Source organism: Allomuricauda sp. ARW1Y1 (genome assembly GCF_013407935.1).
GTDB lineage: Bacteria > Bacteroidota > Bacteroidia > Flavobacteriales > Flavobacteriaceae > Flagellimonas.
Genome location: NZ_JACBZU010000004.1, coordinates 288,358 through 346,028, shown reverse-complemented (window position 1 = coordinate 346,028; position 57,671 = coordinate 288,358). Strand labels below are relative to the sequence as shown.

The following is a 57,671-nucleotide window of genomic DNA, read 5'->3' as shown; positions in this document are numbered from 1 at the left end:
AATCCGCAGATGTTGTAATGTTGTACTCCGAAAAAAGGCACGATATTAGTGACTTGGTTTTAAGGGAGATAGGACGCGCCAGAAAAATAAGTGCCTCCAATAAAAAACAAGAGCAGCAAAATCGATTGGAGCAGTTCCAAGAAGAGGAAGACGAGATAAGCGACGCCCTTAGGGAACGCCAGGAACAGGCTGCCGAAGCCCTCGAAGAAAGGGAGAAAGCTGCGGAGGCAACAAGGGCCCAAAAGCTGCAAGAGCGCGAAGAGCGTAAAAAAGCATACGAAGAACGAAGAAGAAAACTTTTGGAAGAGCGTGAGGCCAAGAGGAAGGAAAAATTGGAAGAACGAAAAAAAGCGCAGGAACAACAAAAGGATTCAATAGGATAGTTTATATTGAAACACTAAATTTAAAGTCAAAAAAGTAACGTTGAGAATCATGAAAAATGTAAAAAGAATTGCGGTAGCCCTCGTATTGTTTGTAGCGGCTACGGGTTTTGTAAATGCACAGAGCAAGGTTGCACACATTAATGTACAGCAACTATTGTCTGAAATGCCGGAGATGAAGGCTGCACAAGCCGAATTGAAGAAATTACAGGAAACCTACAGAGCAGACATCCAAAGCTCCATGACCGAGCTTCAAAACAAGTATACCCAATACCAAAACGAAGCTACTTCCAAAACAAGGGAAGAAAACGAGCAAAGAGCGGTAGAGCTTCAAGGTTTTGAGCAAAACATTCAGGAAGCAGAGCAAGCTGCCATGCAGGAAATGCAAAAAAAGCAGCAGGAACTCTTTGCTCCCATCTCTGAAAAGGCAAAAGCGGCCATCGAAAAAGTAGCTGCTGCACAAGGTTACGACTACGTAATCGACGCCAGCCCAGGATTGGGACTTCTAGTTTCCAAAGGAAAAGACCTTTTGCCAGCAGTAAAGCAGGAACTAGGTTTCTAATTGAGAAAGGACATAAAATAAAAAACCGCTTTTTAAAAGCGGTTTTTTTATGCCGTAAAAAGTGAAGCACCTATTTTTAGGCATGGAAAATCCAATAGGCATTTTTGATTCTGGAGTGGGAGGTACCTCTATTTGGAAGGAGGTCGCCAAAATGTTGCCCCACGAGAGCACCATTTATTTGGCCGATAGTGCCAATGCCCCTTATGGCGAAAAGTCGAAGGAAGAGATTGTAAGGCTTAGTATCAAAAATACCGAGTACTTGCTCAAAAGAAACTGTAAGATCATTGTAGTGGCCTGCAACACCGCCACCACCAACGCCATTGATTACTTACGCTCCCATTACAACGTCCCTTTTATCGGTATAGAACCTGCCATTAAACCGGCTGCATTGCAAACCAAAACCAAAAAAGTAGGAGTGTTGGCCACCAAAGGCACCCTTTCCAGTAGTCTGTTCCATAACACTTCCAAACTCTTTGCCGAAGGGATTACGGTATTGGAGAAGGAAGGAAAAGGATTGGTGGAACTCATTGAGGCCGGTAAAATCGAATCACAGGAAATGAGAACCCTCCTCCTCGAGTTTCTACGGCCCATGCTCGATCAGGATATCGATTGTTTGGTGTTGGGGTGCACCCACTATCCCTATTTGATACCGGTGTTGAAGGAGATACTGCCAGAACACATCAATATCATCGATTCCGGAGAAGCGGTGGCACGGCAGACCAAGGCCATTTTGGAGCAAAACAGCTTACTTTCCAACACGGAGGATTCGCCCGAGCACCTCTTTTACAGCAATGCTGATACCGAAGTCCTAAAAACACTTGTAAATACGCCCTCCGCAAAGGTTTCCTATCTTGATTTTTAGTCGGATGAAACCTTCACCCCTTCTAAAAATGGGAATCCAGAAGCTTATTTCCTTTTATAGGTGAGATAAGTAAAACTGTATTGGTGCCTATCATCCTTTGGATGATGTTCCTCTTTCACCAGTTCCCATTGGTCCGTATCGATTTCGGGGAAAAAAGCATCAGCTTCGAACGATCCGTGCACCCTTGTCAGTTCAATATCCGTAGCGCGGTCCATGGATTGTTTATAGATTTCCCCTCCACCAATAATAAAAGCAGTTTCATTATCGTCTACCAAAGCAATGGCATCCGCCAAGGAATGTACTATGGTGCATGGAAATTTGGGTTGATAGTCCTCATCACGGGTAATGGCAATGTGCGTGCGGTTGGGCAGTGGCTTTGGGAAACTCTCCAGGGTTTTTCTGCCCATAATGATTTTATGCCCCGAGGTGATCGTTTTAAATCGTTTGAAATCGTCCGGTAAATGCCAGACCAGCTCGTTGTCCTTGCCCAAGGCATTGTTTTCGGCCGCGGCCGCAATAATGACCAATCTCCTCACTGATCTTTTTTTTTATTGATTTTGGAAAGCGGAAAGTCCGTTTCTATTTCCTTTTGGATCTCACCGATGCGTTTTTTCTGAAGGTCGACCAAGCGCTCGCGTTGCTCGCGCTCCCATTGTTGTCCCATAAACTTGCTGGTCACAAACACATTAAAGGCGTGCAGGGCAAACAGGAACGCCCAGAAAAGCACGATCCAAATGGACCAATCATAGGACTCCCCGTACTTGAAGACCTTGTTGGCCAGAATCAGGAAAATGCTACCGATCAAAAAGATGACAAAATGGGAAAACAGCCTTTTCTTTTGTTTGATGCGTTGGTGCGCATGCTCCAAAAGCTCGTGCTGCTCCAAATCTATTTCCGATTTCTTCTTTTTACCAAATGACAACATGGAATGGCTATCTTTATGAACAAAGATAACCGAATTACAGACAAAATTCCCGACATGCAGAACCTTAGAAAAAAATTCCCCGTGCTCAACCAATGCGTTTATGCCAATACTGCCTCGGCAGGTCTTTTGAGCGAAGACCTCATGGAATGGCGACAGGGGCACGACTTGGATTTCCTGATTGGCGGCAGCGAAATGAAAAACAAAGGGTTTGCACATATGCCAGAAATTAAAAAGACTGTAGGTAGATTTTTTAATTGCAAACCCGAGAACGTGGCCTTGGTTCCCAACTTTAGTTTAGGGTTCAATCTACTGCTTGAAGGCTTGCCGAAGGACAAAAAGGTCCTGTTGGTCAATAAAGATTACCCAAGCGTCAACTGGCCCTTTGAGACACGGAATTTTGAGCGGGATTATGTAGATGCCGACGAGCATATGGAAGAAAATATCCACACCAAGGTGAAGAGCGGTAATTTCGACGTTTTGGCGCTCAGTTTGGTGCAATGGGTTAATGGGGTACGGATAGATCTTGAATTTTTAAAAAACCTGAAAAAGGAGTTTCCCAATTTGATCATCATTGCCGATGGCACCCAATTCTGTGGCATGGAACCCTTCGATTTTGAGGATTCCGGAATCGATATTCTGGGTGCGAGTGCCTACAAATGGATGTTGGCCGGCTATGGCAATGGATTCTATTTGGTGAAGGAGGCGGTGATGGACCAGTTTGAATTGCGCGGTATTGGGAACGGTTCTGTGGACAACGATGCCTCCAAGCGAAACAGTATCACCTTCTGCAAATACATGGAGCCCGGCCATTTGGATTCCCTAAATTTCGGAAGTTTGGAATTCGCCGTTACCTTTTTGGACGAAATTGGTCAGGAAAATGTACAGGCGCAATTACAAAAGCTGTCCCGGCATGCGTTGCAGGCGTTCTCCGAACTCGACCTTTTGGAGCCTGCTGTGGTCAAACGCAAGCAACATAGCACCATTTTTAGTGTCAAGGGCGATGAGCAGCTGTTCCAAAAATTGACCAATGAAAATGTGGTGGCCTCACTTCGGGGCGATGGCATCCGGCTAAGCTTTCATTTTTACAATACCGTGGAGGAAATAGATGTTGTGGCAACACTTTTAAAACGTTGGACATCAACCTCGTAATCGGCAAAAAACCAATAGCTAATTTGATAAAAGTAATCATCGGGTTAGCTGGATTTTATCAAATTGATAAATCGATTGTAACTAATTGTAAATAAATGGTTTTATGCATTGCTTTGTACCGGAATTAAAATTTTTGGTACCATGGCAATTAAGAAACAATACCTAAAAAGTAAGCCTGTTTGCAAAGTAACATTTACCGTTCCTGCAGATGAGGCAAAAACAGTTGCAGTAGTCGGGGATTTCAACAAATGGAACCCTAAAAAGAGCACTTTGAAGAAATTAAAGAACGGCACCTTTAAAGGAACGTTCGAACTGCCCGTTGAGAACAGCTACGAGTTCAGATATTTGATCGACGGTGCTTATGAGAACGATGGTGAGGCCGATCGTTTCCAATGGAACGATTATGCCGGAGCCGAGAACGCCGTTCTAGAGGTCTAAAACACAGTATCCGCCATTGGTTTGCCCCAAAGCTGATGGCGGTTCTTTTTTTCAACAGTTCTCCGCGTCACCCTGAACTTGTTTCAGGATCTCATGAATCTCGATGTCATCTGGCGATAGGCTGAAACTTATCTTGCGAAGAGGTAAGTTATTTCGGTATGATGTACCAAAACAATCACTTCGCCCAGTAATCCACCACTAGCACATCGGCAATGTGTGGGCCGGCAAGTTCAGTAAATGCCACATGGTCCGGATGGGTAAGGTAGGTATCTCGGTCCTTTTCACTTTCAAACGTCAACAGGAAGCAATGGGTAAGTTCCTTGTTCAGGTTTTCAGGGCTGTTGTTGAGGCCTTTTTCGTAACCTTTGATTTCTGATATCTTGGACGGCAATGCATCGAAGGCAGCTTCTACCTGGGCTATCTCTTCAGCCGATGAGGTCTCATTGAATTTGAACAGTACCACATGCCTTAGTTGAGGTACAGCAGTTTCTTGGTTTGTTTCCACGGTAATTTCCTGTGTTTCGGTGGTTTCTTTTTTCGGCTCTTCGCCACAACTGGCGAATAATAGGGCGGCGAAAAGGGTGATGATGTTGGGTTTCATGGCTAATGGTTGATAATTAAAACTTGAACAGCTCTATAAACTCAATTTCAAGAGCAATTGCAATCGTGTAAAGCGTATAGGTGTTTGCGGAAACTTTGTGGTTTTCGATGAGTTCGATATGCTGTTTGTCACGACCGCATAACCTGCCCAACTCAGCTTGAGAAATATTTTTCTCTTTTCTGAGCTGTTTGATTCGATTTCCGATTTTAACTGATAATTCCTGCTTGGTCAACATTGAAGATATCCTAACAAAGCAAAATTGACCAGATAAAACAGAAGAAACGTCATAATAAAATATGACGATTTAAAAATATCACCTATTTTAGGGTCATATTTTAGTATGACCATGGAAGATGCGGCAAAAAATACCACGGTAATAGTTTTTTCTGAATTATTTGAAGATGCTTATGCTTCACCCGACGAATTGGCAAATGTGCTGGATATGGGAATCGAAATGCTTTTTTATGTAGAAGAATGTTCCTTTTCTAAAGAAGATATTCGAAATGTGGTAACCGCTCTGAGAAAGGTAATCCTGGAGCTTAGAAAATGATGATTTAAAGCCTACTGGTAGTGCAATCCTGCCTTGGTCGACAGACAGGCTTCACACTCGTTCTGTTATTGAGGCAGTATGGGAGTTGTATCGGTCATGACACATGAGACTATCACTAGCAGGTGGGTTTCATGTTGGAAGGATTTGTTTTAGAGTCGAAAGTGCATTGGAATAGAATAAGGAACTTTTACAGGCTCTCCATTTACCATTCCAGGAGACATGTTTGGTAGTAGTTTGATTATTCTCAAAGCTTCTTCCTTTAAAATGTATTCCCCATTTAATCTGATATTTTCAATTTTTCCGTCCCGATTAATATCAAAAATGATGTATACTGTTCCGGAAATGCCTTTTTCCATGGCCAATTTTGGGTAATTAAAATTAGCTTTGATATGATTCTGCATTTTTTCTTGAAAACAGGTGCGGGCTTGCTGCTCGCTTAATTCTTCGCAACCGGGGAACCTTGGAATCTCATGCACCTCTCCACCTGAATAGACATTTTTATTTTTGATATGCTTGTAAGCTATGGTTTCACCATTTTTATCAATCAAGAAATCAAAAGAAAATACATGTATTGAGGCAAGTGGTTTTCTGTTTTGGATTTGACTTATGTCGATGGTATAAAAAACATCTTTGAGGTCCTCGTTGTATTTATTGCCCAGCTTTTTATCCTGAATGGCAACAAAACTTTTTTCAGAAATAATGTCATTGTTGAGTCCGTATACCAGGCGTGCGCCTACTTTTAAGGTGTCTTTATCGTATTTAAGGAATTGTTTTACTCTCTTTTTGTCGGTAATAAAGGCTATCACTTGATTCTTTAAATACTCATAAAAGCATTCACTTTTATTTGAATTGCTCTCGCATGCCGGAATTAGTATCTGTTCTTGGGGAAAGTACTCAAAATCACTTTGTGGAAACACACTCCCAAATGTGAACAGAGTACAAATGATAAAAATAGTTCTGAGCATAGCTAATAATATTTTGATGCTCTACCTTAGACAGCAACCACCCCCTTAATATGCGGATGTGGGTCGTAGTTCAAGAGTTCAAAATCATCAAAAGTAAAATCAAAAATATCCTTCACCTCAGGGTTCAATTTCATGGTGGGCAAGGGGCGTGGGTCGCGGCTCAATTGCAGTTCCACCTGCTCCATGTGGTTGTTGTAGATATGGGCATCACCAAAGGTGTGTATAAAATCCCCAGGTTGGTAGCCGCATACTTGGGCCATCATTAAGGTAAATAGGGCGTACGAAGCAATATTGAACGGAACGCCCAAAAAAATGTCCGCACTGCGCTGGTACAACTGGCAGGAAAGCTTGCCATCGGCCACATAAAATTGGAAAAAAGCATGGCAGGGCGGGAGCGCGGCCTTACCGTTGGCCACATTCTCGGAAAAAGATACCGAGGTATCGGGCAACACACTGGGGTTCCAGGCCGAAACCAACATTCTTCTGCTGTTCGGATTGTTTTTTAAGGTGTCGATCACTTCTTTGATCTGATCGATTTCCTCACTGTTCCAATTGCGCCATTGGTGTCCGTACACGGGCCCTAAATCACCGTTTTCATCGGCCCACTCATTCCAGATGCGCACCCCATTTTCCTGTAAATAGGCAATATTGGTATCGCCTTTCAAAAACCACAACAATTCATGGATAATGGATTTTAGGTGCAGTTTTTTGGTGGTTACCATGGGAAAGCCCTCCGCAAGGTCGAACCGCATTTGATAGCCAAAAACACTTAAGGTCCCTGTTCCGGTGCGGTCCCCTTTTTGGTTGCCGTGCTCCAATACGTGTTTCAGAAGGTCGTGGTACTGTTTCATGCTGTTTGTTCCGTTACAATGTCATTCCGAGTGGTTTTCCGCGAGCGGAAAATGGTATCGAGAAATCTTATTCGATTAAATTTAGGCCATCTCGACGCCCCTTTGATTTCGCTCAGGGCAATAGCTCTGATGTGACCAAAAATCAATCCCTCGAAATTAATCCAATAGGCAGATTCTTGAAACAGAAATGGGCAAGACTTATAAAGAGTTTATTAACTGGGCAGAAGGGGTATGGGTGAATGGTCAATGGTTTGATTTGTTTAAAATTCCGAGGTTGAATTTTATGTTCTGATTTTTTTGATTCTTAAAAAAGACTATTAGCCTTTTACCCTTTGCCCTTTACCCTTTGCCCCTCTACCAAACTACCCCAAAATCATCCCGGCGATGGTAGCAGATAACAGCGATGCCAAGGAGCCTCCCAAAACAGCTTTCATCCCAAAGGAGGACAGTACTTTTCGCTGGCCGGGCGCCAAAGAACCAATACCCCCAATCTGAATACCGATAGAGGCGAAGTTTGCAAAACCACAAAGCATGTAAGTCGCCATGATGACGGATTTGTTGTAAGTAAAGTGTACCCCGCTGGAAACATTTTTAAGGTCTGCCAGCTGAATGTATCCCACAAACTCACTTGCTGCCAATTTTATCCCGAGCAGCTGTCCCATGAGCATAATATCTTCGTTGGCTACGCCAATGAGCCACATGAGGGGAGCGAAAACCGTTCCTAGAATGGACTCCAAGGAAAATTCTGTGTATGGCGAATTGGCCGCAATCCAGTTGTTGAAAGTGGTAAAATCACCAATCCACCCTAAAATACCATTGATCATGGCAATGAAAGCTACGAATACCAAAAGCATGGCACCAACATTCAGGGCGAGCTTTAACCCTTCGGTAGTTCCATTGGCAATAGCATCCAATATGTTGTCCCCAATTTTTTCCGAAGAAACTTCTACATCGGTATTGACTTCTTCGGTCTGGGGATACAATATTTTTGAAATAACGATGGCTCCGGGGGCTGCCATTACTGATGCGGCCAAAAGGTGCTTGGCAAATACGAGGCGCAACTCTGGGTCGTCCCCACCCAAAAATCCGATGTATGCGGCCAACACGGCTCCTGCTACGGTTGCCATTCCACCTATCATCACCAACAGGATTTCAGATTTGTTCATTTTTTCCAGATAGGCCTTGATGAGCAGTGGGGCCTCGGTCTGGCCCAAAAAGATATTCCCGGCTACCGAAAGACTTTCAGCTCCCGATATGCCCAAACTTTTGGAAAGCAGCCAGGCCATCCATCTTACCACCACTTGGATCACGCCCAAATAGTATAGAACGGAGGTCAAGGCAGAGAAAAATATGATGGTAGGCAGTACCTGAAAGGCAAATATGTATCCAAAAGTATCCATATCGACCACCAATCCTTCAAAGAGGAATTGACTACCCGCCCGGGTAAACTCCAAAATATTCACAAAGAGGTTTCCGACTTGATCAAAGATGTATTGTACAAAAGGGACCTTGAGTACCCCGATGGCAATCAAAACCTGTAATGAGAGACCTATTCCAACAGTCTTCCATTTAATCGCTTTTCGATTGGAGCTGAACAAAAAGGATATCAAAATAAGCACCGTCATCCCCAAGGCGCCACGCAAAAGTGTGTTTAGGGTAAAACCTTGGTTGGGAACAATCTGGGAGGTTTCCTCAACGGGAATATCCTGGGTGATAGTAGTACCGATGGCAAGGTTAAGTGAATCTGCGGGCAGTGTATTTTGGCCAAAAGCGACCGAACATAGGAATAACAGTAACAGTAAACTTTGGGTCTTCTTCGCCATGTAGGGTGATTGTTTATTTACGCTTGGAAATTTCATCCCTTAACTTGGCGGCTTTTTCGTAGTCTTCGCTTGCAACGGCCTTGTCCAATTCGGCATGTAGTTCTTGTAAGGACATTTCGCGGTATCCATGGGTATCTGCGCCTGATTCTATCTCAACGGCCTCACCTTCTTGAAGGATCTCGTCCACCATGATGCTGTCGTCCTCGTCCTCTTCTTTTTCTTTGGAAGAGAATTTAAGGAAGATGCCTGCTTTGTCCAAAATGGTTTTGTAGGTAAAAATCGGAGCATTGAAGCGTAGGGCTAGGGCAATGGCATCGCTGGTGCGCGCATCGATGATTTCCTCATCATTGTCACGCTCACAGATAATGCTGGAATAGAACACCCCGTCCACCAGTTTGTGGATAATGACCTGTTTGACCACAATCTTGAACCGGTCCGCAAAGTTTTTGAAAAGATCGTGCGTTAAGGGTCTGGGCGGTTTGATTTCCTTTTCCAATGCTATGGCAATGGATTGGGCCTCAAAAGCACCTATGACAATGGGAAGTTTACGGTCGCCCTCCTCTTCGTTCAAAATAAGGGCGTAAGCGCCATTTTGCGTTTGGCTGTAAGATATTCCCTTTATTTTTAATCGTACTAAACTCATATATCTCCTCCTAAAGCAAAAGGGCTGTTCAAATAAGCGGCTTAGCCAGTTATCCGAACAGCCCCTTGCAATGGGCAAATTAACAAAATTTAAGCGTTTTGGGCTTTAAATTCTTTTAATTTTTCGATGAGTTCCGGTACTACCTCAAAGGCATCACCGACAATTCCGTAGTCGGCTGCTTTAAAGAAAGGTGCTTCTGGATCGTTGTTGATGACCACTTTGACCTTGGAAGCATTGATTCCTGCCAAGTGCTGTATGGCTCCAGAGATTCCTATGGCAATATAAAGGTTGCTGGCAACCGGCTTTCCGGTTTGCCCTACGTGCTCGCCATGAGGTCGCCATCCCATATCGGAAACGGGCTTGGAACAGGCAGTTGCTGCACCCAAAACGTCTGCTAAATCTTCGATCATGTTCCAGTTTTCAGGACCTTTAAGTCCACGTCCGCCGGAGACCACAATATCAGCGTCGGCAATGGTCGCTTTTCCGACTACGCGGTCCACTTCTACGGATTTTACGGTGAAGTCATTGTCGTCCAAAGATGGGCTGAAATCCTCAACTGAAGCGGATATATTGTTTTCCACCACACCGAAAGCATTACTGGAAACACCGATAATCTTTACATCCGATGATATTTCGGTCATGGCAAATCCTTTGTTACTGAAGGCGGTCCGCTTCACTACAAAAGGAGAAGTGCTCTCGGGCGCAGCAACCACATTGGGCACATAGCCACCGGACAATTTGGCCGTAAGGATAGGTGCCAAAAACTTGCTGTCCGCACTGGAACTCAACACAATTACCTTAGCATCGGCGGCTTTGGCGGCCTCTGCCAACACCTCGGCATAAGCTTTGGCATTAAAGGTGGTCAAAGAGTCATCCGAAACCTTTAGCACCTTGGAAACCCCATAGGTTCCCAAAGAGGCATCATCCTCTGCATTGAAGGTCACCGCAGTAACGGTGGTGCCCATATCTTGAGCCACTTTGTACGCATAGGAGGCCACTTCGAAGGCATTTTTCTTGAATTTTCCCTTTAGGGATTCTGTATATACTAGTACTGACATATTTTCTGAAATTTCAATTTTTCAAATCCCAAATTCCAAATGTTGGTATTTGGTGGTTTGAATTTGAGTTTTGACTTTAAATCACTTTCGCTTCGTTGTGCAATAGTTCTACCAATTCGCCAACGTTTCCTGCATCGACCAGCTTAACGGGCCCCTTGGCTGCGGGTTTTTCGAATTTTTGGTCTTGCGTGGGTTGTGCAGCATCAACAGGCTCAACTACGGTTAACGCTTTTTTGCGCGCCATCATAATACCTCTCATATTGGGAATGCGGAGGTCGCTTTCCTCAACCAATCCTTTTTGACCCCCAATGACCAGTGGAAGTGTAGTGCTAATCTTTTCTTTTCCACCATCAATCTCGCGAACTGCGGTAGCTGTATTGCCATCAATCTCTAGGCTGATGCACGTATTTACAAAGTTCATGTCCAATAAAGTGGCCAAAATGCCGGGAACCATACCACCGTTATAGTCAATGGATTCCCTTCCGGCGATGATCAGGTCGTATTCCCCTTTTTTGACGACTTCGGCCAGTTGCTGTGCCACAAAAAAGCCGTCGGTAGGTTCGGCATTCACACGAATGGCCTCATCGGCCCCAATGGCCAACGCCTTTCTTATGGTTGGTTCGGTCTGGGGACCTCCCACAGTGACCACATGAACGGCCGCACCTTGTTTTTCCTTGAACCACATAGCGCGGGTAAGGCCAAATTCATCATTGGGATTAATCACAAATTGAACCCCGTTTGTGTCAAACTTGGTATCGCCTTCCGTAAAGTTGATTTTGGAAGTGGTATCCGGTACGTTGCTTATGCAAACTAAGATCTTCATATATACTTTAGGTTTTGGTCTCCAAATATAATTATAAAATCCGAAATTTATTATGCATGCATAATAAATTTTGTTCTTTTTTTGGATTTTGTCCCGGTAAGTTTCGGCTAGTTTTTCCTATTTTTGCTTGCGTTTTTAAGCAGACTATAACTATTTAGTACGATTCAATGAAAACATTACAGTTTAGGGAGGCGATAGCGGAGGCTATGTCCGAAGAAATGCGAAGGGATGATACCATTTATTTGATGGGCGAGGAGGTAGCCGAGTACAACGGTGCTTATAAGGCTTCCAAAGGGATGCTGGATGAGTTCGGACCAGAGCGCGTTATCGATACCCCAATTTCGGAGCTTGGTTTTGCCGGTATCGGCGTAGGCTCTGCCATGAACGGAAACAGACCGATCATCGAATTTATGACCTTCAATTTCTCCTTGGTGGGGATTGATCAAATTATAAACAATGCTGCCAAGATCCGTCAGATGTCGGGCGGGCAGTTCAATTGTCCAATTGTTTTTAGGGGCCCTACGGCTTCTGCGGGACAGTTGGCCGCAACCCACTCCCAGGCATTTGAGAGTTGGTTTGCCAACACCCCTGGCCTAAAGGTGGTGGTTCCTTCGAACCCGGCCGATGCCAAGGGATTGTTGAAATCCGCTATCCGCGATGACGACCCCGTGATTTTCATGGAATCGGAACAGATGTATGGTGACAAAGGTGAAGTGCCTGAAGGCGAGTACACCATTCCATTGGGTGTTGCGGACATTAAAAGGGAGGGAACCGATGTGACTATCGTATCCTTTGGAAAAATAATCAAAGAGGCCTACAAAGCTGCCGATGAGTTGGAGAAGGAGGGCATCAGTTGTGAAATTATTGATTTGCGCACGGTTCGTCCGATGGATCACGAAGCCATACTCGCTTCCGTAAAGAAAACCAATAGAATGGTGATTTTGGAAGAGGCTTGGCCTTTTGGTAACGTGGCCACCGAAATCATCTACCATGTTCAGGACAAGGCTTTCGATTATTTGGATGCTCCAATCGTTAAATTGAACACCGCAGATACACCTGCGCCTTATTCCCCGGTACTTTTGGCCGAGTGGTTACCCAACCATGAAGACGTTATCAAGGCTGTTAAGAAAGTGTTATATAAGCTTTAGAATCATATTTGTACGGTATATTAGCCCTGTCAACTTTGTTGACGGGGCTTTTTTTTAGGGAATATTGTTTTGATTACAAATTAGTTTGAACCAAATTTGACCTAAAGTTGGATAAGACAAACCTATGTCGCTTACCATCATGTCCCTTATTCTTGTCTATGAAAAGAATCCTTTCCGCTTTTTTTCTACTTTTTATTACTTGCCTTAGCGCACAGACCAAAATTGAAGGTGTGGTTACGGATGAGACCAGTGAACCCATTGCGTTTGCCAACATTATTTTTGTGAACTCTTCCGAAGGTACCATCACCAACGACAATGGACGCTTTTATTTGGAGTCTGATGAGACCTACGATACCATCAAAGTATCTTTTATAGGGTATGAAACCAAAGAAGTGGTTTTGGAGCAGAAGATAAACTACGGAATGGAAATCATACTGGTGGAATCTGCAGAACAGCTTCAGGAAGTGATTGTGTACACTGGCAAGCAATCCAAAAAGAACAACCCTGCCATCGATATTTTGCGGAAAATTTGGGCGAAAAAACGAGAGAACGGGGTGCGTAAGTTCAACCAATACCAATACGATAAGTACGAAAAAATAGAGTTCGACCTCAATACTATAGATAGTGCACTCATCAAAAGTAAACTGTTCAAGGGACTGGAGTTTATGTTCGAGGATTTGGATACCTCTCGAATCACAGGAAAGACGTATTTGCCCATTTTCTTGAACGAAACATTTTCCAAGGTTTACGGCGATAACGAAATGGAAAGGGAGAAGGAAGATGTACTGGGGAACAAAAATTCTGGTTTTAGTGGTAATCAGGCCATAACTGCCTTTGTAGAAGACCTCTATTCCGATTACAATATCTACGACAACTACCTCAAGTTTTTTGATAAGAGCTTTACCAGTCCCTTATCCAGAACGGGCATCGATGTCTACAACTATGTCCTTTCGGATAGTACCTTTATCGATAACAAATGGTGCTACAATATTATTTACTATCCCAGGAGAAAGAATGAACTCACCTTTAAGGGCGACTTTTGGGTGAACGACACCACCTTCGCCATCAAAAAAATCAATCTGCAGGTCACCAAAAGTGCCAACATTAACTGGGTGAAGGAAATTTATATTGAACAGGATTTTGAGGTGGTCAGCGATTCGGTCTTTTTGTTGAAGCGGGATTATATGCTGAGCGATTTTAGCTTTTCCAAAAAGGAAGAGTCCCGAGGGGTGTACGGAAAACGTACCACTGTTTTTGACAATTATACTTTTAATAATCCCCGTCCCGAAGCATTTTATAAGGCGGTTGCCGACCCTTACGATCCGAGGGTATTCTCGCAGGACAGTATTTTTTGGCAAAATGCGCGCTTGGAAAGTCTCAACGACGATGAATCGGGGATATTTAAGCTGTTGGACACCCTTAAGACCGTACCCAAGTTCCGCACCTATTATGACATTGTGAGCATTTTGGGGTCTGGCTATGTCGAAATCGATAAGTGGAACCTCGATATTGGTGACATTTACAGCACCTTTGGTTACAACGATGCCGAAGGTATCCGTTTGCGTGCAGGAGCCCGTACCTATTTTAGTCAGAATGATCTCTGGCGTTTGGAAGGTTATATGGCCTACGGCTTCAATGATAAAAAGTTCAAACACGGATTTTCGGGCAAGTTTCTGTTGGACCGTAAAAATCGTTTGATTGTTTCAGGGGGCAATCGCAGGGATATTGAACAATTGGGCCTTAGCTTGACCAGTACCAATGATGTATTGGGTCGCAGCATTGCCTCGTCCTCATTGGTTACAGTGGGTGCCAACGACCGTTTGACCAATATCAACCTTTCCACCCTAAATGTAGAGATGGAACCCGTAAAAAATTTTAGGATTAATGTCGGGGGATCATTCCGAACCCTTAGTTCTGCACTGCTGGAAGCATTCAGTCTGGATTATATTGACCCGGATTCGCCAACCGGAATTTCTTCGGAGGTAAGACAGTTTGACCTGAATACGACCTTGATCTATACTCCGGGAAAGCGCACCATTGGCTATGGCGTGGAGCGATCGGACATCAACGACAATTATAGTACCCTTGTGCTCAAATACACCAAAGGTGTGGATGGTTTTCTGGAAAGCGATTTTGACTACGAAAAAGTACAGTTTTCGTATCAGCAACCTTGGCAACTCGGAGGTCTGGGTAGGCTGACGAGCAGCGTGGAGCTGGGCAAAACCTTTGGTGAGGTGCCTTTGTCCCTTTTGAGCGTGATACCGGGAAACCAAACCCTGTTTTCCTTGTATAATACATTCCCCAACCTCGATTTTTATGAATTTGTGACGGATACCTATGCCACTGTGCACTTGGAGCATAATTTTAATGGAAGGTTGTTCTCAAGGATTCCTTTGCTGCGCAAACTCAATCTTAGGGAGATTGTGGGGCTAAGAGGCGCTTGGGGCCAATTGTCGGAAGCGAATATTGCTTTGAGCGCACCCACCAATATTCCCTTGATCGCACCGGACGACCAAATTTACTGGGAGTACTCCTTCGGGGTAGGGAACATCTTCAAAATACTTCGTATCGACTTCAATTTTAGGGGGAATTATCTCGATAATCCAGATGCAAGGGCTTTCGGGATCACGGGATCTTTCGGATTTAGCTTTTAATCAGCAGGAAACCCATGATTTATGGGGTCTATTCCAGTTGTAGTGGTTATTTTTGCACCACAAATTAATTATTGACATGGCAAAGAAACCACGTGTTACCTTCGATGTACTGGTAGAAATACCCAAAGGAAGCAGAAATAAGTACGAATACGATTTTACCCTCAACAAAATTAGATTTGACAGGACCCTATTTTCCTCAATGATGTACCCAGGGGACTACGGGTTTATTCCAGAGACCTTGGCCTTGGATGGCGATCCGCTTGACGTTTTGGTACTTTGTACCGAACCCACCTATCCTATGGTGGTGGTGGAAGTAAAACCCGTTGGCGTTTTCCACATGACCGATGAGAAAGGTCCCGACGAAAAAATTATTTGCGTTCCCGTTTCCGACCCCATCTGGAGCAAAAGGGACGATATCAGCGAACTGAACCCACATCGATTGAAAGAGATCGAACACTTTTTCCAAGTGTACAAGGATTTGGAAGAGAAGAAAGTAGATACCGGTGGATGGGGAGACGTTAACGAAGCCGTTCAAATCTACCACGAATGTGTAAAGCGCTACGAAGAAAGCGACCACAAAAAAAGACGGGCCTACACCATATAGATTGCCTAAATATAACTTTAAAAAAATGCGCTTTTAATAATCAAAGGCGCATTTTTTTTATTACTTCGTATTTTACTACATTAGCGAGCATTAAAAAATTCTAAATGATCTAACCTATGGATTTAATCGTAAAATTTTTGCCCGTATTTGGTGTCTTGGCCCTTCTGTATGTCTTAATCAAGAACGTATGGATTTCCAAACAAGAGGTCGGGGACGAAAAAATGGCAAGGATTGCCAAGAACATTGCCGATGGTGCAATGTCATTTTTAAAGGCCGAATACAAAATACTGAGCATTTTCGTGCTTTGTGTGGCCGTGTTGCTTTACTTTAAAGGAAGTAACGAAGCCGGTTCCAATGGAATGGTAGCCATTTCCTTTGTAGTTGGGGCTATATGTTCAGCCTTGGCTGGATTCATTGGGATGAAAGTGGCCACGAAGGCTAATGTGAGAACTACCAATGCAGCAAGGACATCCTTGGGCAAAGCCCTCGAAGTGGCCTTCGCCGGAGGTGCCGTGATGGGACTTGGCGTTGTGGGACTTGGCGTGTTGGGCTTGAGCGGGCTTTTTATGATCTATAGCGGACAAGGTTGGGAGATTGGCGAAGTACTGAATGTACTGTCGGGCTTCTCTCTTGGAGCTTCGTCCATTGCCCTATTTGCCCGTGTGGGTGGAGGTATCTACACCAAGGCTGCCGACGTGGGAGCTGATTTGGTTGGAAAGGTCGAAGCGGGAATTCCAGAGGATCACCCGTTGAACCCCGCAACCATTGCAGATAACGTTGGGGACAACGTTGGAGATGTTGCCGGTATGGGAGCCGACCTTTTTGAATCCTATGTAGGTTCTATAATCGGAACCATGGTTTTGGGTGCTGTGTTTGCAGGATTGCCCGAATTTCAGGCTGCTTTTGACGGTCTTGGTGCCGTGTATTTGCCTTTGGCTTTGGCGGCAGTGGGAATCATCATGTCCATTATCGGAACCTTCTTTGTTCGGGTTAAGGATGGAGGAAATCCGCAGACTGCACTGAATATCGGTGAATTTGGTTCTGCAGGCCTTATGTTGGTCGCTTCCTACTTTATAATCAATGCTATGCTCCCTGAAACATGGGTTGAAGGTGGAAAAGAATTCACTTCCATGGGCGTTTTCTGGGCGACCATTGCAGGTCTTGTGGCCGGATTGTTGGTTGGAAAAGTAACCGAATATTATACAGGAACTGGAACCAAACCTGTGAACTCCATTGTGCGTCAATCCGAGACAGGTTCTGCCACAAACATTATCGCTGGACTTGGCGTGGGAATGATGTCCACAGCCATACCTATTATATTGATTGCGGCCGCTATTTTGGTATCGCACTATTTTGCCGGCTTGTACGGAATCGCGATTGCAGCGGTCGGAATGTTGGCCAATACGGGAATTCAGTTGGCTGTTGATGCCTACGGACCCATTTCAGATAACGCAGGAGGTATTGCCGAAATGGCCGAACTTCCTGGAGAGGTTCGTGATAGAACGGATAAATTGGATGCCGTTGGAAATACTACCGCAGCAATCGGTAAAGGTTTTGCGATTGCATCTGCCGCATTGACCGCATTGGCACTTTTCGCCGCCTTTATGAAAACTGCAGGTGTACAGTCGATTGATGTGTCCAGACCAGATATTATGGCTGGATTGTTGATCGGGGGAATGCTTCCCTTCGTATTCTCAGCCCTTTCTATGAATGCAGTGGGTAGAGCTGCCATGTCCATGATCGAGGAAGTACGCCGACAATTTAAGGACATTCCTGAGTTGAAAGCAGCTTTGGAAATCATGCGTAAGTACGATACCGACCTTTCCAAGGCGAGCAAGGAAGACAGAGCGATTTTTGAAGCAGCGGATGGAAAAGCAGAATATGAAAAATGTGTTGAGATTTCTACACAAGCTTCCATTAGGGAAATGGTATTGCCTGGTTTATTGGCTATAGCCGTTCCTGTAGCAGTAGGATTTATCGGAGGTGCTGAGATGCTTGGTGGATTGCTGGCTGGTGTAACCACAGCAGGCGTTTTGATGGCCATCTTCCAATCGAACGCTGGTGGAGCATGGGATAACGCCAAAAAAACTATTGAAAGTGAAGGTCGTAAAGGTAGCGACGCCCACAAGGCAGCCGTTGTTGGGGATACCGTTGGGGATCCTTTTAAGGATACTTCAGGTCCTTCCTTGAACATTCTACTTAAATTAATGTCCGTTGTGGCACTGGTTATTGCCCCTAGTTTGGTAAGTCTTTCGCCAGCAGACGAAGTAAGCATGTTGAAGGAAGATGGTACCATGATTACCATTACCGAAGAGGGAATGAAAGAATCCAAGATGGTAGAAAAGCAAATTCGTGTAGAGGTAAGCAATACCGCTGACGGAGGTTACAAAGCAGTGGTTACCTCAAGTTCCAACGTAGATGGAGAGATGGTGGAAGAAACCAAGGAGTTTACCGCCGATACCAAAGAAGCATTGGATAAACAAATTGAAGCGTATAAGAGTGCCGAGGCAAAGGATTAGCTCGCGCTTTACCGCAAAGCTGGAAAAACCACGCCATTGGCGTGGTTTTTTTAGTTTACGTAGTTTCTCTTAATGGTTGAACGTCAAAAGTTTTAGTTTAATTTGAAGGTGATGGGAATGGAGTAGGGTACTTTAACAGGTGTACCTCTTTGTTTTCCAGGTTGCAGCTTTGGCAATTTGGAGATGATGCGCGCAGCTTCCTTTTCTAGACTCTCATGTGGACCTCGCAGGCGAACATCGCCAATGCTCCCATCTTTCTGTACCGTAAAAATGACATTTACACGACCTTCCAGTCCCAATTCTTGGGCGACTTCAGGATACCGGAAGTTCTTACGGATATGTTTTAACATTTGTTCCTGGAAGCATGCCCTTTTTTCCTTTTCGGTCCTTTGGTTTTCGCAACCGGGAAAAATGGGTGCGTTTTCAATCAGGATAAACGGAATCTCGTCAGGAATATCATCCTCTACCACATCAATGGATTCAATATCGGAAATTTCCGTGTCCTGATCTACGTCGTTTGCCTCAATAACCGTCTCTTCCACTTTTTCATCATCCTCTGCAATTTCGATTTTGGGAGGACTTTGGATTTTGGGCTGTGGAGGGTCGGGAAGTTTCAACTTCAAGAAAGGGGTTTCCTCGATCAAGTCTTCATTTACTTTTACGGCCCCCACGTCCCAGGTGTCATCCGAGTAATAGGTTTTCCAGTTCAATGCCAAATAGGCCATTAAAAGTACAAATGTCATCCCCATGAAAAAGTAGAGCATGCTGTTTCGCTTAACATCAAGGTGCGGATTTTTTTTCGGTTCCATAATTTTCAAAGTTTTTGGCCATAGGCCTAGTTAATAGCAGTGGGTGTATCCCAAGCCTAAACTAGTTTGAAAAATGACGGATGTAAATCAGGAATGAGTCAACGGTACATTTGAATGAGGGAAACAGGGCACACCAGCCTGAAAACGGAGTTCAAACTCAAAGTTGTTGCAATTTGTAAAGGTGTTACGCTGGTATCTAAGGTAGCTTACTCGAACAAACCGTGGATTTCTCCATCGATACGATTGATGACTTCACCCAAATCTTCAGGATTATCTACAAAATTGATGTTGTCCACATCAAAAATGAGCAACTTTCCTTTTTGGTAGGTGTTTACCCATGCTTCGTAGCGCTCGTTCAAACGACTGAGGTAATCAATGGAAATGGAATTCTCGTACTCACGTCCGCGTTTATGAATCTGGTTCACCAAATTGGGAATGGTACTACGAAGGTATATCAAAAGATCGGGCGGCTGGACCAAACTTTCCATCAACTCAAAAAGTCCTTTGTAATTTTCATAATCCCTGTTGGTCATGAGCCCCATGGCATGTAGGTTGGGTGCAAAAATATGGGCATCCTCGTAAATGGTCCTGTCTTGGATCACACTTTTTCCACTCTCCCTGATCTTTAGGATTTGGCGGTACCTACTGTTCAAAAAGTAAATTTGAAGATTAAAGCTCCAACGCTCCATCTGGGTATAAAAGTCATCCAAATAAGGATTATCCACCACATCCTCAAAATGGGCCTCCCACTTGTAATGTTTTGCAAGTAAATTGGTCAACGTCGTTTTTCCGGCCCCAATGTTGCCTGCCACAGCAATATGCATATGATGTGAATATTTTTTAGTTGTTGGTATGAGGGAAATCTAATCGCCGCAATATACAAAGTTAATCCGCTTATCGAAAATAAACTGGTTCAAACGGGCGATGTTGGATTAGGTGCGAACAAAGTTTTAAAATAAGCGGTAAATATGTACTTTTGCCCCTCAAAACGAGGAAAGATTTGACTGATTGCAACCTCGATTGCCCAAAAAGGGCGAGTAAAAATGCTAAAGCAGTTCGCGCTGGCTTCGGTTGGTGCCCCTTCTTCAAGGTTAAGAACTTCTTCGCACTTTGGTCAAATCTTTACATTTTTTAAAAAATTGGAAATGGCGTATTTATTTACATCAGAATCTGTTAGTGAAGGACATCCCGATAAGATTGCAGATCAAATCAGTGATGCTTTATTGGATAATTTTTTGGCCTTTGACCCTGAAAGTAAGGTAGCCTGCGAAACCATGGTGACCACCGGACAAGTTGTTTTGGCCGGGGAAGTGAAAAGCCATACCTATGTGGATTTGCAGAGCATTGCTAGAGAGGTCATCAACAAAATTGGATACACCAAAGGTGAATATAAGTTCAGCGGGGATTCCTGTGGTGTAATTTCCCTGATTCACGAACAATCGCAAGATATTAACCAAGGCGTAGATCGCGGCAGCAAAGAAGAGCAAGGGGCAGGTGACCAAGGGATGATGTTCGGCTACGCTACCACTGAAACGTCCAATTATATGCCTTTGGCATTGGACATCTCGCACAAAATTTTGGAGGTTTTGGCCGATTTGAGACGTGAAGGCACCCGAATTTCATATTTGAGACCGGATGCCAAGGCCCAGGTAACCATTGAATATTCTGATGACAATGTTCCCCAACGCATCGATACGATAGTGGTTTCCACTCAGCATGACGAGTTTGATACCGACGAGGCCATGTTGGAGAAAATTAAGAGCGACATCGTCAATATCTTGATTCCAGAGGTGAAACAACTGATGCCGGAAAGTATCCAGAAATTGTTCAACGATAATATCAAATACCACATTAATCCAACCGGAAAGTTCGTAATCGGAGGACCCCATGGTGATGCGGGTCTTACCGGAAGGAAAATCATTGTGGACACTTACGGCGGTAAAGGGGCCCATGGAGGTGGTGCCTTTAGCGGAAAAGACCCTAGCAAAGTGGATAGAAGTGCGGCCTATGCTGCACGGCACATGGCCAAAAACTTGGTGGCCGCAGGGGTTGCAGGTGAAATTTTGGTGCAAGTGAGCTATGCTATTGGAGTGGTAGAACCCACCTCTATTTTTATAGATACCTACAACTCTTCAAATGTAAAAATGAGTGATGGTGAAATAGCCAAAAAAGCATCTGAACTTTTTGATATGCGTCCGTTTGCCATTGAGGAACGCTTGAAACTTCGTAATCCTATTTATTTGGAAACAGCCGCTTACGGACACATGGGAAAAGAGCCCAGAACGGTAAACAAGGTTTTTGAATCCCCTTACAATGGGCGTATTGAAAAAGAAGTGGAACTCTTCACTTGGGAAAAATTGGATATGGTGGATAAGGTAAAGGAAACCTTTGGCCTTTGATCCATCAACATCAATAAAAGAAAAAGGGAGCTTTTGGGCTCCTTTTTTTATTGGCATACTCTCCCGAACTTTAGTAGCTTTAGCCTATCAAAAATTAAACGTATGAGAAGTTCGTTCAGAATCCTGTTCCTTGGAATGTTAGTGTTGTTTGTTGCCGTTGGTTGTAAAAAGACCGTCAAAACGCAAACTGAAACGGTAGATACCTATGTTGCCGATAACTACACCAAAAAAGAGGTTGACATTGAGATGAGGGACGGGGTAAAACTGCACACGACCATTTATTCCCCTAAGGATACTTCCAAAAAGTACCCCATCATCATGCAACGTACCCCCTACAGTTCCAGACCCTACGGCGAAGGCAATTTTAGGACAAAAATCGGTCCCAATGAACATTTGATGAAAGAGGGAAACATTATCGTTTACCAAGATGTAAGGGGACGATGGCTGAGCGAAGGCCATTATGTAAATATGAGGGCCTACATTCCTAATAAAACTTCGAATGATCAGGTGGATGAGAGCTCGGATACTTACGATACCATTGAATGGTTGGTAAACAATGTGGAGAATAACAATGGAAATGTGGGTGTTTGGGGGATTTCCTATCCCGGTTATTACGCCACCTACGCCACTGTGGATGCGCATCCAGCCTTAAAGGCCGCTTCGCCCCAAGCTTGTATTGGTGACTTCTTTTTTGATGATTTTCACCATAATGGTGCTTATTTGTTGAGCTATTTTAGGGCGACTTCGCTCTTCGGGACCCCACGGCCCAATGGGGATGCTCCCATCGATACGGCATGGTATACATTGCCCAGCTTGCCCACGGAGGACCAATATCAGTTCTTTTTGGATGCAGGTCCTTTGAAAAATCTCGATTACTTTTTTGAATACGAAACGGCAGACACCCCAACAATGCGCCCCGAAGGTGTAACCGATGATTTCTTTTGGAACGAACTCAAGGAACACCCGAATTATGATGAAATGTGGCAGAGCAGGGGACTGATCCAACATTTAAAGAACGTTAAGAGCAGTGTGGCCACCATGATCGTAGGCGGCTGGTTTGATGCCGAGGACCTATACGGACCGCTGGAAACCTACAAAAACATAGAACAATACAACAAGGACAATTACAATACCATAGTGTTCGGACCATGGGATCATGGTGCTTGGGCACGGGACAAGGTGCGCAATGCCGTAGGCAATTATTATTTTGGAGATTCCATTTCATTGTTCTATCAAAAGGAAATTGAGACCAAGTTTTTCAATCACTTTTTGAAAGGGGAGGGAGACAAGGATTCTGGCCTACCCGAAGCATATGTGTTCGATTCAGGAAAGAAGGAATGGAGAAAATATGATACATGGCCACCAAAGAATGCCACCAAACAGACTATGTACCTTTCGGACAACCAAGAACTCACCACCGAACAAAAAGAAATCAAGGGAATCCGGTTTATCAGCGACGTAAAGAAGCCCGTTCCGTATTCCGAAGATGTAAAAACGGTATTTACCCCACGCAAATACATGACGGACGATCAGCGTTTTGCGGCCCGTCGTTCCGATGTGTTGGTTTTTGAAACCGATGTCATGCAAGAAGACTTTACTTTGGCAGGAGATATTATGGCCAAATTGAAGGTAGCCACTACGGGCACCGCCGCCGACTGGATCGTAAAGGTCATTGATGTGCACCCACCGGATGCCGAGACCAATGAGGAAATGCAGGACCACCTTAAATTGAGCAATTATCATTTAATGGTGAGGAGCGAGGTGCTTCGCGGCAGGTTCCGAAATAGCTTTTCCGATCCAGAGCCCTTCACGCCCAACGAGAAAACCGATGTGAACATTAAGCTTCAAGATGTGTTCCATACCATTAAAAAGGGGCACAAATTGCAGATTCAGGTACAAAGCACCTGGTTTCCGCTTATTGATTTGAATCCACAAACCTACGTGGACAACATCTTTAAGGCGGACGAATCCGATTTCAAGACACAGACCCATACCGTATTTACCGATTCCAATATTGAGTTTACGGTATTGAAATAAAAAGCTATTGGTGAGGTCGATTTTTGAAAATTTTCCAAAAGATTAGGAAAATCGACCTTTCCATCAGTATATTTGTCCACGAAGTTCAAATATGTATTGTAAGTTATCAAGAAAGGTGGAGGGAATAGACCCTTTGAAGCCTTAGCAACCCTTGACGCTTGTCGAGAAGGTGCTACATTCTATCCCTCAGGGAATAGATAACAACACGGGTAGTTTCTGCCATCTTTTCTTATAACCTTATTTTTTAGTAATCATCGGCCCTTGGGCCTATCACTTTTTTGTATGGATTTAAGGCATTTGGCCATATCGGATTTTAAAACAGCAAGTGGTTCTGTTCAGGACATACAATTGTCATACCAGGTTTTTGGAAAACCCTTGCACACGGCACCGATTGTTTTGGTAAATCATGCACTTACCGGCAATTCCAATGTGGCAGGAAAAGATGGATGGTGGTCCGATTTGATCGGGGAAGGAAAATGTATCGATACGGACACATACACCATTTTGTCCTTTAACATTCCGGGCAATGGTTTCGATGGTTTTGTTATCGATAACTACAAGGATTTTGTCGCCGCCGATATCGCAAGGATATTCCTTTGGGGATTGGAACAATTAAATATCGAGAAATTGTTCGTAATTATCGGTGGTTCCCTTGGGGGAGGTATTGCCTGGGAAATGGCAGCTCTCAACCCAAACATCACAGAACATTTGATTCCAGTGGCATCTGATTGGAAGTCCACGGATTGGCTCATTGCCAATTGTCAGATTCAGGAACAATTTTTGGTCAACTCCAAACAGCCTGTGCACGATGCGCGCATGCATGCGATGTTGTGTTACCGTACACCGGAATCGTTCAAAGAACGATTTAAGCGAAGTACCAATGAAGAGCTACAGGTTTTCAATGTGGAATCTTGGTTGATGCACCACGGTAAAAAGTTGCAGGAGCGTTTCCAATTGTCCGCCTATAAGTTGATGAACCAATTATTAAAGTCCATCGACATTACCCGGAACGGTGAAGAAGCCTTTAGGGCATTGCAGGAGAGCGATACCAAAATCCATATTGTCGGGGTCAATTCCGATTTGTTTTTCACCGCTGAAGAAAACAAGGAAACCTTTAAGCGATTGGCCCAGGCCAATACCAATGTGACCTACGGTGAGGTACAATCCGTGCATGGACATGATGCCTTTTTGATGGAGTTTGAACAGTTGGAAAAATTGTTGGAGACCGTTTTCCAAAAGAATACGGAGCGTATCAAAATTTTGAAATTTGGCGGGAAATCGTTGGCCAACGGTGAGGGGATAGACCGAGTGTTGAGGATTATTCGTAAACGATATGAAGAGGAGGAGCATTTTGCAGTAGTGGTTTCCGCTCGGGGCAAAGCTACGGACCAGCTGGAGAGTTTGTTGGAAAAAGCGTCCAAAGGAGCCGATTTCCAGACAGACCTTAAAAAGTTTGCCGACTATCAAAAGAACAATTTCGATGGCGTGGATCTTGGCGAAGAGCTGGCCACCATAGAGAAAATATTAAACGGAGTCTCCTTAACGGGTGATTACAGTTTAAAGACCAAGGATGAGGTGCTATCTTTTGGCGAATTGTTGTCCGCCAAATATGTAACCGCTGCGCTCAATGCCAAGGGATTAAAGGCAAAGCTTTTTGATTCGAGGAAGTTGATCACAACGGACGACAACTATAGCAATGCAGAGGTGGACCAAGGAACATCCAAGGAAAATGTGCTCCGCTATTTCCATGAACTAGAAAAAGATACCATTCCCATTGTTACTGGGTTTATCGGTTCCAACCGGGATGGTTCCACAACAACTTTGGGCAGAAACGGAAGCAACTATTCCGCTGCCCTATTGGCCAACTTTTTGGATGCGGGCGAGTTGATCAATTATACCCATGTGGACGGAATTTTTACCGCCAATCCGGATTTGGTGGAAGATGCTCGCTTGATCGATGTGATATCCTACGGAGAAGCCAACGAATTGGCCAACTTTGGGGCAAATATTTTGCATGCGAAGACCATCATCCCTCTGATTGAAAAAAACATACCCTTGCGCATTTGCAATACCTTTAATGATAATAACCAAGGGACATTAATCGGCCCAAAGACCGAAAACGGCGGAATCAAATCCCTTTCCGTACTGGACCATATGGCACTCATCAATTTGGAGGGCAGGGGATTGCTCGGTAAAGTTGGGGTGGACATGCGGATTTTTAGGGCCTTGGGTCAAAATGGAATCAGTGTGGGCATTGTGTCACAGGGTTCCTCTGAAAGAGGGATTGGCTTGGTGGTCGATGCCTCTAAGGCGGATAAAGCCAAAAAAGTACTTGATTTGGAGTTCGAAACCGATTATTCCTCCCAGGATATCAACCAAATCTCCGTGGTCAAGGATGTTTCGGTGATTTCCATTGTAGGAATGGACCTGAGCAGTTTCCATAAGCCCTTCAACGCCTTGGCCAAAAACCAGATTATTCCGTTGTTGTTCAATAACACGGTTACGGGCAAGAACGTGAGCATGGTGGTCAAAAAATCTGATTTGAACAAAGCCATCAATGTCATTCACGGACAGATTTTCGGAATTGCCAAGAAAATCAATCTGGCCCTCTTTGGACATGGTAATGTGGGGGGTACGTTGATCAGCCAAATATTGGATTCAAAAAACAACATTGAGGAGCGAAAGGGTATCGACCTAAAGGTGTTTGCCGTAGCCAATTCCAGAAAGGTACTTCTAGATGCTTCGGGCGTGGGAGCGGATTGGAAAGAACGTTTGGAAAAGGAAGGTCGGCCCTATCAACTGGAAGACATTACGGCCTTTGCCAAAAAGTACCATTTGGAGAACTTGATCGCCGTGGACAATACGGCGAGCAAAACATTTGTGGAGCAATATGAGCCGTTGATTGCCCATGGTTTTGATTTGGTCTCTTCTAACAAGATTGCCAATACCCTGAGCTTTGAGAAATACAGGTCCATACGAAAATGCTTGGACAAAAATCAAAAACAATACCTCTATGAAACCAATGTTGGTGCAGGTCTTCCCTTGATAGATACCATCAAACTATTGCATCTTTCCGGGGAGAACATTACAAGAATCAAAGGCGTGTTTTCGGGATCACTGTCCTACATTTTCAATACTTTTTCTGGGAAGGAAGTGGCATTTTCCGAAATTGTCAGGGAAGCAATGCAAAAAGGCTTTACGGAACCCGACCCGAGGGAAGATTTGTCAGGTAATGATGTGGGGCGAAAATTGTTGATTTTGGCCCGCGAGTTGGATCTTCAAAATGAGTTTTCCGACATCAGTGTGCAAAACCTGATTCCAGAAGAACTTCAAACCTTGGAGTTTGAACAGTTTATGGAGCGCATTGCTGAAATGGACCATAACTACAAGGGAATCAAGGATAGCCAAGAATCGGGCCACGTGCTACGTTATGTGGGCGATCTACATGGCGATTTGCAGCAGGATAAGGGGATTTTAGAAGTGAAATTGGTTTCCGTGCCCAAAGAAAGTGCTTTGGGACAGGTAAAAGGTTCGGATTCCATTATCGAAATTTATACAGAATCTTACGGAGAACAGCCCCTGGTGATTCAAGGCGCCGGTGCTGGAGCCGCGGTGACAGCGAGAGGCGTCTTCGGGGATATTTTGCGAATAGCGGAGAAAGTGTAGCTTGAGCATGTTTCAAAGGAAAGAAATGAGTTAGTGAATGCAGTGGATAAGCGTAGTCGAAATAGCTAGTTGAAAAAATCGTAAAGGTGGTTGAGCACAGTCGAAATAGTTGATTCAAATAATTGTTACGGTGGCTGAGCGTAGTCGAAGCCACATTGAGAAATGAAAGGATACCTCTACATATTGGAGTGCTCAGATGGAAGTTACTACACCGGCAGCACTATTGATTTGCAGAAACGAATAAATGAACATCATAATGGCCAAGGTGCAAATCATACGAAGAAAAGATTGCCGATTAAGTTGGTATATGTAGAAGAGTATTTAAATATTGCGACGGCTTTTGAACGTGAAAAACAAATTCAGGGATGGTCGAGAGCAAAGAAGGAAGCATTGATAACTGGAGATTTTGATGCGCTACCAAATTTGTCCGAGTGCAAAAACGAGACGAATTTTAAATATTATAAGGAGAAAAAATAAAGTGGCTTCGACTACGCTCAGCCACCGAAAAAAGTAAAGACAATGAAAGACAAAAAATTCGAGACAAAAGCCATACGGACACAAATGGAGCGAAGTCAAAATTTGGAGCATTCCAGCCCTATTTATATGACTTCCAGCTTTGTTTTTGAAGATGCAGAGGATATGCGTGCGTCTTTTGCAGAAGAAAAGGAACGAAATATTTACTCCAGATATTCCAACCCCAACTCCTCCGAGTTAATCGATAGGGTTTGCCAAATGGAGGGAGCGGAAAGCGGTTTTGCCTACGCCTCAGGAATGGCAGCGGTTTTTTCGACCTTGGCCGCACTGTTGGATGCCGGGGATCATGTGGTTTCGTCCAAAAGTATTTTTGGCTCTACCCATACTCTGTTCACCCAGTTTTTTCCGAAATGGAATATCGAAAGCAGTTATTTTGATGCCAATGACCTTTCGGAAATCGAAGGATTGATTCGGCCCAACACCAAAATTCTTTATGCAGAAACTCCGACAAACCCTGGGGTGGACGTCCTGGATTTGGAGGAACTGTCTCGAATAGCCAAGAAACACGGCCTCATTTTTATTGTTGATAACTGTTTTGCGACACCCTATTTACAACAACCCATAAAATTTGGTGCGGATTTGGTCATCCACTCCGGTACCAAACTAATGGACGGTCAAGGAAGGGTCTTGGCTGGTATCACCGTAGGTAGTGGAGCATTGATGGATAAGGTATACCGCTTTTCCCGAATAACCGGTCCGGCATTGTCGCCCTTCAACGCCTGGGTGCTATCCAGAAGTTTGGAAACCTTGGCGATTCGTGTGGATAGGCATTGCGAAAACGCCCTGAAATTGGCTACCTACTTGGAAGGCCATGATAAAATTGAATGGGTAAAATACCCATTTTTGAAGTCACACCCCAAATACGAAATAGCCAAAAAGCAGATGAAAGCAGGAGGCTGTGTAGTTGCCTTTGAAGTGAAGGGAGGCCTGGAAGCTGGTCGGAATTTTTTCGATAGCATCCAACTGTTGTCCCTCTCCGCCAATTTGGGCGATGCTCGAAGCATTGTTACGCACCCTGCATCCACCACACACAGTAAGCTGACTACCGAAGAGCGCAATGCCGTTGGTATTTCTGATGGAATGGTTCGGGTGTCGGTAGGTCTGGAGCACATTAACGACATTATTGCGGACATCGCCCAAGCATTGGGCTAATCTTTCTGGCGGCGGGTTTTGTCCATGCAGTGTTAATTTTCCCTATCTTCGTAAGATGCTCTCCAAGAAGACAAAATACGGACTTAAGGCACTTACCTATCTCGCAAGGGTCGAGGGACGGGAACCTGTTCAGATTGCCGAGATCGCCAAGTGCGAGAACATTTCCCAAAAATTCTTGGAAAGTATTTTACTTACCCTAAGACGCAATGGACTGTTGGGCTCCAAAAAAGGAAAGGGTGGTGGATATTATTTGATCAAAGACCCCAAAGAAATCCACATGACTACCGTGATGCGAGTTTTGGAAGGACCGATAGCCATGGTACCCTGCGTAAGCCTGAATTTCTACGAAAAATGTGACGATTGTCCCGATGAGGAAGAATGTTCCGTTCACAAACTTATGCTTCAAGTACGTGATAGCGCCTTGGATGTTTACCGCAACAACTCCCTCGCCGATTTACTTTGATAAGTTGTTGATCCATCTATTTTCTTGAATTCGAAATCCCTAAAAGTTCATCTTTATTTTCGATAATCTACTAAAACTATAGGGTAAACCGAAAATTTAAGATAGAATTTGCTTTTCGTTCTCAAAATAAAGTTTACTTTTGAAATTCCTACCAAATCAGTAGGATAATAAAGGAGCAAAAATGATAACCGATCAATTGATTTTAAAAGGCGAAAAACAGCAGAGCACCTACACAAAAGATAGTGCTTCCGAAAGTCCCAAGCGGAGTATAGTAAAATCGATTAGCTGGCGAATAGTTGGCACTTTGGATACCATCATTATTTCATGGATTGTAACCGGTACCCTAAGTCTTGCGTTTTCAATTGGTTTGGTGGAATTGGTCACCAAAATGGTGCTTTATTTTTTTCATGAACGAATTTGGAACTCCATCAAGTGGGGTAAATAAAATAGTAGGCAATGGCATTGACACAAGAAGAGATTCAGAATTTGAACCGTCAATTTAAGGGCATTCCACCAGAGGAAATCATCTCATGGGCCATTAACCATGGTAAAAAACCTGTGGTCACCACCAATTTTAGACCGTATGAAGTGGCCATCCTTCATGCGGTGACCGAAGTTGATGCCAATATCCCGGTAATTTGGTGCGATACGGGCTACAATACGCCCCAAACCTATAAACATGCGGAAGAGCTGATTTCCCGGTTGGGACTCAATGTTAAGCTCTATGTGCCCAAACAAACAAGCGCCCATCGCGACGCTGTTATGGGTATCCCTCAAATCGATGACCCCTTGCACGAAGAATTTACGGAGCAGGTAAAATTGGAACCCTTCCGTAGGGCGATGGAAGAACATAAACCTGATGTATGGTTCACTAACCTGCGAAAAGGTCAGACCGCTCATCGTGATTCCTTGGATGTATTGAGTCTGAGCAAAGATGGCGTGCTGAAAGTAAGTCCTTTTTATCATTGGAGCGATACCCAATTGGATGCTTACCTAAAAGCCCGCCAATTACCCAACGAGCACAAATATTTTGATCCAACAAAAGTCTTGGCAAATCGTGAATGCGGTTTGCATACCTAAAAAAAGTATGAATTGTCACCTTGAGCCTGCCTTTGTCGCCAGACAGGCGCAGTCGAGAGGTTAAAATAGAAATAAGCTTTGGACACACTCACAGAAGAAATCAAAAAACCACAAACCTTGAACGGAGTTGATAGGCCAAGTGCCAATGCGTTGGAGCACGAGGCCATTTATATCATGCGAGAGGTTGCAGCACAGTTTGAAAAGCCTGTTCTGTTGTTTTCCGGTGGAAAAGACTCCATCACCTTGGTACGTTTGGCACAAAAAGCATTTTGGCCGGCCAAAATTCCATTCCCATTGATGCATATCGATACGGGACACAACTTTCCCGAAACCATTGAATTTAGGGATAGGTTAGTGGAAGAATTGGGTGTGGAACTGATTGTTCGAAATGTTCAGGATTCCATCGATGAGGGAAAAGTGGTAGAGGAAACCGGAAAGTACGCCAGCAGGAATATGCTTCAAACGACAACTTTGTTGGATGCCATAGAGGAATTTAAGTTTGACGCCTGTATCGGGGGTGCCCGAAGGGATGAGGAAAAGGCAAGGGCCAAGGAACGTATTTTTTCGGTCCGGGACGATTTTGGCCAATGGGACGAGAAAAACCAGCGCCCTGAACTTTTTGATATGCTCAACGGGCAAATCGAAATGGGACAGAACGTGCGGGTTTTTCCAATCAGTAACTGGACCGAACTTGATGTGTGGAGCTATATCCAAAAGGAAAACATCGAAATACCATCCATTTATTTCGCTCACAAACGAAAAACCTTCCTTCGGGATGGACTGATATGGTCTGCGGAAGATGAGGTTGTTTTTAGGGCCGAGGATGAAAAAGTGGAAGAGCGGATGGTGCGTTTTAGGACTGTTGGTGATATGAGTTGTACCGCGGCCGTGGAATCGCATGCCGATAGCATAGACAAGGTGGTCTCTGAGATCAGGGACTCCAGAATTTCTGAACGTGGTGCCCGAATCGACGATAAGCGCTCCGAAGCGGCGATGGAAAAGCGCAAACAACAAGGATATTTCTAAAAATAAAAAGTCAATCCCACTTTGGTGGAAAAACAGAAGATAAAGCATTGGAAGTTTTAAAGATAGCAACAGCAGGTAGTGTTGACGATGGTAAGAGTACCTTGATCGGAAGATTATTGTACGACACCAAATCCATGACAGACGATAAATTGGAAGCCATCGAGCGGACCAGTAAACAAAAAGGGTACGATTATCTTGATTTTTCATTGGCGACCGACGGATTGGTGGCCGAAAGGGAGCAGGGTATCACCATAGATGTGGCCCACATTTACTTTTCCACCCCATCCAAAAGTTACATTATCGCCGATACCCCTGGCCATGTGGAATACACTAGGAACATGGTTACCGGAGCTTCGACATCACAGGCGTCCATTATTTTGATCGATGCACGAAAAGGTGTTATCGAACAGACGCATCGCCACTTTTTTATCAATAATCTGTTACGGATTAAGGATGTAATAGTGGCCATCAACAAAATGGATCTGGTCGATTTTTCGGAGGAAACTTATACTAAGATCAAGTCCGATTTTCAGGAATTGATGAAAAAGAGAGATTACCAAGACCAGAATATCACCTTTATTCCAGTGAGTGCACTAAAGGGCGACAATGTGGTGAATCGTTCCAAAAATATGCTCTGGTACAGTGGTCAAACCCTTTTGGAACATTTGGAGGAACTGGACCAGAAGGATATTTACAACACGGGAACGCCGCGTTTTCCGGTGCAGTACGTTATCCGTCCCAAAACGGAGGAATTCCACGATTTTCGTGGATTTGCAGGAAAAGTGTATGGCGGGGAGCTCAATGTGGGCGACGAAGTTGTGGTGTTGCCATCGATGACCAAATCCAGGATAAAGGACATTTATTTTTATGATAAACAGTACAAAACGGCTCCAAGAAGGTCTTCGGTGACCATAACGTTGGAAGATGAGGTCAACGTAAGCCGTGGGGATATGTTGGTCAAGGTAGGTGACTTGCCTACGATTGATAAACAACTCTCGGCAACGGTATCGTGGATGGATAGTGCCAGTTTCACTCCCGGAGGTAAGTATGTGCTTCAACATGGTGTAAACAAGGTGTTGGCCAAAGTGGATGCCATTGAGCACAAAATCCATCCAGACTACTCTGGAATCGAGGAAAATGTGACTTCACTGCAGATGAACGATATTGCCAAGGTGCGGTTAAGACTCAACAAGCCTATTTTTTATGATAAGTTCAAGGATCACCGAACCAATGGCTCCTTTATCATTATTGATAGCCGCACGAACAATACAGCAGGTGTTGGATTTATAGAATAATTCTCTTTTGTCTAGCAAGGGAGAAGGGGCGTTTTTTTACATAAAATCTATAAAACAGATAGGAAAACTAGATTATGCAAAGCTTTAGAACAGAAATGGAAAACCCGGTGGTTGAGAAGGACATCATCGAATTGGAGAAGAAGATTCGTCAGTTCAAAGGTGGTGAAATGGACGAGGAAAAATTCCGTAGCCTGCGTTTGGCACGTGGGGTATATGGACAACGCCAGCCTGGGGTTCAGATGATTCGAATCAAGTTGCCCTACGGAAAAGTCACATCCAACCAATTGCTCCGTATTGCCGATGTTTCCGATGAGTATTCCAGAGGAAGGTTGCACATCACCACCCGACAGGATATCCAAATCCATTACGTCGATTTGGAACGCACTCCTGAACTTTGGGCCCAGTTGGAAAAAGACAAGGTTACCCTGAGAGAAGCCTGTGGAAACACGGTGCGGAACGTAACCGCCAGCGAAACTGCCGGAATCGATGTGGACGAACCCTTTGATGTTTCTCCCTACGCCCAGGCCGTTTTTGAGTATTTTCTTAGGAATCCCATAGGACAGGAAATGGGAAGGAAGTTTAAAGTGTCCTTCTCCGCAAGCGATGCCGACACCGGACTTTCCTATATGCACGACCTAGGCTTTATTGCCAAGGAAAAGGATGGTGAAAGAGGTTTTAAGGTAATGCTCGGAGGTGGATTAGGTTCACAGCCGAGGCATGCCGATGAACTATACAGCTTTTTGCCCACCGACAAAATCATCCCGTTGATGGAGGGGGTCATCCGTGTGTTCGATAGGTACGGGGAACGTAAAAGTAGGGCAAAGGCCCGAATGAAGTTCTTGCTGAAGGATTTGGGTCTCGATGGATTCAAAAAGTTGCTGGAAGAAGAACAATTGGCGATTCCACATCATACCTATCCCATCGAAATCGATAGTTATCCTGAAGTGAAGGTGGCCGAGGTAGAAACGCCAAAAGTGGTTATTGAGGATAAACAAGCCTTTGAGGACTGGAAATCCACCAATTTGGTGCCCCAAAAACAAGAGGGCTTTGTGGCTATCGGTATCAAGGTGCTTTTGGGAGATTTCTATACCGACAAGGCACGCGAATTGGCCCAATTGGTTCAGGACTATGCGGCCGGAGAGATTCGTTTGTCGCTCAGACAAAATATTTTGATTCCCTACGTGAAGGAGGAATTGGTTCCCTTCTTTTATCAGGAACTCCAAAAACTTGGTTTTGCCGAAGCGGGATACAACAAAGCATTGGACATAACGGCTTGTCCCGGAACCGATACCTGTAATCTGGGTATTGCCAGCAGTACCGGAATCGCAGCCGAACTCGAAAGGGTCATCAAGGCGGAATATCCACAATACATCAAAAATCCAGATGTTGTTATCAAGATCAGCGGGTGCATGAATGCCTGCGGACAGCACAATATGGCGCATATCGGTTTCCAAGGAATGTCTGTTCGGACCAAGGATAAGTTGGTGGCACCTGCGCTTCAGGTTTTGTTGGGAGGTGGAAATTTTGGCGATGGCAGGGCCCGATTTGCGGATAAAGTAGCCAAAATCCCAAGCAAGAGAGGCCCACAGGCTTTGCGTCTTATTTTGGACGATTTTGAAGCCAACGGAAATGGAGCCTCCTTCACCGATTATTATGAGGAAAAGGGGCAGTTATATTTCTATGATTTTCTAAAACCATTGACCGATACTGAAAATCTCACCCAAGATGATTTTATCGATTGGGGGAACGAGGAAAAGTATAAACAAGAGATAGGAATTGGAGAGTGTGCAGGCGTGATAGTTGACCTTGTGGCAACCCTCTTCCTGGAGAGTCAAGAGAAGATTGAAAAAGCCGAAGAAACCCTCCAAGAAAATAAATGGGCAGCGAGCATTTATTATTCCTATCAATCCATAGTCAATTCCGCCAAAGCATTATTGACATCGGAAAAAGTGAAGACCAATACCCATGCCAGTATCGTCAAGGATTTTGATGAGCTGTATGTGGAATCTGGAAAAATAGCCTTTGAGGGCGGGTTTGCCAATATAGCCCTTCAATTGAATAAGAACGAACCGTCTGAAGCCTTTGCAAAATCCTATTTGCAAGATGCCAAAGAGGTATTGCAACGATTGGAAGCGTTCAGAAAAATAGAGTTGCAACATGCGTAGAGGAAAGTTGACAGTGGTGGGCGCAGGCCCGGGCGATGAGGATTTGATAACGCTCAAAGGCGTAAAGGCTTTACAAAATGCCGATGTGCTACTGTACGACGCTTTGGTGTCCAACGAACTATTGGAATATGCTCCCAAAGCCGAAAAAATATTTGTAGGCAAACGCAAAGGATGTTACTCGTACCAACAAGCCCAAATCAATGATTTGATTGTGGAACGCGCGACGCTGGGATTGCACGTGGTCAGGTTAAAGGGGGGAGACCCTTTCGTTTTTGGAAGGGGAGCCGAAGAAATGGAGCATGCCGCAGCCTTTGGGGTGGAAGTGGATGTGGTTCCAGGTATTTCGTCTTCATTGTCCGTACCCGCTTCACAAAACATTCCAGTCACCAAAAGGGGAGCAGCGGAAAGTTTTTGGGTAATCACGGGGACCACGAAAGAACATAAATTATCCAACGATGTGGCTTTGGCAGCCAAATCAAATGCCACCGTGGTCATACTTATGGGAATGTCCAAACTTGGGGAAATCATGCAGCTCTTCAAAAAGGAAGGTAGAGAGGATACCCCAGTGGCCATTATTCAGAATGGAACCACGAAACACGAAAAAATAGGAATTGGCACGGTTACTTCGATTGAGGACAAGGTAAGGGAGCAGCAGTTGTCCAATCCAGCTATTATTGTGATTGGGGAGGTGGTCAATCATCGTCAAAACATGGTGGATATCCAAAACAGCTACCAACATCAAGAAATAAAATTGCTAGAGAAAATTTAAATCAAGAATCGGGTCAGATTTTGTCATCCCGAGCGCTCGCTTGTTGCAGTTAGGCAGTGGAAGGGGACTTTAAGACTATTTAAAAAGAGAAATATGATCAAAACAGATATCATTATCATTGGAGCCGGTCCAACCGGACTGTTTACCGTTTTTGAAGCAGGATTGCTCAAGTTGAAATGTCATTTAATCGATGCCTTGGCACAGCCTGGCGGGCAATGTTCCGAGATATATCCAAAGAAGCCTATTTACGATATTCCTGCCTATCCGGAGATTTTGGCGGGTACTTTGGTGGATAAGCTCATGGAGCAAATAAAGCCTTTTGAGCCCGGTTTCACCTTGGGTGAGCGTGCGGAGACTTTGGACAAACAAGAAGACGGTTCCTTTATCGTGACCACGAACAAGGGAACCCAGCATCATGCCCCGGTTGTTGTTATTGCGGGTGGTTTGGGCTCGTTTGAACCCAGAAAGCCCCTTATTCCCAACATTGAACTTTTTGAAAGCAAAGGGGTAGAATATATGATCAAGGACCCGGAGCAGTTCCGGGACAAAAAAGTGGTCATATCCGGTGGTGGCGATTCTGCCTTGGATTGGGCCATTTTCTTGGCCGATGTGGCTTCGGAAGTTTCTTTGGTACACCGAAGAAATGAGTTCCGCGGAGCTTTGGATTCGGTTGAAAAGGCACGCGAACTCGCCAAACTGGGCAAGATTCAACTCTACACCAAGGCCGAAGTGAAAGAAATACATGGAAAGGAAGATTTGCATGCAGTAGTTATTGAATACAACGATGGTGAAAAGGAATCCACCTATGTGGAAACCGATTACTTTATCCCGCTGTTCGGACTCTCCCCAAAATTGGGGCCATTGGGCAACTGGGGGTTGGAAATCGAGAAAAACGCCATCAAGGTGAACAATGCCAAGGATTATCAGACCAACATCCCAGGGGTGTTTGCCATTGGAGATGTGAATACCTATCCGGGCAAACTCAAGTTGATCCTGTCCGGGTTTCACGAAGCGGCCGTGATGTGCCAATATGCGTATCAAATCATCAACCCCGATAAAAGATTTGTGATGAAGTATACCACCGTTGGGGGCGTACAAGGGTTTGATGGTTCCAAAAAAGAGGCCAAAAAAGAAGTGGTGCAGAGCATCAACTAAGAAAATTAGTTGTTTTTAGAAGCGAAAAGCCTTCCGAAAGCGATTTTGGGAGGTTTTTTTGTTTTTGACTGGAGAGTACCGTTTCTTTGCAGTTCAGTTCATGTATAAATTGAAAGTGTTATCAAGAAAGGTGGAGGGATTGGACCCTTTGAAGCCTTAGCAACCCTCGTCTTCGAGAAGGTGCTACATTCTACCCCGGTCCGCAATTTGTTTGGGGGCCACATGGAGCGTATTCATACCTAACATGGGTATAGGGGGAAGGATAACGAAACGCATACCGCAACGTATCCACACACTTTTCTTGATTTCGCCACATCCTTCTTTTGAAGGAAAACTATGTTATGGGAAAAATTGAAGACATATTGAAACAACGGATTTTAGTGCTGGATGGGGCCATGGGTACCATGTTGCAGCGCTACAAATTCAAGGAAGCCGATTTTAGGGGTGAGCGGTTCAAGGATTGGCCCAGTGATCTGCAGGGCAACAACGATTTGTTATCCTTGACCCAACCCGATGCGGTGAAGGAAGTCCATCGCAAGTTTTTGGAAGCGGGGGCGGACATCATCGAAACCAACACCTTTTCTGGGACCACCATAGCCATGGCCGATTATGGCATGGAAGAATTGGTCTACGAACTGAACTATGAGTCGGCGAAGCTTGCCAAGGAAGTGGCCCAAGAGTTTACCGATAAAAATCCCGATAAACCGAGGTTTGTGGCGGGTAGTATTGGGCCTACCAACAAAACGGCCAGTATGTCGCCCGATGTGAACGACCCGGGTTTCCGCGCTATTTCCTTTGATGAGCTACGTATAGCGTACAAACAACAAATCGAAGCCCTTCTCGATGGTGGTGCCGATATTTTGTTGGTGGAGACTATTTTTGATACCCTAAATGCAAAAGCAGCACTTTTTGCCATTGAAGAGGTGAAGGAAGAACGAAACATCAATGTGCCAGTGATGGTCAGTGGAACCATCACCGATGCTTCGGGCAGAACATTGTCCGGTCAGACTGCCGAAGCCTTCTTGATTTCGATATCCCATATTCCCATTTTGTCCGTAGGTTTCAATTGCGCTTTGGGAGCCAAACAGTTGGTGCCCCATTTGGAGGTGGTGTCGGCAAAATCGGAATTTGCCATATCCGCCCACCCTAATGCGGGATTGCCCAATGCCTTTGGGGAATATGACGAAACACCCGAACAAATGGCAATTCAAATAAAGGAGTATGTGGAAAAAGGATTGGTCAATATCGTAGGCGGTTGCTGCGGCACCACTCCGGAACATATCAAGGCCATTGCAGAAGTGGTAAAGAATTATGAACCTCGAAAAGTTTTGACGCACGCATAGCGAAGGCTTATGGCAACGAATAAAGAACAGCGATACCTAAAATTATCGGGTCTTGAGCCCTTGGTCGTCACCCCGGAAAGTAATTTCATCAATGTGGGGGAACGTACCAATGTGGCAGGTTCCAAGCGTTTTTTAAGGCTCATCAAAGAAGAAAAATTCGATGAAGCCTTGGATATCGCCCGCGAACAAGTGGAGGGTGGGGCCCAGATCATCGACATCAATATGGATGATGGCCTTATTGACGGTAAGGAAGCCATGGTCAGGTTCTTGAATTTGATCGTTTCCGAACCCGATATTGCCCGTGTACCCATCATGATCGATAGTTCCAAATGGGAAATTATTGAAGCCGGTCTTCAAGTGGTGCAAGGTAAATGCGTGGTGAATTCCATCAGCTTGAAAGAAGGCAAGGAAGAGTTTATCCATCATGCCAAATTGATCAAGCGATACGGTGCAGCCGTGATCGTAATGGCTTTTGATGAGGTGGGGCAAGCTGACAACTACGAACGTCGCATCGAGATTGCGAAGCGTTCCTACGATATTTTGGTCAACGAGGTGAATTTCCCTCCCGAGGATATCATCTTTGACCTGAACATTTTTCCCGTGGCCACGGGTATGGATGAGCATAAGAATAACGCCATCGATTTTATCGAGGCCACACGCTGGGTGCGGGAAAACCTGCCCTATTGCAGCGTGAGTGGTGGTGTGAGCAACGTATCCTTCTCCTTTAGGGGGAACAACCCCGTTCGTGAGGCCATGCACTCCGCCTTTTTGTTCCATGCCATCAAAGCTGGAATGAACATGGGTATCGTAAACCCAACTATGTTGGAGGTGTACGATGATATCCCAAAGGATTTATTGGAGCACGTGGAGGATGTACTGCTCAACAGGCGCGACGATGCTACCGAACGATTGCTCGAATTTGCAGAGACCGTTGTGGGAACAGCCAAGGAAAGCAAGGTCGATTTGTCTTGGCGGCAAGACCCGCTCCAGGATCGGATTACCCGGGCCTTGGTGAAGGGCATTGACCAATATATCATCGAAGATGTGGAGGAGGCCCGCCAACAGGCAGCCAAACCTTTGGAAGTCATCGAGGGCAACTTGATGACGGGAATGAATGTAGTAGGTGATCTGTTCGGCAGCGGAAAAATGTTTTTGCCCCAAGTGGTCAAATCCGCCCGTGTGATGAAAAAGGCCGTAGCTTATTTGACACCCTATATTGAGGCTTCCAAAGACAAGAATGCCAAGGCGGCCGGAAAAATATTGATGGCCACCGTGAAAGGTGATGTTCATGACATCGGAAAGAATATTGTAAGCGTGGTCCTGGCTTGCAACAATTATGAAATTGTGGATATGGGCGTGATGGTACCCCCAGAGAAAATCATCAATAAGGCCAAGGAAGCGCAAGTAGATATCATTGGATTGAGCGGACTCATTACACCTTCATTGGACGAAATGGTCTTCTTGGCAAAAGAAATGGAACGCCAAAACTTCGATGTTCCCTTGTTGATTGGTGGTGCGACAACGAGCAAGGCGCACACGGCTGTAAAAATCGACCCGCAATACAGTCAAGCCGTGGTGCACGTCAATGATGCCTCCAGGGCCGTAACCGTGGTGGGCGACTTATTGCAGGAAGAGACCTCCGCCAACTATAAAAAATCCATCAAACTGGATTACGAAAGTTTTAGGGAGAAGTTTCTAAAACGTGGCAAGCAAAAGGAATATTTAACCTTGGATCAGGCTCGGGAAAACAAGCTTCAAATCGATTGGAAGCCATCGGACATCAAAAAGCCAAACCAATTGGGTATTGAGGTATGGGACGATTTTGACTTGAAACAACTGGTAGATTTTATCGATTGGTCTCCATTTTTTAGAAGTTGGGATTTGCATGGCAAGTATCCTGATATCTTGAACGATGAAGTGGTTGGCGAGCAGGCCAAGGAACTTTTTAAGGATGCGAAGGTACTTCTACAGCGAATATTGGACGAAAAGTTGTTGAAGGCCAAGGCTATTTTCGGATTGTTTCCAGCCAATCAAGTCAACGAAGATGATATTGAAGTGCACTTGTCACCCCGAGCGCAGGCAAGAGGTGATGAATCGGATGCGATCGAAATGACAAAAGATGCAACCTTCCTGTTTAGGACCCTTCGCCAGCAAACCAAAAAACGGGCTGGGGTACCCAATATCGCCTTGGCCGATTTTATAGCGCCCAAAGCATCTGGAATTCAGGATTATATTGGTTGCTTTTGTGTGAGCACAGGATTTGGAACACAGGAATTGGCTGCGGAGTTCGAAAAGAACCACGATGATTACAACTCAATCATGATCAAAGCCTTGGCGGATAGGTTTGCCGAGGCGTTTGCTGAATATCTGCACAAAGAGGTACGTACCAAACAATGGGGCTATGCCGTTGACGAGAATTTGGACAACGATGAATTGATCAAGGAAAAGTACCGTGGCATCCGACCGGCACCTGGCTATCCTGCCTGTCCCGATCATTTGGAAAAGCTAACCATTTGGGAAATGATGCAGGTGGAGGAAAGAATAGGGGTGAAACTCACCGATAGTCTGGCCATGTGGCCCGCTGCCAGTGTCAGTGGGTATTATTTTGCACATCCCGAGGCCAAGTATTTTGGTTTGGGAAAAATAAAACAGGACCAAGTTCAGGATTTTGCCGAACGAAAACATATAACTTTGGAGAAAGCCCAAAAATGGCTAGCTCCCAATATTGTTGATGAATAACCGATGAAGATTACCGACCACATAAAAAAGGCGAACGGCGAAACCCTTTTCAGTTTTGAAATTGTGCCGCCCGTAAAAGGAAAGAGCATTCAGGAACTGTACAACAACATCGACCCTTTGATGGAATTCAAACCTCCGTTCATTGATGTGACGACCTCTCGCGAGGAATACATCTATAAGGAAAAAGATGGTCTGTTGGACAAAAAACTGATTCGTACCCGTCCCGGGACCTTGGGCATTTGCGCTTCATTAAAGCACAAGTATGATGTGGATACCGTTCCCCACGTGCTGTGTGGTGGATTCACCAAAGAGGAGACGGAGTATTTGCTGGTGGACTGCCAATATCTGGAGATTGAAAACGTGATGGCCTTGCGCGGAGATGCAAGAAAAGAAGAAAAGTATTTCACTCCCACCAAAGGCGGGCATCAATATGCGACAGAGTTGGTTGCACAAATTCAGAACATTAATAAAGGAAATTATCTGCACGAAACTTTTGAGTCAAGCGAGTTGACCAGTTTTTGTATCGGTGTGGCAGGGTACCCTGAAAAACACATGGAAGCCCCATCGCTTCAATCTGATCTAAAACGTTTAAAGGAGAAGGTGGACTTGGGAGCGGATTATGTGGTCACCCAGATGTTTTTTGATAATAAAAAATTCTTTGCTTTCGTAGAAGCGGCCCGAGAAATGGGAATAGATGTGCCAATCATTCCTGGAATCAAACCGATTGCTGTAAAAAAACACCTTCATTTATTGCCACAAGTGTTCCGGGTGGATATTCCGCAAGATCTTATCGATGCCGTGGAGGCCTGCAAGGATAACAAGGAAGTCCGTAAAGTGGGTGTGGAATGGGCCATTCAACAATCCAAGGAACTTCGGGAAGCAGGAGTGCCCGTGTTGCATTACTACTCCATGGGTAAATCGGATAATATCATGGACATAGCTCGGGAACTTTTTTAATTTCCTACTTTAGCGTCCCATGAAGCACCTACTGTACTTGGTTTTTCTGTTGTTTTTTTGCTTTGGATTTGCCCAAGACGGTGACATTCCCAAGAAGTATACCTTGGATATCAGCCAATTTTATGGTTCCATTCTTCTACACAATCCGGATATTTCCCATTTGATTACCAATCACCCCGGCGGGGTTATTATCGGTTTCAACAGGAAACGATTCGGTCACGAAGATTGGGAAGCCGATTTGGGATATCCCGATACCGGTTTTTCTTTTGTTTATCAGGATATGAACAATCCAACCCTGGGTAAGCATTTTGGATTGTATGCGCATTATAATTTTTATTTCTTCAAACGGAACTTGCAGTTTAGGGTCGCGCAGGGTATCTCGTATAACACCAATCCGTACGATAGGACCGAAAACTTTAGGAACAATGCCTACGGTACCCATTTGTTGAGTTCCACCATGTTGATGTTCAACTATCATAAGGAGAACATTGTAGCTGGACTGGGTTTTAAGGCTGGGATTTCCCTATTACATTACTCCAATGCAAACTTTAAGGCTCCCAACACCTCCACCAATACGATGGCTTTCAATTTTGGGCTCACGTATGATCTGAACCAAGCCGTAGAAATGGACTACTTGGAACCTGAACCCAAGGAAAGAATCAAAGAGCCCATCCGATATAATTTGGTGCTTCGTGGCGGGGTCAATGAGAGCGATGTCATCAACATGGGGCAATATGGCTTTGCCATAGTTTCGGCCTATGCGGATAAACGATTGGGCAATCGGAGTGCCATTCAATTGGGAACCGATATCTTCTTTTCAAATTTTTTAAAAGAATTGATACGCTATCAGTCCATTTCTTTTCCCGAACTTGAAGTAGCCCCCGATACGGATTATAAAAGGGTAGGGGTTTTTATAGGCCATGAACTGTTTGTGAACAAATTGAGCGTGGTGACCCAATTGGGGTATTATGTATATTATCCCTTTGATTTTGAAGGTAGGGTATACAATCGGATAGGGTTGAAACGGTATTTTGGGAATAAAGTTTTTGGTGCCGTGACCCTTAAATCGCATGGGGCGAAGGCAGAGGCCATTGAATTTGGAATAGGAATACGATTATGAAAAGGATACAGTACGAAACACAAAATACGAAGTGTCCCCTTGAGGGGACTTTAGGGGTGTTTTTGATACTGTTCACCTTTCTGTTAATCTCTTGCAACGGCGACAATGTTCCCGACTGTTTCCAAAACGCTGGTGATTTGGTGCGCCGGCCCATCGAAGTGTCGGATTTTAGCAAGATTACTGTTTTTGAAAACCTCAATTTGGTCGTTAAACAGGGAGAAACATATGGCGTTGAAGTGGAAACTGGGGAATATTTGCTCAATGAGGTTTCTGCTGTGGTAGAGGACAACCGTCTCATTCTACGGAACGAAAATGGCTGCAATTTTGTACGCGACTACGGGCTGACCACAATTTATGTGACTGCTCCCAACCTCACCGACATACGCAGCAGCACCGGACTTTTAATTTCAAGTGATGGGGTGTTGACATACCCCAACCTCAATCTGGTTGCCGAAAGTTTTAATAATCCCGAAGCAGACACTACGGATGGTTCTTTTGATATGCACCTTAGTGCTACCAATGTGAGGATTGTGGTGAACGGCATTGCTTATTTCAAACTTCGTGGGGAAACGAAAAATTTTACTGTTAGTGTAGCAGCTGGAGACTCAAGAATTGAAGCAGAAAATCTAGTTTCGGAAAATGTAAATGTCAATCACCGAGGTTCCAATGATGTTTTTGTGAATCCGCAGCAACGCTTATCGGGCGTTATTCGGGGGACGGGCAATGTAATCAGCGTCAATACCCCGCCAGAAATCGATGTGGAAGAAATTTTCAATGGTCGATTGATTTTTGAGGATTGACATTGATTTTCAAAAAACATCATTTTTCTCTTTATTTTCGATATTCAAACTGACTCTTGGGAAATTTCGTTTCACATATTAAAAATTTCTTTGCACCTCTTCCAAAGGTCCAACCTTTGAACGGACTTGTTGGATGGCAAAAGGCAGATGCGCTATTCCACAATTTGGTCGCAGAAAAAAAAGTGCCAGGATTGGCAGTGTCCATCTTGGAAGATGGGCAAAACGTACTAGAAAAAGGATATGGCTTCGCCAATTTGGAAAAACGAAAAAAGGTACACCCCAAACGTACGGTTTTCCGTATCGCAAGTATTTCCAAGTGTGTTACCGCGCTCGCCCTAGGTAAAATGGTGGAAGATGGTGTGTTAGATTTGGATGAATCCCTTTACAAGTACGTTCCCTACTATCCCAAAAAGAAATATGATTTCACGCTTCGCCAATTGGTAGGCCATACTGCTGGTATTCGAGGCTATCGGGGAAAGGAATATGCTTTGAATCAGGATTTGTCCATTAAAGAAGGGATTGAAATCTTTAAAAACGACCCACTGTTTTTTGAACCCGGCACCAGTTATCTGTATAATAGCTTTGATTTTGTATTGTTGTCCTTGGCCATGCAAGAAGCCAGTGGAATTCCATTTCAGCAGTATGTAAAGGAGCAGATTTTGATGCCTTTGGGATTGAAAAATACGTTTCCACCACCAGAAAATGTCAGTTTGGGCACCCAAAAGCGGTCCGTGCAGAAAGCTGAGAACATAGCCCAATTCTACACCAAAAGGGCACTAGGTTTTACAAAGGCAGTTGAGGTAAATAACACCTACAAACTGGCAGGCGGTGGCTATTTGTCCACCTGCGAGGATATAGGCAAATTGGGACAGGCCATCATGGAACATAAGTTGCTCAAAGAAGCGACCTATGAACAATTGTTGACTTCAACAATCATTGACGGTAAACCGACCTATTATGGATTGGGATTTCAACTGAGCCAAGATGCCAAAGGAAGGCCCTTTGTGGGTCACGTGGGCAATAGCGTTGGCGCATACACCAACCTTTTCGTGTATCCGCAGCACAAAAAAGTAATTGCTGTTTTGATGAATTGTACCGACCCCAAGGTGCAGCCAATTTTGGATGAAGCAATCAACGCTCTTTTTGAGCATCCAACCGTTTAGACCTTGCTGGCCAGCTGCTCCTCAATTTCAAGAGCATAGGTTTTGCACAAATCAAAAGTATCGGTGATGTCTTTCATGGTAGTTCGCGGGTTGATGAGGCACATTCGCAATACCACTTGGCCGTTCAAAATGGTAGTGACAAGCATGGCCTTGCGCGACTCCATCACTTTTCCGGAAATGTATTGGTTGATGCTGTCCAACTCCTTCTCAGAGTACGTTTTGTTGATGGGGTTGTACCTAAAATTGATGACCGCCAAGGTGGCCGGATACACCACTTCCCAACTTTTGCTGCCGCGAAGCATGGTTTCCACTTCTTCGGCCAGATCAATATTGTAGGTAATGGCATCACGGAACTCCTTCAAACCAAAGGTTTTTAAGGACATATAAAATTTTAAGGCCCTAAATCTTCGGGTCAGTTGGATACCATGATCGTAAAAATTGATCTCCGATGTATTGCCCTCGATGTCCCTTAAATATTCTGGCTTTTCGGTAAAAGTATGGCTCAGGTTTTTATGGTTTCGCACCAAGAGGCACCCCATTTCGTACGGCTGAAAGAACCATTTATGTGGATCTACGGTCAAGGAGTCGGCCTTTTCGATACCTTTCATAGCTTGCTTGCCCTTTTGGGATAAGATGGCCGCTCCTCCGTAAGCACCATCAATATGGTACCAGATATCCTCTTTCTTGCAGATTTTTCCCAATTCTACCAAGGGGTCAACAGTTCCGGTATTGGTGGTTCCCGCTGTCGCTATCAAACAGAATGGCTGAAGACCCTCCAGTCTATCTTTGGCAATACAGTTTTTCAGTTTGTTCACGGAAAACTTGAGTTCGTTGTCGGTAGGGATGATTCTAATCTGTTCCTTTTTGAAACCGAGTGCACGAATGGCTTTGATATTGGAAGAATGTGCCTGATCGGAAAGGTAGATGACGGCTTTTGAAAAGTCGTCACCACATTTGATCCTGCGTGCCGTGACTACTGCGGTAAGGTTGGCCATGGAGCCACCACTGGTAAAAATACCCCCGCCCTTTTTCTTGGGAAAACCAAAGATTTTCAACAGCCATTGAATGGTAACAATTTCCAGCTCCGCTGCTGCCGGACTGGCTGCCCATCCTCCAGAAAAAATATTGTAGCCTGTTGCCAAGGCATCCGCCATCACACTGATATAATTACTGGGACCGGGAACAAAGGAAAATGATTTAGGGTGGGCCATATTGGCACTATTGGTCATCACCTTTTCCAAAACAAAGTGCAGTACCTGCGATGGGTCGGAACCCTCTTCGGGAGCCTCCTCCAAAAACAAAGAGTCCATTTCTTCGCGGGAGCCGGAAGCTACGGGCATTTTCTCTGCTTGTGTGGCATAGTGTTCTACAATAGCATCAACAACCTCATACCCGTATTTTTGCATTTCCTCTTTTGAAAGTTCCAATCTGGCGCTGTTCTTCTTCATATGTCCAATATCTTCTGGACTGCAAAAGTACCATATTTGGAACGGTTTTCCATCTGATTCGGAGGTCTTCTGCCCACAAATCGGATAACAGGAAAACTAAGAAGTAAGTTCGGTGAAAAGGCTTTCGAGGTTTTTGTTTTTTCTGCTGAGTTGGAGTGTCTTTAATTTATTGTCGTGTGCAAAATCAAAAACAGCAGGCCGCATGTCCTTGGAAGTGCCAAAAGTGATTTCGTAGATAAAACCACCGGTATTTTTTACTTTGGAAACATCGGGTAGTTGTTGCAGTAACTGTTCCTCCACCCGATAGTCAAATTCCACTTCGATGATTTGTTCTTCTGCCTCGCGAAGTTCCTCGAGCTTTTTATCGGCCACCAATTGCCCTTTGTTAATGATGATCACACGGTCGCAAACAGCCTCTACTTCCTTCATGATATGTGTGGAAAGTAAAATGGTCTTTTCCTTTCCTATCTCACGAATCAATTTTCGGATTTCGATCAATTGGTTGGGATCAAGCCCTGTGGTGGGTTCATCCAAAATAAGGACCTCGGGATTGTGCAGCAAGGCCGCCGCAAGCCCAACCCGTTGACGGTATCCTTTGGATAATTGACCTATCTTTTTATGTGCTTCTGGGGTTAATCCGGTTTGTTCGATTACCTCTTGGATTTTGGATTTATCCACCTGATATACATCTGCATTAAAGGCCAAATATTCCTTCACGTACATTTCAAGATATAGTGGGTTGTGTTCTGGAAGGTATCCGATACTTTGTTGAACGGATTTTTCATCGTTCAACACATCAAATCCGTTTACGGCTGCCTCCCCTTGGTCTGCCTTGTAGTAGGTGGTCAAAATCCGCATCATGGTAGATTTCCCGGCACCGTTAGGGCCTAGAAAACCAACAACTTCCCCTTTGTTGATGCTAAAAGAGACATTGTCCAATGCCTTTTGTGTACCAAAGGTTTTTGTAATGTTCTGAACAGTGATGGACATTCCGTTGAATTCTTTGATTTCAAAAATACACTTTTAGTCATTGTAAACCTTACATTTCAAAAACCAGAAAATGAGACGACGCTTTTATGGAAATTAATGGAAGCATCAGTATTCGTAAAAAAGTATCATTTCTATAAAATAATGTGCAGCGAAAATGTCTTTTTTGAAAAAAATCAAAAAAAATTTGGGAATCTCTGGGTCTTTCCAATTGAATACCTAAATTAGCCGACAATTAACAATGAGATGACAAACACGTATTTCTGGAACCGTTTTTATTTTTACTTCTTTTTTGAGAGGGAAGCGGGACTGTTATAGATACGTTTAAAGTATAACCACTATATAAAGTCCCGATACATCGGGGCTTTTTTTTTGAATGAAATCCAAGTTGGCAACAGCCAATTTGATGATTGAATTCATCCCGAACTGCTGCCGGCAGGCAAGGTGTTTCGGGATCTAACATACAAAAAGAATGTCTTTAAAAGTCGCCATACAAGGAATCAAAGGATCGAACCATCATCAAGTGGCCATCGATTTTTTTGGAGAAGGAATTGAACTATTGGAATGCAATTCCTTTGATGCGGTAATCGACAGTTTGTTGGTAGGTGCGGCTGATAAGGGCATTATGGCCATTGAGAATTCCATAGCTGGGTCCATCATTCCCAATTACAATTTAGTGTACCATAATAATATCCACGTAATCGGGGAGCATTACTTGAACATCCATCACAACCTTATGGTGATGAAGGGAAAAACCTTTGATGACATTCAAGAGGTACATTCGCATCCGATGGCGTTATTGCAGTGCAAAGAGTTTTTCAAAGCCCATCCGCAGATCAAATTGGTAGAAAGTGTGGATACCGCTGAGACTGCGAAGCGGATTCAAGAGGAAGGGTTGGGGCATATTGCCGCGATTGCCCCTAAAATGGCTGCCGACCTCTACGATCTGGAAATTATCGCGGACAATATCCAGACGATTGTCAACAACTCCACAAGATTTATCATCCTAAAAAAGCAGAACAAAGTACTCCCGGAGGAGGAAATCAATAAAGCATCTCTACGGTTTATCACCGATCACAAAAGGGGGAGTTTGGCCACTGTGTTGAACGTGATGAGCGATTGCAACATGAACCTGACTAAAATCCAGTCGTTGCCCGTAATCGAGACTCCTTGGAAATACGCCTTTTTTGTAGATGTCACTTTTGATGAATACGAGCACTTTGCCAAAACCAAATCCCTGATGCAGATCATGGCAGAGGATTTCAAGGTTTTGGGAGAATATAAAAATGCATTGTTGTAATGGTAACAGCGGATCGATTAAATAGCGTTCAGGAATATTACTTCTCGAAAAAGTTGAGAGAGGTTAGGGGATTAATGGCCCAAGGGAAGCCCATCATCAATATGGGGATAGGCAGCCCGGATTTGGCACCATCCCCTCAGGTATTGGAAACGCTTCGGAATTCCATTATCGATGCTGGTGCGCACCAGTACCAAAGCTATCAGGGTTTGCCACAGTTGAGGAAGGCCATTGCCGATTTTTATCAGCAAAAGTTCGATGTAGCAGTGGAGCCAGATTCTGAAATTTTGCCCTTAATGGGATCTAAAGAGGGCATCATGCATATCAGCATGGCTTTTTTGAACGAAGGTGATGAGGTGTTGCTTCCCAACCCAGGGTATCCTACCTATGCATCCGTGACCAATTTAGTGGGGGGTGTGCCGGTCACCTACGACCTAAAGGAGGAAAAGGGCTGGTTTCCCGATTTGGACGAACTGGCTAAAAAGGACCTCTCCAAAGTAAAATTGATGTGGATCAGCTATCCGCATATGCCAACGGGCGCCACCGCCACCATGGAGCAATTGGAATCTTTGGTGGATTTTGCCAAAAGGAACAACATCCTATTGGTAAACGACAATCCGTACAGCTTTGTGCTATCCAACAATCCAACCAGTATTTTGTCCATTGAGGGAGCAAAGGAACATACCTTGGAACTCAATAGTTTGAGCAAGACCTTCAACATGGCCGGATGGCGTGTGGGGATGGTGCTGGGCAGTGCAGCCCATATCACGGCAATTTTGAAAGTAAAGAGCAATATGGATTCGGGGATGTTCTATGGCATTCAAATGGGGGCGATTGCTGCTTTGCAAAGTGGCCCTGAATGGTTCGAGGCCTTGGATAGGGTGTATTCCACAAGACGCGAATTGATGTTTGAATTGGCGGATACCTTAGGATGTACTTACGATAAAAATGCAGTGGGAATGTTTGTTTGGTGCAAGCTGCCAAAAGGGGCTTTGCCATCCGAGGAATTTATAGACCAGATCTTGTACGATAAGGACATATTTATTGCGCCAGGTACCATTTTTGGTAGCAATGGTGAGGGCTACATCAGGTTTTCGCTATGTGTGAAAGAAGAAAGGATCAAAGAAGCCATTGCAAGATTTTAAGATATGAAAGTAGTCATTATAGGAGTTGGATTGATTGGCGGTTCTTTTGCAAAGGATGTAAAAAAACTACATCCCGAAGCGGAAATTATTGGTGTGGACACAAGTGATGCCCATCTCGATGAGGCCTTACAACTTGGGATAATCGATAAAAAAGGAATCTACGATTCACTGGCTACGGCAGATTTGGTCTACGTGAGCATTCCTGTAAACGTATTGGTCAACGAATTGCCCAAGATATTGGATGCTTCTGGCGATGAAACCGTGGTCATGGACGCTGGCTCCACCAAACGTTTGATCTGTGAGCAGGTCGCGGAGCACCCCAAGCGAAGGAACTTTATGGCCTGTCACCCTATCGCTGGAACGGAGTTTTCAGGTCCCACAGCAGCTTTGGAGGGGTTGTACGCTGGCAAAACAATGATTATTTGCGAGGTGGAGAAAACGGCATTCAAGCTTCAAGAAAAGGCATTGGCTATTTTTCAAGATATCGGAATGCGGATACGGTATATGAATCCCGAAGCGCACGACAAACATATCGCCTACGTCTCCCATTTATCACACATTAGCTCTTTTATGTTGGGAAAGACAGTTATTGAGAAGGAGAAAAATGAGCGTGATATTTTTGACATGGCGGGAAGTGGTTTTGAGAGCACCGTTCGCTTGGCGAAAAGTTCGCCCGATATGTGGACCCCCATTTTTGAACAGAACAAGGACAATGTGGTGGAAACTTTGGAGGAGTACATTCAGAACCTTACGGCTTTCAAACAACTGATTTTGGACAACGATTTTGAGCATGTCCATCAAGAAATGAGCAATACCAATAGAATAAAACAAATATTAAAAGGAATACCACTTACAAAAAAATAGGACGTATTATGGAAAACAAAAAGGAAATGAGGAAATGGTTGGATGACATGAACTTGGGTCATCCCTTGGTAGTAGCGGGACCGTGCAGTGCGGAAACCGAAGACCAAGTGTTAAAAATAGCACACGAGCTAAAGGATACCGATGTGAGCTATTACCGTGCCGGAATCTGGAAACCAAGAACGCGTCCAGGAAACTTTGAGGGAGTCGGGGCCATTGGTTTGAAGTGGTTGCAGAAGGTAAAGGAAGAAACCGGGCTGAAAACTGCTACGGAGGTTGCCAATAGGGCTCATGTGGACTTGGCTTTGGAGCACGACGTGGATTTGCTGTGGATCGGGGCACGTTCCACCGTAAGCCCATTCATTGTCCAAGAAATAGCGGATGCGTTGGAAGGGACGGATAAAGTTGTTTTGGTCAAGAACCCCGTTAACCCGGACCTCTCGCTTTGGTTGGGAGCTGTGGAAAGGTTGTCCTCCGCCAATATTGAAAAGTTGGGTGTGATCCACAGAGGATTCTCAACCTACGAAAAAACCAAATACCGGAATATTCCAGAATGGCAATTGGCCATCGAATTGCAGACCAAATTCCCTGATTTGCCCATCATTAACGACCCGAGCCATATTACCGGAAAACGCGACATGGTCTTTGATGTTTCGCAAACCGCATTGGATCTCAACTTTGATGGGTTGATGATAGAGACGCATTACGACCCGGACAATGCCTGGAGCGATGCTGCACAGCAGGTTACCCCTAAAACATTGGTGCAAATCATGAAAGACCTTAGAATCCGAAAAGAAACCGATGAGGAAGCAGAGTACAATAACAGTTTGAGTAACCTTAGGGCACAAATTGATGTACTGGACAACCAATTGATCGATCTTTTGGGCAAACGAATGAAGGTTGCCGATGGGATTGGAGAATTGAAAAAACAACGAAACGTAGCCGTACTTCAAAGCAACCGTTGGAATGCTATTCTGGGCAACATGATCTTGGAAGGCGAGCAGCGAGGTTTGAGCGAAGAATTTGTTTTGAAAATGTTCAAGGCGATTCACCAAGAATCCATCAACCACCAAGAAAAAATCATCAACGCCTAGGCGGATTTTTCATCAGCTTGATTGCAAAGACTGTTTGTGGTCCCGATAAATTCGGGTCTGCAAACAGTTTTTTTGTTTCAAACTGTAACAAAACGAAAGAAAGGGTATCTTTTAAGGGTAAAACACGCTATCATGAAAAAATTATACACACTTGGAATGCTCTTGCTTCCCTTGGTCATGTTTTCGCAACGAATCATTGATACCGAGGTGGGTGAATTCAACAAAATCAAGGTTTTTGATTTGATCGAGGTCAATTTGATCCAATCCGATGAGAACAAAATTATGATTAAAGGATGGAATGTGGACGATATCAAATGGACCAACAAAAATGGAACTTTGAAGCTGCGCATGCAGTTGGACAAAAAGTTTCAGGGGGAGGACACCATGATTGAGGTTTATTACACCGATTTGGATGTTATTGACGGCAACGAAGGTGCCCAGATTACCTGTAACGAGATGGTGCAGAAAAGCAAAATTGAATTGCGTGCCCAAGAAGGTGCCACCATCCGTATTGGAATGGATGTGGATTATGCCGACATACGCGCGGTTACTGGCGGTATCGTGAAAGCTTCGGGTTTGGCCAAAAACCAAACCGTTGTCATAAACACCGGCGGTATTTTTGAAGGTAGGGAACTGCGCACCAGTACCACAGATGTAAAGATTTCCGCAGGCGGCGAGGCCGATGTATTTGCTTCTGAGCTGGTGGATGTCAATGTTAGGGCAGGAGGCGATGTACACGTTTACGGAAATCCGCAAACGGTGAACAAAAGAACCTTTGTGGGCGGAAGGGTCTACATTAAGAATTAATGAAACTTGTTGTCTACAAAAAAAGCCCTCCAAAACTTGGAGGGCTTTTTGGTTTTATATCGGTCGGTAAGGTTATTTTCTAAAAATATATCGGGTAATGAAAATTCCCTGTCCATCCCCTTTTCCGCCTTCACTCTCCACACCACTTACCACAAAGGCCAATTCCCATCCGTTGGAAATCATATCGTTGATCATGGAAGTGATCACGGCATCGTTGGCTGCGATATTCTGGAATCGGATACCACCGAGGTTATAGAAGTTCAAAAGTTTGGTCTCCTCAAAATTCTTCACACGGATTTCACTTCGATCAGACTTGTTTCGCGTGTTGTCATCCTCCGTTTGTACAGTGGTGAATTCCTTGTAATCTTTCTCTTCCAAAGCGTTGATGATTCTGGATCTTCCCAAACCATTGGGGACGATGGATTCAACACTGGTAATGACCCGGTACTGCTGCGCACTCATGGTAAAACTTGCTGCAAACATGACCACAGCAGCCAAAATGATTTTTTTCATAATAGATAAAGATGATGATTGTTAAAACTATTGATAAAGATATATAACGAAGAAGATGGAATATTGTTTCTTTGTAATCAAAATATAAACAAAAAGTGAACGGAACTGTTTATAAATCAACGGGAAGCTGGTATACCGTAAAATCCTCGGAGGGAGTGTTTTATGAGTGCCGAATCAAAGGAAAGTTCCGTACCCAGGGCATTAAAAGCACCAATCCTGTTGCCGTGGGGGATATGGTCGAGTTTGAGTTGGAAACGATTGGCGATGAAACAGTTGGGATAATTTCAGCTATCGAAGATCGAAAAAACTATATTGTCCGTAAATCAGTGAAGCTTTCCAAGCAGACCCATATTATTGCCGCCAACTTGGACCAGGTATTTTTATTGGTCACTTTGAACAATCCACCAACCTTTACCAGTTTTATTGATCGCTTTTTGGTGACTGCCGAGGCTTACGACATACCCGTGGTGCTGCTATTTAACAAGATGGACGTTTACTCCAAGGAGGAACGGTTCGAAGTTGACTGGTTAATAGATCTATATACCAAAATAAGGTACACATGCCTTCAGATTGAAGCCAAACAGGGCTCGAATGTAGATAAAGTAAGGGAACTGATGCTTGGCAAAACCAGCATGTTCGCTGGGCACTCGGGGGTAGGCAAGTCAACTTTGGTCAATGCCTTGGAACCCGGACTGCAACTCAAGACCGCAGAGATTTCCGAGCAACACATGCAGGGACAGCACACCACCACTTTTGCCGAGATGTACGACCTTTCTTTTGATGCCCGTATCATTGACACGCCCGGTATCAAAGGTTTTGGCATTGTGGATATGGAGAAAGAAGAAATTGGAGACTATTTTCCTGAGTTTTTTGCATTAAAATCCGAATGTAAGTTCAATAACTGTCTCCATTTGGACGAACCTAAATGTGCCATTAAGGAAGCTTTGGAACGTGATGAAATAGCCGCCAGCCGTTACCGAAGCTATGTTCAGATGATAACTGGGGAGGAAGATCAAACATATAGGTAGGGAATATTATGAGAGCTGTATTGCAAAGAGTATCCAAAGCAAGTGTTACCGTAGATGGTCAGGTCGTTTCCTCTATCGGGGATGGTCTCTTGGTATTATTGGGGATTGAGGATGCTGATGGCCAAGAGGATGTGGAATGGTTAGCAAACAAAATCGTAAATCTCCGCATCTTCAATGATGAAAATGATGTGATGAACCGATCGGTGGTCGATATTGACGGAGAAATTATCGTGGTAAGCCAATTTACCCTGCATGCCCAAACCAAAAAAGGAAACAGACCTTCTTACATCAAATCGGCAAAACCTGATGTTGCGATTCCCATGTATGAAAGATTTGTAGCGGTTTTGGAGCAAAAGCTTGGAAAGAAGGTGGGTACAGGTATTTTTGGGGCCGACATGAAAGTGGAACTACTCAATGATGGTCCCGTGACCATAATAATTGACACAAAAAATAAGGAATAGGTGCTTTTTGTCGAAAAAAATATCGTTATTGTAGGAAATTAACCACTTTAGCGTTGTCCTAAAAAACGATTTCCTACAACCAATGCGATTTTATTTTCTATTACTCTCAACCTTACTTTTTCAGTATTCATTTTCCCAAGATTACAGTCTAACATCCATCCCCAAAGAACTATTGGATAATGCCGATGCCGTAGTTCGTTTGGATAAAATGGATGTAGTTGTCGAAGCTCTGGACAAGATGACCATAACCAGCAAGCGTGTCGTCACCGTTCTTAACGAAAATGGGGATGAGCATGTACATGCTTTTGCCTTCTATGAAAAAAATGACAAGGTTTCCGACTTGGAGGCGATTGTTTATAATGCGAGTGGTGAGGAAATCAAAAAAATTAAGAAAAGGGATTTTTTGGACCAAAGTGCCATTAGTGGGGGAACGCTCTATTCGGATTCAAGGGTTTTGGTCATGCGCTATACCCCTTCACAATATCCTTATACCATCGAATTTAGTAAAGTCTATACAACTCCTAACACCGCTTTTGCCCCGAATTGGTCCTTTTTGGATGATTATCGGGTGGGTACCGAGAGAAGTGAGTTTTCCTTTACCGTGGAGAACGGCATACCCTTCAGACATAAGGAAGTGAATTTTGGTGACTATGGGATTGCTGCGAAAGAAATGAACAATGGCATCTCGTACAAGGCTAAAAACTTGGTGCCCATGGAGCGGGAACCATTATCCCCATCGTTTCGCAATCTTGTACCCCAAGTAAAAATCGCTATGAACGAGTTTCATTTGGAGGGTGTCAATGGTAGGGCTACTACTTGGCAGGAGTTGGGCAAGTGGATGAACGATGAGTTGTTGGCGGGCAGGGATGAGTTGTCCGAAGCCACGATTACTCATGTGAAAAACTTGGTAAAAGACATATCCGATCCTTTGGAGAAAACCAGGATCGTGTACGATTATGTACAGGAAAATACCAGATACATCAGTGTTCAGCTCGGGATAGGCGGCTGGATGCCCATCAGTGCATCAGATGTAGACCGCGTAAAGTATGGAGACTGCAAGGGGCTTACCAATTATACCAAGGCACTGCTGAAGGCTGTAGGGGTCGAGTCCTATTACACAGTTGTACATGCGGGAAGACAGATCAGACATTTGGACAAGGATTTTCCTTCTATCCAAGGGAACCATGTTTTTTTAAACGTACCCTTGGAGAACGATGAAATTTGGTTGGAGTGTACCAGCCAAACCACTCCCGTAAACCATTTAGGGACGTTTACCGATAATAGAAATGTACTAAAAATAACCCCACAGGGTGGAGAAATGGTGCGGACCAAAAGAAATCCAGATGAAGAAAATTATCAACTTACCAAGGCAGATGTTCAAGTGGGAAACCAACGGAATGTAACCGGACATGTACAAATATTCTCAAGGGGATCCCAGTACGACCAAAAATATTGGCGAACCACAAACACACGATCGGAGCAGGAGGAATTTTACAAATCATACTGGAGCTACGTTCAAGATTTGCAGCTTGGAGAGGTAGCCTATCAGAATAATGAAGATAAGATCGAATTTCTGGAAACGGTTGATTTTAAGGCCGACAATTACCTTTCCAGTGCGGGTGACAAACTCTTGTTCGCACCCAACATTTCCAACAGAAATTTGGGGGTTCCCGATAGAGTTAGAAACAGAAAAATGCCGCTGATCATTTCTAGGGGATATTTGGATGAGGATGAGTTTACCATCCGTTTGCCCGAAGGCTATGTTGTGGAAACCTTGATACTTCCCATAGAAGAAGATACCAAGTTTGGTTCCTATGCCGTATCTGTTGAGCCAAAAGAACCTGGGGTCCTTGTTTATAAAAGGCGACTGCTCATCAAATCAGGAGAGTATCCAAAGGAAGATTATAAACTATATCGGGATTTTAGAAAGAAGGTCGCCGGATATGACAACGCAAAAATCGTTTTAAGTAAAAAGAAGTCATGAAATTAAGATTGTTTTTTCTGCTTTTGCTGGCTCAGCAAGCAGTGGTAAGTGCCGAAGAAGTAAAATTTGGAAAAGTGTCCGAAGAGGAGGTATCAGCAACACAACATGCCCTTTATCCAGAGGCCAATGCGGCCATATTGCACAAAAATGAATGGGTACGATACAATTATCAGTATGAAACAGGCTGGAGCCTTGTGAGAGAGGTGCATTACCGGATTAAAATCTACAACAAGGAGGGGTTTGATTGGGCCACCCTTCAAGTTCCACTATATGCAGGAGGTACCAATAAGGAGGATATTTCCAGTATAAAAGGGTTTACCTATAATATGGTGAATGGAAAAGTTGTGGATACCAAATTGAAGAATGACGGTGTTTTTATTGAAGAAGTAAACGAATACAGGAACAAGGCCTCCATCACCATGCCAGAAGTTAAGGAAGGTAGTGTGTTGGACATTGAGTATAAAATTGTATCTCCCATGTACTGGAGTATCGATGAGTTCAAATTTCAATATGATATTCCCGTGGACGATGTAGAAATACGATTGGAGATTCCGGAGTATTTTTACTTTAAGCAATATAGCAGGGGATTTCATGCCATCAAGTTTGATCAATCCAATGAAAATAGAACGATTAACGTTTCCTACAGAAGCTCTGATCAAACAGGCAGCCTAGGGAGAACCACACGAACAAGTGGGACCCTAAACTTTTTGGAAAACATCTATACCATGAAAGCTTCCGGTATTCCTGCACTGCTCGAGGAAAAATATACCAGCAATATCAACAATTTTAGAACATCGATAAAATTTGAACTGGCTTCTA

At 44.3% G+C, this 57,671-nt stretch carries 53 protein-coding genes and 2 riboswitches (2 of these 55 only partly in view); of the genes, 38 read left to right on the top strand and 15 right to left on the bottom strand.

The genetic code is table 11. The annotated features are described in order from the left end of the window. The 3 genes from GGE08_RS12825 to murI all read left to right on the top strand — a co-directional run. Positions 1-383: the final stretch of an OmpH family outer membrane protein gene (locus GGE08_RS12825; protein ID WP_179385284.1), read on the top strand. 439 nt of this gene lie to the left of the window's left edge; 383 of the gene's 822 nt are visible here — the last part of the coding sequence; its start codon lies off the left edge, out of view; its stop codon occupies positions 381-383. A 49-nt stretch (positions 384-432) separates the two neighbouring features. Beyond that, positions 433-942: an OmpH family outer membrane protein gene (locus GGE08_RS12820; protein ID WP_127141210.1), complete on the top strand. Its 510-nt coding sequence runs from the start codon at positions 433-435 to the stop codon at positions 940-942. Between the two features lie 82 nt (positions 943-1,024). Continuing rightward, complete coding sequence (murI, locus tag GGE08_RS12815) at positions 1,025-1,804, top strand: glutamate racemase (protein ID WP_179385283.1); 780 nt, start codon at positions 1,025-1,027, stop codon at positions 1,802-1,804. A 44-nt stretch (positions 1,805-1,848) separates the two neighbouring features. Here murI and GGE08_RS12810 read toward each other — a convergent pair whose 3' ends face one another. Then, positions 1,849-2,340, bottom strand: coding sequence for a dihydrofolate reductase (locus GGE08_RS12810; RefSeq protein WP_179385282.1), 492 nt, complete (start codon positions 2,338-2,340; stop codon positions 1,849-1,851). Then, on the bottom strand, positions 2,337-2,729 hold the full coding sequence (locus tag GGE08_RS12805; RefSeq protein WP_179385281.1) for a 2TM domain-containing protein: 393 nt from the start codon (positions 2,727-2,729) through the stop codon (positions 2,337-2,339). Before GGE08_RS12805 ends, GGE08_RS12810 begins: the two co-directional genes overlap by 4 nt. Positions 2,730-2,783: 54 nt before the next feature. On the opposite strand from GGE08_RS12805, the gene GGE08_RS12800 reads away from it, so the two are divergent. Next, the gene (locus tag GGE08_RS12800; RefSeq protein ID WP_179385280.1) at positions 2,784-3,878 is read left to right on the top strand and encodes an aminotransferase class V-fold PLP-dependent enzyme; all 1,095 of its coding nucleotides are present in this window, start codon (positions 2,784-2,786) and stop codon (positions 3,876-3,878) included. A 141-nt stretch (positions 3,879-4,019) separates the two neighbouring features. Continuing rightward, positions 4,020-4,316 carry an isoamylase early set domain-containing protein gene (locus GGE08_RS12795; RefSeq protein WP_127141205.1) on the top strand — a complete coding sequence of 99 codons (297 nt, stop codon included), beginning with the start codon at positions 4,020-4,022 and terminating at the stop codon, positions 4,314-4,316. Between the two features lie 175 nt (positions 4,317-4,491). On the opposite strand, the gene GGE08_RS12790 is transcribed toward GGE08_RS12795, so the two are convergent. Continuing rightward, positions 4,492-4,917, bottom strand: a complete 426-nt coding sequence (locus tag GGE08_RS12790) for a Dabb family protein (RefSeq protein WP_179385279.1) — start codon at positions 4,915-4,917, stop codon at positions 4,492-4,494. 16 nt (positions 4,918-4,933) lie between these two features. Beyond that, positions 4,934-5,152, bottom strand: coding sequence for a helix-turn-helix domain-containing protein (locus GGE08_RS12785; protein WP_257024029.1), 219 nt, complete (start codon positions 5,150-5,152; stop codon positions 4,934-4,936). Between the two features lie 111 nt (positions 5,153-5,263). On the opposite strand from GGE08_RS12785, the gene GGE08_RS12780 reads away from it, so the two are divergent. Next, on the top strand, positions 5,264-5,467 hold the full coding sequence (locus tag GGE08_RS12780; protein WP_179385278.1) for a hypothetical protein: 204 nt from the start codon (positions 5,264-5,266) through the stop codon (positions 5,465-5,467). Positions 5,468-5,616: 149 nt separating this feature from the next. Here GGE08_RS12780 and GGE08_RS12775 read toward each other — a convergent pair whose 3' ends face one another. The 6 genes from GGE08_RS12775 to GGE08_RS12750 all read right to left on the bottom strand — a co-directional run bounded on the left by GGE08_RS12775 (position 5,617) and on the right by GGE08_RS12750 (position 11,630). Continuing rightward, positions 5,617-6,432 (bottom strand): energy transducer TonB, encoded by an 816-nt coding sequence (locus GGE08_RS12775; protein ID WP_179385277.1) that lies wholly within the window; start codon positions 6,430-6,432, stop codon positions 5,617-5,619. A 26-nt stretch (positions 6,433-6,458) separates the two neighbouring features. Further along, entirely contained in the window at positions 6,459-7,283 is an 825-nt protein-coding gene (locus GGE08_RS12770; RefSeq protein WP_179385276.1) for a thymidylate synthase, read from the bottom strand. 362 nt (positions 7,284-7,645) lie between these two features. Beyond that, the gene (locus GGE08_RS12765) at positions 7,646-9,106 is read right to left on the bottom strand and encodes a NupC/NupG family nucleoside CNT transporter (protein WP_179385275.1); all 1,461 of its coding nucleotides are present in this window, start codon (positions 9,104-9,106) and stop codon (positions 7,646-7,648) included. A 13-nt stretch (positions 9,107-9,119) separates the two neighbouring features. After that, positions 9,120-9,749, bottom strand: coding sequence for a bifunctional nuclease family protein (locus tag GGE08_RS12760; RefSeq protein WP_179385274.1), 630 nt, complete (start codon positions 9,747-9,749; stop codon positions 9,120-9,122). Positions 9,750-9,838: 89 nt separating this feature from the next. Then, complete coding sequence (locus tag GGE08_RS12755) at positions 9,839-10,807, bottom strand: electron transfer flavoprotein subunit alpha/FixB family protein (protein ID WP_179385273.1); 969 nt, start codon at positions 10,805-10,807, stop codon at positions 9,839-9,841. Positions 10,808-10,883: 76 nt separating this feature from the next. Beyond that, positions 10,884-11,630 carry an electron transfer flavoprotein subunit beta/FixA family protein gene (locus GGE08_RS12750; protein ID WP_179385272.1) on the bottom strand — a complete coding sequence of 249 codons (747 nt, stop codon included), beginning with the start codon at positions 11,628-11,630 and terminating at the stop codon, positions 10,884-10,886. Between the two features lie 167 nt (positions 11,631-11,797). On the opposite strand from GGE08_RS12750, the gene GGE08_RS12745 reads away from it, so the two are divergent. The 4 genes from GGE08_RS12745 to GGE08_RS12730 all read left to right on the top strand — a co-directional run bounded on the left by GGE08_RS12745 (position 11,798) and on the right by GGE08_RS12730 (position 18,555). Then, positions 11,798-12,778 carry a pyruvate dehydrogenase complex E1 component subunit beta gene (locus GGE08_RS12745; RefSeq protein WP_179385271.1) on the top strand — a complete coding sequence of 327 codons (981 nt, stop codon included), beginning with the start codon at positions 11,798-11,800 and terminating at the stop codon, positions 12,776-12,778. Positions 12,779-12,936: 158 nt separating this feature from the next. Next, a complete protein-coding gene (locus tag GGE08_RS12740; protein WP_179385270.1) occupies positions 12,937-15,432 on the top strand; it encodes a DUF5686 and carboxypeptidase-like regulatory domain-containing protein in 2,496 nt (831 codons plus the stop codon). A gap of 76 nt (positions 15,433-15,508) precedes the next feature. Then, the gene (locus tag GGE08_RS12735; RefSeq protein ID WP_179385269.1) at positions 15,509-16,036 is read left to right on the top strand and encodes an inorganic diphosphatase; all 528 of its coding nucleotides are present in this window, start codon (positions 15,509-15,511) and stop codon (positions 16,034-16,036) included. 116 nt (positions 16,037-16,152) lie between these two features. Next, on the top strand, positions 16,153-18,555 hold the full coding sequence (locus tag GGE08_RS12730) for a sodium-translocating pyrophosphatase (RefSeq protein ID WP_179385268.1): 2,403 nt from the start codon (positions 16,153-16,155) through the stop codon (positions 18,553-18,555). Positions 18,556-18,647: 92 nt separating this feature from the next. Here the strand turns inward: GGE08_RS12730 and GGE08_RS12725 are convergent, their stop codons facing one another. Together GGE08_RS12725 and GGE08_RS12720 are read right to left on the bottom strand one after the other, a co-directional pair. Next, positions 18,648-19,364 (bottom strand): energy transducer TonB, encoded by a 717-nt coding sequence (locus tag GGE08_RS12725; RefSeq protein ID WP_179385267.1) that lies wholly within the window; start codon positions 19,362-19,364, stop codon positions 18,648-18,650. 206 nt (positions 19,365-19,570) lie between these two features. Continuing rightward, positions 19,571-20,188: a deoxynucleoside kinase gene (locus GGE08_RS12720; protein ID WP_179385266.1), complete on the bottom strand. Its 618-nt coding sequence runs from the start codon at positions 20,186-20,188 to the stop codon at positions 19,571-19,573. Between the two features lie 321 nt (positions 20,189-20,509). On the opposite strand from GGE08_RS12720, the gene metK reads away from it, so the two are divergent. The 19 genes from metK to GGE08_RS12625 all read left to right on the top strand — a co-directional run bounded on the left by metK (position 20,510) and on the right by GGE08_RS12625 (position 45,227). After that, positions 20,510-21,763, top strand: coding sequence for a methionine adenosyltransferase (gene metK, locus GGE08_RS12715; protein ID WP_179385265.1), 1,254 nt, complete (start codon positions 20,510-20,512; stop codon positions 21,761-21,763). Between the two features lie 102 nt (positions 21,764-21,865). Beyond that, positions 21,866-23,800 carry a CocE/NonD family hydrolase gene (locus GGE08_RS12710; RefSeq protein ID WP_179385264.1) on the top strand — a complete coding sequence of 645 codons (1,935 nt, stop codon included), beginning with the start codon at positions 21,866-21,868 and terminating at the stop codon, positions 23,798-23,800. Between the two features lie 100 nt (positions 23,801-23,900). After that, positions 23,901-24,004: riboswitch (SAM riboswitch) on the top strand. A gap of 78 nt (positions 24,005-24,082) precedes the next feature. Further along, complete coding sequence (thrA, locus tag GGE08_RS12705; RefSeq protein WP_179385263.1) at positions 24,083-27,466, top strand: bifunctional aspartate kinase/homoserine dehydrogenase I; 3,384 nt, start codon at positions 24,083-24,085, stop codon at positions 27,464-27,466. 162 nt (positions 27,467-27,628) lie between these two features. Then, positions 27,629-27,943, top strand: coding sequence for a GIY-YIG nuclease family protein (locus GGE08_RS12700; protein ID WP_179385262.1), 315 nt, complete (start codon positions 27,629-27,631; stop codon positions 27,941-27,943). 42 nt (positions 27,944-27,985) lie between these two features. Next, complete coding sequence (locus GGE08_RS12695; protein WP_179385261.1) at positions 27,986-29,152, top strand: PLP-dependent aspartate aminotransferase family protein; 1,167 nt, start codon at positions 27,986-27,988, stop codon at positions 29,150-29,152. A gap of 55 nt (positions 29,153-29,207) precedes the next feature. After that, positions 29,208-29,615 carry an RrF2 family transcriptional regulator gene (locus GGE08_RS12690; protein ID WP_179385260.1) on the top strand — a complete coding sequence of 136 codons (408 nt, stop codon included), beginning with the start codon at positions 29,208-29,210 and terminating at the stop codon, positions 29,613-29,615. A 181-nt stretch (positions 29,616-29,796) separates the two neighbouring features. After that, entirely contained in the window at positions 29,797-30,060 is a 264-nt protein-coding gene (locus GGE08_RS12685) for a DUF2061 domain-containing protein (RefSeq protein WP_179385259.1), read from the top strand. Positions 30,061-30,071: 11 nt separating this feature from the next. Next, the gene (locus tag GGE08_RS12680; RefSeq protein ID WP_179385258.1) at positions 30,072-30,695 is read left to right on the top strand and encodes a phosphoadenosine phosphosulfate reductase family protein; all 624 of its coding nucleotides are present in this window, start codon (positions 30,072-30,074) and stop codon (positions 30,693-30,695) included. Positions 30,696-30,812: 117 nt separating this feature from the next. After that, positions 30,813-31,721 (top strand): sulfate adenylyltransferase subunit CysD, encoded by a 909-nt coding sequence (cysD, locus tag GGE08_RS12675; RefSeq protein ID WP_257024031.1) that lies wholly within the window; start codon positions 30,813-30,815, stop codon positions 31,719-31,721. 47 nt (positions 31,722-31,768) lie between these two features. Beyond that, positions 31,769-33,016, top strand: a complete 1,248-nt coding sequence (locus GGE08_RS12670) for a sulfate adenylyltransferase subunit 1 (protein ID WP_179385256.1) — start codon at positions 31,769-31,771, stop codon at positions 33,014-33,016. A 74-nt stretch (positions 33,017-33,090) separates the two neighbouring features. Then, a complete protein-coding gene (locus GGE08_RS12665) occupies positions 33,091-35,181 on the top strand; it encodes a HEPN domain-containing protein (RefSeq protein ID WP_179385255.1) in 2,091 nt (696 codons plus the stop codon). Then, positions 35,174-35,950 carry a uroporphyrinogen-III C-methyltransferase gene (gene cobA / locus GGE08_RS12660; protein WP_179385254.1) on the top strand — a complete coding sequence of 259 codons (777 nt, stop codon included), beginning with the start codon at positions 35,174-35,176 and terminating at the stop codon, positions 35,948-35,950. Before GGE08_RS12665 ends, cobA begins: the two co-directional genes overlap by 8 nt. Positions 35,951-36,043: 93 nt before the next feature. Next, entirely contained in the window at positions 36,044-37,105 is a 1,062-nt protein-coding gene (locus GGE08_RS12655; RefSeq protein WP_179385253.1) for an NAD(P)/FAD-dependent oxidoreductase, read from the top strand. A gap of 115 nt (positions 37,106-37,220) precedes the next feature. Further along, a riboswitch (SAM riboswitch) is annotated at positions 37,221-37,334 on the top strand. A gap of 112 nt (positions 37,335-37,446) precedes the next feature. Next, positions 37,447-38,448, top strand: coding sequence for a homocysteine S-methyltransferase family protein (locus GGE08_RS12650; RefSeq protein WP_179385252.1), 1,002 nt, complete (start codon positions 37,447-37,449; stop codon positions 38,446-38,448). 9 nt (positions 38,449-38,457) lie between these two features. Further along, a complete protein-coding gene (gene metH, locus GGE08_RS12645; RefSeq protein ID WP_179385251.1) occupies positions 38,458-41,187 on the top strand; it encodes a methionine synthase in 2,730 nt (909 codons plus the stop codon). Between the two features lie 3 nt (positions 41,188-41,190). Further along, complete coding sequence (gene metF, locus GGE08_RS12640) at positions 41,191-42,144, top strand: methylenetetrahydrofolate reductase [NAD(P)H] (RefSeq protein WP_179385250.1); 954 nt, start codon at positions 41,191-41,193, stop codon at positions 42,142-42,144. A 19-nt stretch (positions 42,145-42,163) separates the two neighbouring features. Beyond that, positions 42,164-43,264, top strand: a complete 1,101-nt coding sequence (locus GGE08_RS12635; protein WP_179385249.1) for an acyloxyacyl hydrolase — start codon at positions 42,164-42,166, stop codon at positions 43,262-43,264. Continuing rightward, entirely contained in the window at positions 43,261-44,064 is an 804-nt protein-coding gene (locus tag GGE08_RS12630; RefSeq protein ID WP_179385248.1) for a head GIN domain-containing protein, read from the top strand. The genes GGE08_RS12635 and GGE08_RS12630 overlap by 4 nt, the downstream gene beginning before the upstream one ends. A 116-nt stretch (positions 44,065-44,180) precedes the next feature. After that, positions 44,181-45,227, top strand: coding sequence for a serine hydrolase domain-containing protein (locus GGE08_RS12625; protein ID WP_257024028.1), 1,047 nt, complete (start codon positions 44,181-44,183; stop codon positions 45,225-45,227). Here GGE08_RS12625 and GGE08_RS12620 read toward each other — a convergent pair. Next, positions 45,224-46,675, bottom strand: coding sequence for an aminotransferase class V-fold PLP-dependent enzyme (locus GGE08_RS12620; RefSeq protein WP_179385246.1), 1,452 nt, complete (start codon positions 46,673-46,675; stop codon positions 45,224-45,226). The genes GGE08_RS12625 and GGE08_RS12620 overlap by 4 nt on opposite strands. 96 nt (positions 46,676-46,771) lie before the next feature. Beyond that, the gene (gene gldA, locus GGE08_RS12615; protein ID WP_179385245.1) at positions 46,772-47,665 is read right to left on the bottom strand and encodes a gliding motility-associated ABC transporter ATP-binding subunit GldA; all 894 of its coding nucleotides are present in this window, start codon (positions 47,663-47,665) and stop codon (positions 46,772-46,774) included. A 469-nt stretch (positions 47,666-48,134) separates the two neighbouring features. On the opposite strand from gldA, the gene GGE08_RS12610 reads away from it, so the two are divergent. From GGE08_RS12610 to GGE08_RS12590, 5 genes are all read left to right on the top strand, one after another. Beyond that, complete coding sequence (locus GGE08_RS12610) at positions 48,135-48,962, top strand: prephenate dehydratase (protein ID WP_179385244.1); 828 nt, start codon at positions 48,135-48,137, stop codon at positions 48,960-48,962. Continuing rightward, positions 48,962-50,104 carry a pyridoxal phosphate-dependent aminotransferase gene (locus tag GGE08_RS12605; RefSeq protein ID WP_179385243.1) on the top strand — a complete coding sequence of 381 codons (1,143 nt, stop codon included), beginning with the start codon at positions 48,962-48,964 and terminating at the stop codon, positions 50,102-50,104. The genes GGE08_RS12610 and GGE08_RS12605 overlap by 1 nt, the downstream gene beginning before the upstream one ends. A 3-nt stretch (positions 50,105-50,107) precedes the next feature. Next, positions 50,108-50,968 carry a prephenate dehydrogenase gene (locus tag GGE08_RS12600; RefSeq protein WP_179385242.1) on the top strand — a complete coding sequence of 287 codons (861 nt, stop codon included), beginning with the start codon at positions 50,108-50,110 and terminating at the stop codon, positions 50,966-50,968. A gap of 8 nt (positions 50,969-50,976) precedes the next feature. Beyond that, positions 50,977-52,059, top strand: a complete 1,083-nt coding sequence (locus tag GGE08_RS12595) for a bifunctional 3-deoxy-7-phosphoheptulonate synthase/chorismate mutase type II (protein ID WP_179385241.1) — start codon at positions 50,977-50,979, stop codon at positions 52,057-52,059. Between the two features lie 132 nt (positions 52,060-52,191). After that, positions 52,192-52,866: a head GIN domain-containing protein gene (locus tag GGE08_RS12590; protein ID WP_179385240.1), complete on the top strand. Its 675-nt coding sequence runs from the start codon at positions 52,192-52,194 to the stop codon at positions 52,864-52,866. A gap of 72 nt (positions 52,867-52,938) precedes the next feature. Here the strand turns inward: GGE08_RS12590 and GGE08_RS12585 are convergent, their stop codons facing one another. Next, on the bottom strand, positions 52,939-53,379 hold the full coding sequence (locus GGE08_RS12585) for a hypothetical protein (RefSeq protein WP_179385239.1): 441 nt from the start codon (positions 53,377-53,379) through the stop codon (positions 52,939-52,941). Positions 53,380-53,474: 95 nt separating this feature from the next. Between GGE08_RS12585 and rsgA the strand changes: the two genes are divergently transcribed. From rsgA to GGE08_RS12565, 4 genes are all read left to right on the top strand, one after another. Next, a complete protein-coding gene (gene rsgA, locus GGE08_RS12580) occupies positions 53,475-54,407 on the top strand; it encodes a ribosome small subunit-dependent GTPase A (protein WP_179385238.1) in 933 nt (310 codons plus the stop codon). Positions 54,408-54,415: 8 nt separating this feature from the next. Then, entirely contained in the window at positions 54,416-54,868 is a 453-nt protein-coding gene (dtd, locus tag GGE08_RS12575) for a D-aminoacyl-tRNA deacylase (protein WP_179385237.1), read from the top strand. An 82-nt stretch (positions 54,869-54,950) separates the two neighbouring features. Continuing rightward, entirely contained in the window at positions 54,951-56,852 is a 1,902-nt protein-coding gene (locus GGE08_RS12570; RefSeq protein WP_179385236.1) for a DUF3857 domain-containing protein, read from the top strand. Further along, positions 56,849-57,671: the start of a DUF3857 domain-containing protein gene (locus tag GGE08_RS12565; RefSeq protein WP_179385235.1), read on the top strand. It continues 1,190 nt past the right edge of the window; only the first 823 of its 2,013 coding nucleotides appear in the window; its start codon is at positions 56,849-56,851; its stop codon lies beyond the right edge, outside the window. Before GGE08_RS12570 ends, GGE08_RS12565 begins: the two co-directional genes overlap by 4 nt.

What these genes read in the sequence shown, in the direction of transcription:
- GGE08_RS12685 (WP_179385259.1), top strand. Translation starts at nt 29,797, where the DNA reads ATGATAACCGATCAATTGATTTTAAAAGGCGAAAAACAGCAGAGCACC.
- gldA (WP_179385245.1), bottom strand. Translation starts at nt 47,665, where the DNA reads ATGTCCATCACTGTTCAGAACATTACAAAAACCTTTGGTACACAAAAG.
- GGE08_RS12775 (WP_179385277.1), bottom strand. Translation starts at nt 6,432, where the DNA reads ATGCTCAGAACTATTTTTATCATTTGTACTCTGTTCACATTTGGGAGT.
- metK (WP_179385265.1), top strand. Translation starts at nt 20,510, where the DNA reads ATGGCGTATTTATTTACATCAGAATCTGTTAGTGAAGGACATCCCGAT.
- metF (WP_179385250.1), top strand. Translation starts at nt 41,191, where the DNA reads ATGAAGATTACCGACCACATAAAAAAGGCGAACGGCGAAACCCTTTTC.
- GGE08_RS12725 (WP_179385267.1), bottom strand. Translation starts at nt 19,364, where the DNA reads ATGGAACCGAAAAAAAATCCGCACCTTGATGTTAAGCGAAACAGCATG.
- GGE08_RS12700 (WP_179385262.1), top strand. Translation starts at nt 27,629, where the DNA reads ATGAAAGGATACCTCTACATATTGGAGTGCTCAGATGGAAGTTACTAC.
- GGE08_RS12755 (WP_179385273.1), bottom strand. Translation starts at nt 10,807, where the DNA reads ATGTCAGTACTAGTATATACAGAATCCCTAAAGGGAAAATTCAAGAAA.
- GGE08_RS12745 (WP_179385271.1), top strand. Translation starts at nt 11,798, where the DNA reads ATGAAAACATTACAGTTTAGGGAGGCGATAGCGGAGGCTATGTCCGAA.
- GGE08_RS12750 (WP_179385272.1), bottom strand. Translation starts at nt 11,630, where the DNA reads ATGAAGATCTTAGTTTGCATAAGCAACGTACCGGATACCACTTCCAAA.
- cobA (WP_179385254.1), top strand. Translation starts at nt 35,174, where the DNA reads ATGCGTAGAGGAAAGTTGACAGTGGTGGGCGCAGGCCCGGGCGATGAG.
- GGE08_RS12780 (WP_179385278.1), top strand. Translation starts at nt 5,264, where the DNA reads ATGGAAGATGCGGCAAAAAATACCACGGTAATAGTTTTTTCTGAATTA.
- metH (WP_179385251.1), top strand. Translation starts at nt 38,458, where the DNA reads ATGGCAACGAATAAAGAACAGCGATACCTAAAATTATCGGGTCTTGAG.
- GGE08_RS12785 (WP_257024029.1), bottom strand. Translation starts at nt 5,152, where the DNA reads ATGTTGACCAAGCAGGAATTATCAGTTAAAATCGGAAATCGAATCAAA.
- dtd (WP_179385237.1), top strand. Translation starts at nt 54,416, where the DNA reads ATGAGAGCTGTATTGCAAAGAGTATCCAAAGCAAGTGTTACCGTAGAT.
- GGE08_RS12805 (WP_179385281.1), bottom strand. Translation starts at nt 2,729, where the DNA reads ATGTTGTCATTTGGTAAAAAGAAGAAATCGGAAATAGATTTGGAGCAG.
- GGE08_RS12610 (WP_179385244.1), top strand. Translation starts at nt 48,135, where the DNA reads ATGTCTTTAAAAGTCGCCATACAAGGAATCAAAGGATCGAACCATCAT.
- GGE08_RS12620 (WP_179385246.1), bottom strand. Translation starts at nt 46,675, where the DNA reads ATGAAGAAGAACAGCGCCAGATTGGAACTTTCAAAAGAGGAAATGCAA.
- GGE08_RS12760 (WP_179385274.1), bottom strand. Translation starts at nt 9,749, where the DNA reads ATGAGTTTAGTACGATTAAAAATAAAGGGAATATCTTACAGCCAAACG.
- GGE08_RS12650 (WP_179385252.1), top strand. Translation starts at nt 37,447, where the DNA reads ATGGGAAAAATTGAAGACATATTGAAACAACGGATTTTAGTGCTGGAT.
- GGE08_RS12770 (WP_179385276.1), bottom strand. Translation starts at nt 7,283, where the DNA reads ATGAAACAGTACCACGACCTTCTGAAACACGTATTGGAGCACGGCAAC.
- GGE08_RS12790 (WP_179385279.1), bottom strand. Translation starts at nt 4,917, where the DNA reads ATGAAACCCAACATCATCACCCTTTTCGCCGCCCTATTATTCGCCAGT.
- GGE08_RS12585 (WP_179385239.1), bottom strand. Translation starts at nt 53,379, where the DNA reads ATGAAAAAAATCATTTTGGCTGCTGTGGTCATGTTTGCAGCAAGTTTT.
- GGE08_RS12690 (WP_179385260.1), top strand. Translation starts at nt 29,208, where the DNA reads ATGCTCTCCAAGAAGACAAAATACGGACTTAAGGCACTTACCTATCTC.
- GGE08_RS12710 (WP_179385264.1), top strand. Translation starts at nt 21,866, where the DNA reads ATGAGAAGTTCGTTCAGAATCCTGTTCCTTGGAATGTTAGTGTTGTTT.
- GGE08_RS12820 (WP_127141210.1), top strand. Translation starts at nt 433, where the DNA reads ATGAAAAATGTAAAAAGAATTGCGGTAGCCCTCGTATTGTTTGTAGCG.
- GGE08_RS12730 (WP_179385268.1), top strand. Translation starts at nt 16,153, where the DNA reads ATGGATTTAATCGTAAAATTTTTGCCCGTATTTGGTGTCTTGGCCCTT.
- GGE08_RS12680 (WP_179385258.1), top strand. Translation starts at nt 30,072, where the DNA reads ATGGCATTGACACAAGAAGAGATTCAGAATTTGAACCGTCAATTTAAG.
- GGE08_RS12735 (WP_179385269.1), top strand. Translation starts at nt 15,509, where the DNA reads ATGGCAAAGAAACCACGTGTTACCTTCGATGTACTGGTAGAAATACCC.
- GGE08_RS12595 (WP_179385241.1), top strand. Translation starts at nt 50,977, where the DNA reads ATGGAAAACAAAAAGGAAATGAGGAAATGGTTGGATGACATGAACTTG.
- GGE08_RS12695 (WP_179385261.1), top strand. Translation starts at nt 27,986, where the DNA reads ATGAAAGACAAAAAATTCGAGACAAAAGCCATACGGACACAAATGGAG.
- GGE08_RS12800 (WP_179385280.1), top strand. Translation starts at nt 2,784, where the DNA reads ATGCAGAACCTTAGAAAAAAATTCCCCGTGCTCAACCAATGCGTTTAT.
- GGE08_RS12570 (WP_179385236.1), top strand. Translation starts at nt 54,951, where the DNA reads ATGCGATTTTATTTTCTATTACTCTCAACCTTACTTTTTCAGTATTCA.
- murI (WP_179385283.1), top strand. Translation starts at nt 1,025, where the DNA reads ATGGAAAATCCAATAGGCATTTTTGATTCTGGAGTGGGAGGTACCTCT.
- GGE08_RS12635 (WP_179385249.1), top strand. Translation starts at nt 42,164, where the DNA reads ATGAAGCACCTACTGTACTTGGTTTTTCTGTTGTTTTTTTGCTTTGGA.
- GGE08_RS12590 (WP_179385240.1), top strand. Translation starts at nt 52,192, where the DNA reads ATGAAAAAATTATACACACTTGGAATGCTCTTGCTTCCCTTGGTCATG.
- thrA (WP_179385263.1), top strand. Translation starts at nt 24,083, where the DNA reads ATGGATTTAAGGCATTTGGCCATATCGGATTTTAAAACAGCAAGTGGT.
- GGE08_RS12765 (WP_179385275.1), bottom strand. Translation starts at nt 9,106, where the DNA reads ATGGCGAAGAAGACCCAAAGTTTACTGTTACTGTTATTCCTATGTTCG.
- GGE08_RS12630 (WP_179385248.1), top strand. Translation starts at nt 43,261, where the DNA reads ATGAAAAGGATACAGTACGAAACACAAAATACGAAGTGTCCCCTTGAG.
- GGE08_RS12600 (WP_179385242.1), top strand. Translation starts at nt 50,108, where the DNA reads ATGAAAGTAGTCATTATAGGAGTTGGATTGATTGGCGGTTCTTTTGCA.
- GGE08_RS12605 (WP_179385243.1), top strand. Translation starts at nt 48,962, where the DNA reads ATGGTAACAGCGGATCGATTAAATAGCGTTCAGGAATATTACTTCTCG.
- GGE08_RS12655 (WP_179385253.1), top strand. Translation starts at nt 36,044, where the DNA reads ATGATCAAAACAGATATCATTATCATTGGAGCCGGTCCAACCGGACTG.
- GGE08_RS12740 (WP_179385270.1), top strand. Translation starts at nt 12,937, where the DNA reads ATGAAAAGAATCCTTTCCGCTTTTTTTCTACTTTTTATTACTTGCCTT.
- GGE08_RS12665 (WP_179385255.1), top strand. Translation starts at nt 33,091, where the DNA reads ATGCAAAGCTTTAGAACAGAAATGGAAAACCCGGTGGTTGAGAAGGAC.
- GGE08_RS12795 (WP_127141205.1), top strand. Translation starts at nt 4,020, where the DNA reads ATGGCAATTAAGAAACAATACCTAAAAAGTAAGCCTGTTTGCAAAGTA.
- GGE08_RS12720 (WP_179385266.1), bottom strand. Translation starts at nt 20,188, where the DNA reads ATGCATATTGCTGTGGCAGGCAACATTGGGGCCGGAAAAACGACGTTG.